The organism is Salipiger sp. D13, from assembly GCF_003703915.1.
Lineage (GTDB): Bacteria > Pseudomonadota > Alphaproteobacteria > Rhodobacterales > Rhodobacteraceae > Salipiger > Salipiger profundus.
The window spans coordinates 1-49342 of sequence record NZ_ML112605.1 but is presented as its reverse complement, the minus strand read 5'-3'; the positions used below and the strand labels follow the sequence as shown (position 1 = coordinate 49342).

Below are 49342 nucleotides of genomic sequence, written 5' to 3'. Positions count from 1 at the left end.
GCGTAGGATTCTGCCCCCTCCGGCATCAGACCCCAGTCTTCCTGACTGTCGCGGGCGCGGGGACGTCCGAAGCCTCGCCCCCCCCCTGCTCCGGCATGATGCGGTCTGTATGCAGGAGGGCGGAAGTGTCCCAAGAATGTTCCGCGTTCAGGCCGACAGCGTCGCCGTGACCGCGCGCAGCCATGCGGCGTGCCGCGCTTCGCGCCGCTCTGCGGGCATTGCCGCTTCGAACCGGCGGTCCAGCGCCCAATCCGCGGCGAAGGCCGCCTGATCTGGGTAAAGCCCCGCGCGGGCCCCTGCCAGCCATGCTGCCCCCATCGCAGTGGTTTCCACCACCTTCGGGCGATCCACCGGCGCGCCGATGATGTCACTGAGAAACTGCATCGCAAAATCCGAGTGGCTCATCCCACCGTCCACCCGCAACGAGGCGACAGGCGTTTCCGACATACCTTGGGCCATGTCGGCGCGCATTGCATCCAGCAGGTCCCGGGTCTGGAACCCGACGCTTTCCAACGCCGCGCGGGCAAATTCCGCAGGCCCCGAGGCGCGGGTCAGGCCAAACACCGCCCCGCGACATTCTGCGTTCCAATAGGGCGCGCCCAGCCCGGTGAAGGCGGGGACGAGGATCAGCTTCTGATCGGGATCCGCCGTTTCCGCGAGCCCTTGCGTTTCCTCCGCGTGGCGGATCACCTTCAGCCCGTCGCGCAGCCATTGCACCACCGCGCCCGCAATAAAGATCGACCCTTCAAGGGCGTAGGTGGGCCGGCCCTCCAGCTGGTAGGCGATGGTGGTAAGCAGGCGGTGGCGTGACCGCACGGCGACGTCGCCGGTATTGATCAGGGCAAAGCACCCGGTCCCATAGGTCGATTTCAACATGCCCGGCTGGAAACAGGCCTGTCCTACGGCGGCGGCCTGCTGGTCGCCCGCGATGCCCAGGATCGGGATTGGCCGACCGAAAAGATCGGGCCGGGTGTCGCCGAAATCAGCGGCGCAGTCGTGGACCTCGGGCAGCATCGAGGCGGGGATCCCGAGCCGCGCGCAGATTGTCGTGGACCAGCGCCCTTTGTGAATGTCGTAAAGCATGGTGCGCGCGGCGTTCGTGGCATCCGTCGCATGAACGCGCCCGCCGGTCAGGTTCCACACCAGCCAGCTGTCGACGGTGCCGAAAATCAGGTCTCCGGCCTCGGCGCGCGCACGGGCCCCCTCGACATTGTCGAGGATCCACTTGATCTTGGTGGCGGAAAAATACGGGTCGAGCAGCAACCCGGTGCGGTCGGTCACCGTGTCCTCGAACGCTTCGTCACGCAGGCGGCGGCACATTTCGGCGGTGCGGCGGTCCTGCCAGACGATCGCGTTGTAGACCGGCTGGCCGGTGGTACGGTCCCAGACCAGCGTCGTTTCGCGCTGGTTGGTGATGCCAATGGCGGCAATCTCGGCCCCGCCCGCGCGGCCCTTTTCGACGGCGGCGCGGCAGGTGGCGGCGGTGGTGGACCACAGGTCGGACGGGTCGTGTTCGACCCAGCCTGACGATGGAAAATACTGCGGGAATTCCTCCTGCGCCGAGGCGGTCACGCGCATCTGCTCGTCAAAGAGGATGGCGCGGCTGGAGGTGGTGCCCTGGTCGATGGCGAGGATATGGCGCATGGCAAGCCTTTCCCGTGGGGCGGAGGGCCCCGGGTCGTGTTCAGCAATGTCGGAAGGGAGGGGACGCCGGGGCCAGCACATGGCCCCGGCGGGCTGGCTTACTGCCAGCTCTTGATCAGTTCGTCATAGGAGATGGTCTTGGGCTCTTCATCCTCGTTGTCGAGCTTCGCCTTGGGCGAGCCTTCCTGCGACAGCCAGTACTCCGGGTCCTGCTCCTCGTTGAGCTTGGGGCCGATGTCGCCCTGGATGCCAGCGCGCTCGAGGCGCTGCATCACGCGCTCCTGGTCCTCGCAAAGCGCGTCGAGCGCTTCCTGCGGGGTCTTGGCGCCGGACATGGCGTCACCAATGTTCTGCCACCACAGCTGCGCCAGCTTGGGGTAATCGGGAACGTTGGTGCCGGTCGGCGACCACTGCACCCGCGCGGGCGAGCGGTAGAATTCCACGAGGCCGCCCAGCACCGGCGCACGCTCGGTGAAGCTCTCGTGGTTGATCGAGCTGTCGCGGATGAAGGTCAGGCCCACGTGGGATTTCTTCACGTCCACGGTCTTCGACGTGACGAACTGCGCATAGAGCCAGGCGGCCTTGGCGCGGTCCTCGGGGGTGGATTTCATCAGCGTCCAAGACCCCACGTCCTGGTAGCCGATCTTGGTGCCTTCCTCCCAGTAGACGCCGTGCGGCGAGGGGGCCATGCGCCATTTCGGCGTGCCGTCTTCGTTCATCACCGGCAGGCCGGGCTTGACCGTGTCGGCGGTGAAGGCGGTGTACCAGAACATCTGCTGCGCCACGTTGCCCTGCGCCGGGATCGGGCCTGCCTCGGAGAAGGTCATGCCCGCCGCCGCCGGGGGCGTGTATTTCTCCAGCCACTCGATGGCCTTGGTCACGGCATAGACGGCTGCGGGGCCGTTGGTCGCGCCACCCCGGGTCACGCAGGACCCCACGGGCTGCGAGTTCTCGTTGACGCGGATGCCCCATTCGTCGACCGGCAGGCCGTTCGGCTCGCCCTTCGATCCGGCACCGGCCATGGACAGCCACGCATCGGTGTAGCGCCAGCCAAGGCTTGGGTCCTTCTTGCCGTAATCCATGTTGCCATAGACCTCGGTGTCGATGCCCATGTGCGACAGGTCGCGCCCGGTGAAGAATTCCGCGATGTCCTCGTAGGCGGACCAGTTCACCGGCACGCCCAGATCGTAGCCGTAAGCCTCGCGGAAATCGGCCTGGTTCTTCTCGTCGTTGAACCAGTCGTAGCGGAACCAGTAGAGGTTCGCGAACTGCTGGGTCGGCAGCTGGTAGAGCTTGCCATCGGGGGCCGAGGTGAAATCGGTGCCGATGAAATCGTCGAGGTCCAGCGTCGGCGAGGTCACGTCCGCGCCCTCGTTCGCCATCCAGTCGGTCAGGTTGCGCACCTGCTGGTAGCGCCAGTGGGTGCCGATCAGGTCCGAGTCATTCACATAGGCGTCGTAGATGTTCTCGCCCGACTGCATCTGGGTCTGGAGTTTCTCGACCACATCGCCCTCGCCGATGAGGTCGTGGGTGAGGTTGATGCCAGTGATCTCCGAGAACGCCTTGGCCAGGACCTGGCTTTCGTATTCATGTGTAGTGATGGTTTCCGAGACAACCTTGATGTCCATGCCGCGGAACTGCTCGGCCGCGTCGATGAACCACTGCATCTCGGCTTCCTGCTCTTCGCGGGTCAGCGCGGACTGATCGCCGATCTCGGCATCGAGGAAGGCTTTCGCCGCCTCCATGTCGGCGAAGGCGGCGGTGCCCAGCAGGGTCATCGCCAGTGCCATCGCGGTGGTGTTTCTGAAGTTCATGGTTCTCCTCCCATTTCGAACCTAGTGTTGGATGCCGCCTTTTCGGGACGGCGCATGCATCGTCAGACCCAGCGGAAGACCGCGGCGGCGTAGACGAGACAGACGGCCATCGCCCAGGGCTGGGTGTCGGCGCCGACAAGCCCCAGCCAGGCGAGGTTGATGAAGGCGCTGCCAAGCAGCGTGACGAAGAGCCGGTCGCCGCGCGTGGTCTCGGTGCGCAGGATGCCGACGCGCGGCGTTTCGGGGAATTTCACCGCGAGCACGGTGAAGATCACCAGCAGCAGCGCGATGGTTGCGAAGAAGGCCGCCGTGGGCCAGGTCCATGCCATCCAGTCCATTGGTCAGGCGCTCCTTTTTCCTATTTCGGGCAGGTGCGCGATGTAGACCACCTCGCGCACCCGGCACGACTGCGCCAAGCCCGACCTCCCCCCCGGGAGGGCTTTCGTTGGAACAGCCCCGGCTTGCGCGGCTGTGATGCTTTGGAGTGCATGGGCCGAGAATGCGTTTCGGCCCACCCGAGGTCGGGCTTGGCGCAGTCGCGCCTCCCACAGACGCATCACACCCTCCCGAGGGCAAAGCCCTTGGCGATGTAGTTGCGGACGAAGTAGATCACCAGCGCGCCGGGGATGATGGTCAGGATGCCTGCCGCAGCCAGAAGCCCCCAGTCGATGCCGGAGGCGCCCTGCGTCCGGGTCATGATCGCGGCGATGGGTTTCGCATCCACCGTGGTCAGGGTGCGTGACAGCAGCAGCTCCACCCAGGAGAACATGAAGCAGAAGAAGGCCGCGACCCCGATGCCGCTGGCGATCAGCGGGGTGAAGATCTTGATGAAGAAGCCGCCGAAGCTGTAGCCGTCGATATAGGCGGTCTCGTCGATTTCCTTGGGGACGCCGCGCATGAAGCCTTCGAGGATCCACACCGCCAGCGGCACGTTGAACAGGCAATGCGCCAGTGCCACCGCGATATGGGTGTCGAAGAGACCCACCGAGGAATAAAGCTGGAAGAAGGGCAAGGCAAACACGGCGGGCGGCGCCATGCGGTTGGTCAGCAGCCAGAAGAACAGGTGCTTGTCACCGAGGAAGTGATAGCGGCTGAAGGCATAGGCCGCCGGCAGCGCCACCGCGAGGCTGATCACCGTGTTCATCACCACGTAGATCAGCGAGTTGACGTAACCCATGTACCAGCTCGCATCGGTGAAGATGGTCACGTAGTTCTGGAAGGTCAGATCGCGTGGGAACAGGGTGAAATCGCCCAGGATCTCGGCATTGGTCTTGAGGCTCATGTTCAGCAGCCAGTAGATCGGCAGCAAGAGGAACAGCAGGTAGAGCGTCATCACCACGGCGCGGGAATTGACCCGGAGGCGGGGGCGCGTGTTGCTGCCCCCCGCGGTGAGCTTTTCGGGGATGGTGGCGTCGGTCATCTTACATCCCCTTTTTGTCGAGGTTGGTCATCACGGTGTAGAACACCCAGGAAATCGCGAGGATCACCAGGAAGTACATCAGCGAGAAGGCGGCGGCGGGGCCGAGGTCGAACTGCCCGAGCGCCATCTTCACGAGGTCGATCGACAGCAGCGTGGTGGCATTGCCGGGACCGCCTCCGGTGACGACGAAAGGCTCGGTGTAGATCATGAAGCTGTCCATGAAGCGCAGCAGGATGGCGATCATCAGAACACCCATCATCTTGGGCAGCTCGATATAGCGGAACACCTTCCAGCGGCTGGCCTGGTCGATCCGCGCGGCCTGGTAATAGGCGTCGGGAATGGATTTCAGCCCGGCAAAGGCGAGCAGAGCGACCAGCGAGGTCCAGTGCCAGACATCCATGACGATGATCGTCACCCAGGCGTCGACGATGTTCTGGGTGTAGTTGTAGTCGATCCCCAGCTTGGCCAGCGTGTAGCCCAGCAGGCCGATGTCCACCCGCCCGAAGATCTGCCAGATGGTGCCGACCACGTTCCACGGGATCAGCAGCGGCAGCGACATCATCACCAGCACGAAGCTGGACCAGAAGCCCTTCTTGGGCATGTTGAGCGCGACAAAGATGCCCAGCGGGATCTCGATGGCGAGGATGATCGCCGAGAAGGTCAGCTGGCGGCGCAGCGCGTTCCAGATGCGCTCGTCGTTCAGCATCTCCTCGAACCATTCGAGACCGGCCCAAAAGAACTGGTTGTTCCCGAACGTGTCCTGCACGGAATAGTTCACCACCGTCATCAGCGGGATCACCGCCGAGAAGGCCACCAGCACCAGCACCGGCAGCACGAGGAACCACGCCTTGTTGTTCTGTGTCTTGTTCATTGTTTCCTCCCCCGGAGTGTTTTGTGGGGGTCTCTTTCGGACCCCTTCGTGCTCAGGCGGCGCCCGGCACCCTCCAGTCGTTGGCGTAGACGTTGACATGCGCCGGATCGAAGGTGACGCGGGTCATATCGGGCGAGATGCTGTCATCCTCTCCGGCGATGATGTTCAGCTCCTGCCCGAAGAAATCGGCGCGCACGATCTTGTGGCGGCCCACGTCCTCGACGCGGCGGATGTTGACCGGCAGGCCCTCGTCACGGCTGAGGCGGGCGAATTCAGGGCGCACGCCGATCTCGACCTTGCCCGACAGGTCGGTGTAGCCGCGGGTCAGCGCGATCTGGCTACCATTCACATGCGCGACATTGCCCTCGATCTGAGCGGGGATGACGTTCATCCCCGGCGAGCCGATGAAATAGCCGACGAAGGTATGCTCGGGCCGCTCGAACAGCTCCTCGGGCGTGCCAATCTGCACCACGCGGCCGTCATACATCACGACGACCTTGTCGGCGAAGGTAAGCGCCTCGGTCTGGTCGTGGGTGACGTAGATCATCGTGTGACCGAACTCGTGGTGAAGCTGCTTGAGCTGGGTGCGCAGCTCCCATTTCATATGCGGGTCAATCACCGTCAGCGGCTCGTCGAAGAGCAGCGCGTTGACGTCCTTGCGCACCATGCCGCGCCCGAGGCTGATCTTCTGCTTCTCGTCCGCACCAAGCCCGCGCGCCTTGCGCTTGAGCATGTGCTCCACGCCGATCATCCTGGCGATCTCGTTCACCTGCTCGGCCACGTAAGCCTCGTCGCGGCCCCGGTTGCGGAGGGGAAAGGCGAGATTGTCGTGTACCGTCATGGTGTCGTAGACGACCGGGAACTGGAAGACCTGCGCAATGTTGCGCTCGGCGGTGGGGGCGTGGGTCACGTCCTTGCCGTCGAACAGGATGCGCCCCTGCGACGGGTGCAGCAGGCCGGAGATGATGTTCAGCAGCGTGGACTTGCCGCAACCGGACGAGCCGAGAAGCGCATAGGCCTCGCCGTCGATCCAGTCGTGGTTCAGCTCCTTGAGCGCGAAATCGTCCTCGGACGTCGGCTGCGGCTTGTAGCTGTGCGCGAGGTTGTCGAGCGTGATGCGTGCCATGATCAGCCCCCCCTTCAGGCCGCGAGAGCATAGGCGGCAGGGGCGACCAGAGCGCCATCCTCGCCGAAGATGTAGACATGCCGGGCGTCGAGCCAGACATCGAGATCCGAGCCGATCGCAAGGTCATGCACCCCGTGGATGAGACCGACCCAGCGCTCGCCGTGGTGATCGAGATGCACGAAGGTTTCGGACCCAGTCAGCTCGGTCACCGAAAGCGTGGCGGTGAACTTCATCGCATCCGGCGCGTGGTTCCGGATTTCCAGATGGTTGGGGCGAAAGCCTGCGGTGTAGCGCCCATCGGGCAGCTCGGCGAGTTTGCCCCTGACTTCGGTGCTCTGACCGTCGCCGAACAACAGGCAGCCCCCGGTCTTGGAGACGGACAGAAAGTTCATCGGCGGATCAGAGAACACCCGCGCCGTGGTGGCGTCGACCGGCTGGCGGTACACGTGCGGCGTCGGACCGAACTGGGTGATGCGCCCCTCGTGCAGCGTGGCGACATTTCCGCCGAGCAGCAGCGCCTCTTCGGGCTCGGTCGTCGCATAGACGAAGATCGCCCCGGATTTCTCGAAGATCTTCGGGATCTCGACCCGCAGCTCCTCGCGCAGCTTGTAATCGAGGTTGGCCAGCGGCTCGTCGAGCAGCACAAGGCCCGCGTTCTTCACCAGCGCCCGCGCCAGCGCGCAACGCTGCTGCTGGCCGCCGGACAGCTCCAGAGGCTTGCGGTCCAGCATCGGCGTCAGCTTCATCAGCTCGGCGGACTCGCGCACCCGGGTGTCGATCTCGGATTTCGACACGCCCATCAGTTTCATTGGAGAGGCGATGTTGTCGTAGACCGTCATCGAGGGATAGTTGATGAACTGCTGGTAAACCATTGCAATGGCACGGTCCTGGACGCGCACGCCAGTTACGTCGGTGCCATCCCAGATGACGTTGCCACGGGTGGGCGCATCCAGCCCTGCCATTAGTCGCATCAGGGACGTCTTGCCCGACGTGGTCGGCCCCAGCAGCACGTTCATCGTGCCTTTTTCCAGCGTCAGGTCGGTGGGGTGGATATGCGTCTGCCCCTCCACGACCTTTGACACGCCCTTAAGTTCAAGCGTCATCCCTGTCCTCCCGTCATCGATCCGCGCAGCCTTATTCGGCTGCCGCGACCGCTGCCCTTTGATCTTCCATCCAGCTGTCCAAGGCCTGCACTTCCTCATTCGAAAGGCGCAACCCAAGCTTGTTTCTCCGCCACACGACGTCTTCGGCCGTGCGGGCATATTCCTGTGCCATCAGCCAGCGCACTTCGGCTTCGGTCAGAGTGGCACCGAAATCGCGTCCCATGTTAGCTGCCGTCGCGGCATCGCCCAGAATTTTTCGCGCCTCCGTGCCGTAGGCGCGGATCAGGCGCCGGGCCCAGCGGTCGTCCAGAAACGGATACCCGGCGATCAGATCGGCGATCAGACGCTCCACGTCCCATACGTCGAAGTCGCCGCCGGGCAGCGCCACGCCGGCCGTCCAGGGCGCAGTATCGCGCCCCAACGCAGCCGAGATCTTTTCAAGCGCGCTTTCGGCCAGCCGACGATAGGTGGTGATCTTGCCGCCAAAGACATTGAGTACCGGCGCCCCGGCAGTGTCGACCTTGAGTGTGTAATCGCGCGTGGCTGCGGTGGCGCTGCTGGCCCCGTCGTCATAAAGCGGGCGGACCCCGGAATAGGTCCAGACGATGTCGTCGCGGGTCATTTGCTGGCGGAAATACCCGTTGGCGAAGTCGATCAGGTATTGCTGTTCCTCGGGCGTACAGACCGGGCGCTGGTCAGGATCGGCGTGATCCTGATCGGTGGTGCCGATCAACGTGAAATCGGTCTCATAGGGGATCGCAAAGATGATCCGCCCGTCTTTGCCCTGGAAGAAATAACATTTGTCATGATCAGTCAGCCGCCCGGTCACGATATGGCTGCCGCGCACCAGCCGGACGCCTTCGCGCGAATTCAGACGAATGGTGCCCTGCAGCAGCTCCCCCACCCACGGCCCGCCTGCGTTCACCACCATGCGGCTGCGATGCCGGGTCCGCTGGCCTGTCACGACATCTTCGACCTCGATCGTCCAGTGATCGGCGCTGCGGTCGGCGGACAGGACCTTAGCGCGGGTCAGGATCTGCGCGCCGCGCGCTTCCGCATCGCGGGCGTTCAACACGACAAGGCGCGAGTCCTCGATCCAGCAGTCGGAATATTCGTAAGCAGTTTCAAAGTGATCCTGCAACGGCACACCTTCAGGCGTGCCCTTCAGCGACAGCGTCGCCGTGCCCGGCAGGATCTTGCGACCGCCCAGCGTGTCATACAGGAACAGGCCCAGGCGGATCAGCCATGCCGGACGCCGCCCCTTCATCCAGGGCATGACGGTGGACAACAGCCTCGACGTGGGTGTGGCGCTCTCGAACCGCATGTCGCGGTGATAGGGCAGCACGAAGCGCATGGGCCAGGAGATATGCGGCATGGCCTGCAGCAGGACTTCCCGTTCGATCAGCGCTTCGCGCACAAGGCGGAATTCGAAGAACTCAAGATAGCGCAGGCCGCCATGGAACAGCTTGGTCGAAGCCGACGACGTGGCAGAGGCGAGGTCGCTCATCTCGGCCAGGGTGACGGACAGGCCGCGCCCGGCCGCATCCCGTGCGATCCCGCAGCCATTGATACCGCCCCCGATCACGAAAATATCGACGATGTCAGTCTGGTCCTCGGTCCCCAAAGATTCCTCCTCACGCTGGCGTGACAGTCTTCTGAGCCAAAAGAAACAGAAACGCAATTATAAATTTTCGCCTATGTTCCTTTTTGCGCTATCGTGCGAGAAGCGAACATTGCGACACGTCCGAGGCAATCAGCGTATCGGCGCCGCCAGCCCCGCGCGTCTGAGCGCCCACTTGCGCCGGACGGGGTCGCATGTCAGCTTTTGGCACGATCACCAGAAGGTCCCGATGTCCCAAAGTTTCCGCCATCCCGAAATCCTCGAAATCGCGCGCCGCGACGGTAAGGTCACGGTAGAAGAGCTGGCGCAGCACTTTGGCGTGACACTGCAGACGATCCGCCGCGATCTGTCGGACCTGGCCGAGGGCGGTCAGCTTGAGCGGGTGTATGGTGGGGCGATCCTGTCTTCCGGCACGGCGAACATTCGGTACGAAGAACGCCGCAACCTGCACCCCGAAGCCAAGGCGGCCATCGCACGCGCCTGTGCCGCGCGGATCCCCAACGACATTTCCCTGTTCCTCAGCATCGGGACCAGCACCGAAGCCGTGGCTCAGGAACTTCTGAACCATCGCAACCTGTTGGTGGTCACGAACAACATGAATGTCGCGTCGATCCTGGCCATGAACCCGGAGTGCGAGGTCGTCGTGACAGGCGGCAGTTTGCGGCGGTTGGACGGTGGGCTGATCGGAAGTCTGGCCACCGACACGATCCGCCAGTTCAAGTTCGACCTGTCGGTAATCGGCTGCTCGGCCATCGACCCCGATGGCGATCTTCTCGACTTTGACGTGCAGGAAGTGGGTGTGAGCAAGGCGATCCTGCAACATTCGCGCCGGACGTTTCTCGTGTCGGATCGGTCCAAGTTCCAGCGCACCGCCCCGGTGCGGATCGCGTCCCTGTCAGAGCTTGACGTGTTCATTACGGATGCCGCGCTGCCGACCGGACTGGCGCGGGCCTGCCGCGACTGGAGTACGGAAATCGACGTGGTGCAGGGGGGCTGAGCGCCGTCAGAGCGCGCCTCGACTGTCAGTCTTGATTGCGCCGGGGCTCCTTTGCGTTAGTCCAGCTGAGGAGAGTCGGGGTGTTTTGTTGAGCTGGTCGCAGAGTTGCTTCAGCTCGAGCTCCGTCATGGCCGCGACGTCGCGCTGCCTTGGAAGCCAGCGCCGAAGCCGGCGGTTGGTGTTCTCGACTGTGCCTTTCTGCCAGGGCGAGGAGGGGTCGCAGAACCAGGTCTGGGTTCCGAGCTGGGCCTGCAGGTGCGGCCATGACACGAACTCCGTGCCGCGGTCGAAGGTGATGGATCTGCGGCCCGCCACGGGCAGATCCCGCACCGCCTTCACGATCTTGGTCATAACCGGTTTCGTGCGCCTGTTCGCGTTCTTCAGCAGCACCGTGAAGCGGCTGACGCGTTCGACGAGAGAGGTGACGTTGGTCTGGCCAAGCGATTGTTTGAACAGCATCAAATCGCCTTCCCAGTGCCCGAATTCCCTGCGGTGTGCGACGTTGTCCGGGCGAAACAGGATGCTGACATCACGGTCGAATTTCGGAGCCCGGCGTTTCCGGGCCCGGCGCGGCCGGCGGGCCTTGCGGTGCTCGGGCAGGTACCGGGTCGTTTGCGGGAGAGTGTGAAATCCTACGCTAAGCTGACAGCGGTCGTTCGTGCAGCGCGCGGCGAAGGTCGGCTTCGAGCCCATTCTGTTGAAAAACTCGGTTAGTAGGCTCCGGCGCCCCGAATGCTGGGAAAGTGTTCCAGCTTCGCGCTCCTCCGGGCTGAATTTCAGTGTCTCATGTCCCCCAGAAGAACAACGTTCTGCGTTTCAGCCTGCTGAGGATTGCCTGGAGAGTTTCTCAACAGAATAAGCCCTTTGCGGACTCAGAAAGACGAGATCCTCCAACAAAAAAACCCTCGCGTTGGTGCCGCGAGGGTTTCAAGGTAGGAGAGTGCGGTCGCACCCGGACCTGTATCTACGCACGATCCGGGGCCGCCCCAAACTAAAATCGTGGGGATGTCACTCCTTCCGTTCGAGCAGTGACAGCACCTCGTTCACTGCCGGGGAAGGTGAGGCCGCAACCTCGAACTCCTCGGGCATCTGGCCGACGCCGATGAAGGTGATGACCACCTCGTGGTCCGGGATGTCGAAGGCTGCGCGGAGCCGCTTGTCTTGCTCGCAATCCTCGGACCAGTTGAGCATGCAGGTGCCCAAGCCTCCCGCGTGCAAGGCTTCAGAGGTGATGCAGGCCTGTCAGCTTAACGTCACCACCATGCGAAGGAGGTACAGCGGTGGCCGCCAAGGTGAAGCCCACCGTTATTTCCTGCCAAGCCAGATGAACCTGATTTGAGTAATTGAGTAAATGCGCAGAGAAGTGATGCGCAACATGTATTCAATTGCGAGGCCCGGCTAAGCCGAGCAGATGAGCAATGTTGCGAGCGTGATGGTCTGCATTCGAAGCCTACTTCTATGACCGCTGGCTTTATCGTAGAGCTGGGAGTGCCGCCCGAGAAGCTGGCCGGGGCCGTTCCAGCGGTCCGCATAGCGGCCCGCCGGAACCTTTCCGGCCCCTTGACCGCGCCGCCGCCCACGCCGTCCTTCGGACGCCATCCCGCGCCCGGTGAACCGGTGGCAGGATGGTTTCAGCTTAGGTGGGCGGTCGCGCAGTCAACCAGCTTCCGCACCATCGGCACTCCGGTCCGAAACGTGTTATCGGAGGATATGACATATCGCCATCCTCACCGTCGCCCGACGCATCCGGGCAAACTGCTCCGTGAAGACGTGATCCCCGCGACCGGCAAGTCGAGGGCCGAGATCGCTCGGCTCCTCGGTGTCTCGCGCCAGTACCTCTATGATATCCTGTCCGAGAAGGAACCGATTAGTTCTGCCATGGCCGTTCGGATCGGCAAACTGTTCGGTAATGGCCCAAGTTTCTGGATCAGGATGCAGGGCGCCTACGACCGTTTCTGAGTCAGCGGTACGTTTCGAGGATCAACCCTGACAACACCATCATGCGGCCCCGGTTTGTGGATGAGCGGATCGCGCTCGCGAGGGCAAAGCCCTTAGCACTCTTCATCCCTAGGTGACAAATGTGTGATTGAGTAATTGAGTGAAATCATATATGAGTAATTGAGTAAACACGCAGCGGCGAGGTGCTCGCGTAACATGTGTCCAATCCAGAGGCCGAGCTATGCCGATCTTATCTCTCTTGAACCCCAAAGGGGGCAGCGGAAAGACAACCCTCAGTACCAATCTGGCGCGGTCGTTCCATGAACGCGGCGAGCGCGTGTTGTTGGTCGACAGCGACCCTCAGGGCAGCGCCCGTGACTGGCACGCCGCCAACGACAGCAATCCCTTGCCCTTGATCGCGCTCGACCGCCCCAACAACGTCAAGACGCTCAGCAGCATGTCGACCAGCTACGACTGGACGATCATCGACGGCGCTGCCAAGCTCGAAGACATGATTGCCGCTGCGATCAAGGTGTCCGACCTTATCCTTATTCCGGTGCAGCCTTCGCCTTACGATATCTGGGCCGCGTCCGATCTGGTCGATTTTGTCAAAGCCCGTCAGGAGGTGACCGACGGCATCCCCCGCGCCGCCTTCATCATCACACGGATGATCGAGGGGACCCGGCTTGGCCAAGAGGTCACTGCCGCCCTCGGCGAATATGGTTTCCCGGTCCTCACCACCCGCATCACGCAACGCCAGATCTACCCGCAAACCGCCTCAGAAGGTTTGAGCGTGTTTGACGGTCTGAACACCAAGGCCGTCGCTGAGATGCAAGCGCTCACCAACGACATCCTCACATGGGCAGCCGCTGATACCGCGAAGGAGAGCATCAATGGCGCTTAGTGCGAAACGTCCCACCCGCGCCGACACCACTCGCCAGCGGCTCATGGAGAAAGTCACCGATACGACTGAGCGTAAGAAGCGGCTCAACGCCGAAATCGAGGAGAGTCTGTATCGCCGAATTAAGACGCGGGCGGCCGAAGAAGGTCTCACTATCTCTGAGATCACTCGACGTCTCTGGATTGAGTATTTGAGTAAATGAGTTAATACTCAGAAGGTTGATTTTGGGGGCGTGAGGCTGTGCAAATCACAGGAAGTATGTTATAAATAATATTGTGGAGCCCCGAAGTTCTCGGGGTTGGAAACTTTCTCAGTTTCGTTGAGCCCTGCCCGGCGCGGGGTCGAGCCCGGTAACTTAGGTTGCCGGGTTTATCTTTTGGCGGTGTTCATCATGGCCTCCAAGGCATCGATGGAGAACAGTTCAGTTTTGCCGCGTGTCAGATCGGAGACACGGGGCTGGGTGGCGCCCAGCCGCTTGGCTGCCTCGGTCTGGGACCAGCCCTCAGCCTTGATGCGGTTGTCGATGGCCTGCATCAGGGCAGACCGAACCTTCATATTGTCGGCCTCTTCCGGGGTGCTTTCGATGGCATCCCAGACGCTGGAGAACTGTTCGCTGTTCACGTCTTCATCCCTACCCATAGGTCCTATGCAAAAGAAGAAGCGGTTTCGGCCTTGGTTTTAAACCATAGGTAACCGATCCCGATGAGTGCCAGAGCAAACGCGATTCCGCTGCGAGTGCGCTGCCCACTTCTCCGTGCTTAATCTCATTTTTGAGTATTTAAGTAATAACTCATTTACTCAAATATATGTCGCTCTTACGGCCTACCTTCCCGTTCGAACCATTTTCGACAAAATCCAGCAAACGCACGATCTGGACTCTTCGGAGCCTCAGCGTGGCTTTCAGCCATCCACCTACGCCACTCTTGCTCAAGGACATACACATCCCAGCCGGGGGCTGCTTTTCGGGCTTTGTCGTAACCTTCCGAGGTGAGAGTATACGTGGGTGACGGCAGCCTATTGTGAGGCGCCATAGTCTGACGATTATGGAACCAAAGGACATCCTTGGCCGCGTCATAGGTTACCGAATAGTCTGGCAGGTGATTGGTCTCGATCAGTTCGCGGACCCGGTATCGGAACATTTTCAAAGGCCCCGTCGATCCACACTTCAAATGAAGCTTATCGAGGCTGACGCCCCACTTGCGTTGGTGGCCACAATGCTTGCGCCCAACCTCATAGACACGCCTTTCAAGTGGCTTTCGTAGGCGGAAATAATCCGGGGCCAGCGTGAGTACTTCCTGCGCCAGGACTGCGTTGAACAGCCACTCTGACAACGTCACCCCCCACTCAAGTACTCTCCCCGAGGACGAGGACCGCCTGATGGTTGCACCATCTATCAACCCGAACGCCGACCATTGTTCTTCCCCGTTGGTCTTGATGTTTGTTCTGATCCTAGTCCCGTCTAGTCTGGACAGCGCTCCCTTCAGTGAATCGTAGGCGGAACCATTGGTTCGACGGTTGCTGAAAACGAGAAAATCGTAGGCCGTGAAACTCACGTATCGCGAGATTTGATGACCTTCGTTCCGTAGCTTCATCAGCTTGCTGATCGCGTAGATCAAAACGTCCTTGTCGTAGATCGTTGCGATGCCGTGCGTGCCGGGTTCGATTACTAAGGAGACGTTTCCAGCTTTGTAGCGACGGACCTTGTAGTCCGGTGTCTTCGACATCGAGAAGATCGGATGTTCCATCGAGGCCATGTCGCTCTTGAGGACCGCATCAGCAACTTCACAGATGAAGAGCTCTGCTTGTGGATGTCTGTCCGGGAGAAGAAGCTCGCCGTCTTTCGCCATATCAGTGACTCTCTGTTGGATTTCACCCTACTTTTTCGCCATATCAGTGACCGCACAAGCCCTTTTCGCCCTATCAGTGACCGACATGGCAGAAGCTTCTGAAATTCCTAGGAGATTTCCGATTTTTGAAGTTCTTGATTTCATACAAGAAATCGCAATCGGATTGCGCAATCCGATTGCGATTGCTGCTTGCGCTTGCATGTCATGCAAGCGTACCGCGCAAGCTTTCCGACGGACTTTTCAATGACCGAGATTGACTTTTCAGTGACCAACCTTCGCCATAACAGAAACCGGCATCATGCTTTTTTATTTTATAATCAATATCTTGATGTGTATTTTTCTGGCGTAACACCTTCTATAACACATATTTTAACACTCAATCCGCCAGCCTTAAGGCCGTGAGAAGGCCTCATCTCCTCATCCCAAACCAATCCTCTTATGGACATTGAAACGGAGAGATGAGCCAGCCCCGGCCCGCTCTCTACAAACAGGGCCGTAGGGCCGGGGCTGGCGGCAGTGAAGGTTGTAAAATTCCGCAGCATGATGTATATGCACAGGCATATACATGTGAGCAGGAGGGGTGATCATGCCGCATCCGCACCCAGATTCAGCGCCTCGTGAAGCCAAGCTCTTCCGTAACAACAAAAGCCAAGCCGTCCGTATCCCCGCAGACTTCGAGATGCCGGGGGATCGGGTGAACATCTATCGTGAGGGAAACCGGCTTATCATCGAGCCGGTGCGCCGCAAGAACCTGCTTGAAGTGCTGGCCGGACTGGACCCGCTTGGGCCAGAAGATCAGTTTCCTGATGTGGACGAGACGCTTCTTCCGGCCAAGGAAATCGACCTTTGACCCGCTACATGCTCGACACCAATATCATCTCCAATCTGCTGCGACGTCCTGACGGCAGTGCGGCAAAGCGTATTGGCGAGGTCGGGCCAGATGCGATCTGCGTGAGCATCATCACAGCCGCAGAGCTGCGGTATGGGTGCGCCAAGAAAGGGTCCGCGAAACTCCTGGCGCATGTGGAAGCGATACTGGAAAGCGTGCAGGTTCTGGCGCTCGATGTGCCTGCTGACGCGGAGTATGGCGGCATTCGTGCCGAGCTTGAGACCGCTAGCAAGCCCATTGGGCCGAACGATCTGTTGATCGCAGCTCATGCCCGCGCCATAGGCGCAGTCCTCGTGACTGACAACACCGGCGAGTTTTCCCGCGTTCGCGGCCTCCGGGTTGAAAACTGGATCAGGTAGCCATGGCCATCGAAACCAAACCATTCGACTCTGCTGAATATCTACGTGATCCCGAGAGCCGGGCGGAATTTCTGCGGGATGCCCTCGAAACCGGCGATGCCGCGTTCATAACTCACGCCAAGGACATGATCGCGCGCGCGGCTGCGGCTCAGAGCGATCTGGATGGCAGCGTGATTGCGCAGGTTCTGGAGGCGGGCCTACTCGCCCGCTACGGCCGTCACGATCCGGAGGGCCTAAGCTGGGCACGGCGAGCGATCCGCGAAGAGCTGCTGCGCCGGGGCTGGACGCTCGCGCCGTACACGTACCCCGATGACGACTGACACCGAAACTGATCTCCACGAGCTTGCCGCGCGTCTCGGCCGAGAGGTCGTGATCGAGGAGTTTGGCGTGTACCTCCTAAGCCGATCCGGGGCGGATGATGAGCGTATTGGCCAGACCCCCGAGGATGCTCGCCGCGCCCTTCTACGGCGTGTTCGAAGGAGACAAGCAGCGTCGGCGCAGAGAACAGACCAGCCCAACTAACAGCTTCAATCAGCAATCGCTTGCAGCAAGCGCAATCCGAAATCGGACATGCTTGCCGAAGCCGATTTCATGATGGTCGAGGCCCGGGGGTAGGGGGCAGCGGCTTCGTCTCCCCCGCGCTGCTGTCGCCGCCTTTGCTCTGGGGGGTCGGAGTCGCGCGTTGCTCAGTCCTGATCAGTTCGGCCACGATCTCGACGACATGCCGAACTGTCCTGACTATCCACTCTGGCAAAAACTCGGCCATTCGACGCTGCGTCGTCTGCCATCCGTCGATGCGCAGGCTCGTGCTCAAACCTCGCATAGAGTGCGTCATGTGATCGTGCCGGTCGTCTAGCTCGCCATCCTTTTCAAAAACTTCCTCAACCGCTCTTAGCGCCGCGACCGATTTTCCAATCGTGGCGTGGGTGGCGCGCGGGTCTGAAAGGTCGATACCGGGCAGTGCCTGCGCCAGCTCGTTGGCCGCATTCCATTTCGGGTCCGGGTCATAGGCGAGCATGGCAGCGGCGGTGACACGAATTCTGGCGAAACTCTGGTGTTTCAACCCCTCGAAAAGCGCCATAGCGGCAGCCTCCTGCGCGTCTTGCAGTTCGCGGGAAGCACGCTCTTCTTCCTCGGCTTTTGCCTGCTCAGCCTCTCTGAGCCGGGCTGCGGCGATCTCTGCTTCGAGAGCTGCCTCCATGGCGTCGGCACGCTCTTCGGCCTCGACGCGACTTTGCACTGCCGCTTTCCACGCCGCGACATCCTCCCGCCACTTGTTTAGGGCGGGTTTGTTGTCCACCTTGCCGAGATAATCCGGGATCGGCAGGCCGCGCGACAGCGCGCGATAGGGCGTCCGAGGCAGGTGTGGCCGAGGTGTGTAGTTCAATCGCTCGGCAGCGATTTCGAGCCGCCGCTGCTCGATCCGGTCCGGAGTTGCCTCCGCCCGGTCCAGCAACTCCTGACGGCGGGCGGCGAGCGGACGACGATCCATCCGCACTGCCGCGCCCTCGGCCGCAAGAGCCTCGTTACAGGCCGCTTCCCACGCGGTCTTCCACTCATCCAAAAGCTCATTGCGGTTCCAGTCCCGGTGCTTCTTTCCGAACCCGTCGGGTGTCAGTTCGCGCATGGTGAGCATGACATGGGCGTGAAAGTTGCGGTTGTCGCCCTCGCGCCCTGGCCCGTGCAGTGCGATGTCCGCGACCATTCCAGCGCTCACGAAGTGGCGCTGGCAGAAGTCCCAAACCAGCTTTTCGCGTGCCTGGGCCGAGAGCGCGGCGGGTAGGCTGATCTCGATTTCGCGCGCGAGCTGGGCGTCTTTCCTGTTCTCTTTCCTTTCGATCTCGGTCCAGAGCGTGGCGCGATCCTGTAGGCGGTCGAGCCACTGCCAGCTTTCTGATGCCGAGGGTGGCGGGGGCACCAGAATTCGGGTCGCCAGCACGTTTTGCTTCCGTGTGAAGTCGAAGGTCACGTCGCCGAATGCCAGCGCTTCGCCTGCCCGATAGGCGGCCGCCGCCACGGCGTTCCGGCCTTTCGACCGCTTCAGAATCTTGGACGGAAAGTGGATGCTCTGAACTTCCATGTGGTTCTCCATGCGCGAGGCGCGCCAGCGCCGACCCCTCAACCTTTCCCTGAACGGAGCATAGCCGTCAGGCGGAGGGAAGTGAAGGGTCCACCTATACATTGAGTGCCTCAATGTGTGGACGAGGAGCCGCTGCGCTCTCCCTCGACCCTCCCGCGCTTTCGGTGCCGGCCTTCGGCCACCATCTGCGCGGGCGTTTGCAACCCCTGCGGGGCCAGCACGCCCTTACGCCCTCCGGGCCTGCGCGCACTTGCGACCTCTCCGAGGCCAGCGTGCTTGCTAAGCCGCCTCTGGCGGCTGCACCCTCTTCCTCCCCTGCCCTATGAGGGGCGATGTCGGTCGGGGGTGCGCGGCCCTTCATCCCGCATTATTCGCCGAGCCGGCTCGGCGGCGCGCTGGAGGCGGGTTGAAGCCGTTCTTGCCGGCTTCTGGGCACCAGCTTGTTGCCGATGAGAGCTACGCATCCCGGTTTGGTTGAGAGAGTGGACGAGACGACATCCTTTGGATGATTTCGCCCTTTGGATCGGCCACGACTTCTGGCCGCCCCTGGGCGTTCATTCTGTCGGCGGCATCTGCAACTTGCTCGCGATTATGGGTCGGCCCCGCGTAGCATCTGGATCTGCGGCCAGATGGCGGCCCAGTAGGGCGCGGCCGTTGCGGCAAGTATCAAGGTCATGCGCCGGGCTGAGATGATGAGACGAGCGCCGGCGCGCAGCACGCGTTCCCGCAGGCGGCGCAGGCTCCAAGGGGCTTTCGTGGCGCGCGCCATGGCCCGGCGCGCCACGTGCATGATCTGGTAGGCGAGCATGGCGACGAGCAACCGGACTTCGTTGCAGGCGAAGGCATCGATGGGGGGCGTGACCGATTTCGGCGTCTTGCCGCGCAGATGGGTCTTGGCGCGATTGGTGGAGGACAGCGCTGGAGACAGCACGTCCATCAGCTCGCCCATGTGGCCTTCTGCTTTGCCGCGCTGGCGATAATGGTCCAGCAGGGCCTGCCCCTTCATCTGGAAGCGCGAGATCGAGGTGACGAGGAAGAAGCGGTCGAGCAGCAGATCGCCCTCGCGCTCCTTGACTACCAGCACCACACGGCGGGGCTCGTCCCAGCCCTGCGCCTGGTATTCCAGCTCATGCGTCCAAAGCCGCGGTTCCGTCGGCCGTCGTCCCGGCGGTCGCTTCATGTGCGGCGCCGCGAGCCTGTCGAGGGCTGCGTTCGCCCGCAGGCGGGCGACGTGGTGGATGCCGCGCCCCTCCAGGCCCGACAGGAGCGCGCCAGAGGGGAAGCCTGCATCGATGCGCACGGTCGTGATCTTGCACAGGCTGGCCTCGGCCCGATCGACGACGTCGAGAATGACGTCCAGCGTCATGCGAGTGCGCCGCTGCCCGCCATTCTCGGCGCGCAGGTTCCGACCGGCGAGTTCGAGGGCAGCCTCCCGCAGAACCTTCAGGTTGCCTGGCTCCGCCAGCATCGCTGTGCAACGCGAAAGCGTGGGCTGAGAGGCCAGCCCAGGGTGCCCAGTCAGCGGCGTCAGCCCGGCCGACGAGGCGGCCGCCACACGCATCGCTGGATCATGCCGCAGGGCATCCGCATCGTCGTGGTCCTGCCAACCCTGAGCGACCAGGAGCACCATGGTCCGCAAGAGCGACGGCAGGTCATGCACGACATCGGCTTGGCGGCGGCTGTCCTTCATCCGCGCCGCCATCCAGCCGATAATCCCGGTCGCGTCGAGAGCTTCTCGCAGCAGTACTGCCCCAGGATCGCCCGTCAGGCGCTCGGCGCGAGTTTCGATCGAAAGAGAGCGGTTGAATCCGGCCGTGACCGGCCGTAGCGTTTCACCCATGCGTGCGTCCGAAGCTGCTGGCGGATTTTGGTGTAGCAACTTGATTCTACGGCGCTTTCAGGCGCACGCAACCTGCCCCCATCGATTTGGATGAATAAACCGGGATGATGGTACACCAACCGCGGCAACGATCCGGCGCGCGTTTGGTCCGGATGTCGAACTGATCATTCCGCCGCCGAGGAACGGCGTTCCCGGGGAGTGCGCCGCACGCAATGCCCATATCGAGATAATCGCCGAGGGCGGCCGAATGACCTGGCAGAAGGTCACAGGTTATGGCCAGAGATCACGCGTCGAGGCCCAGATCGGGCGTTACAAACAGGTCATCGGGCCTCGACTGCGCGGCCGCAAAATGGAGACCCAGACAGCCGAAACCAGAATCGCTGTCAAAGTCCTCAACCGCATGACCCGTCTTGGTCGTGCAGCCTATGAGCGTGTCGCATAACGAACCGGGGAAAGGGGAAAATGCGGCCCGAGTGTTAGTCATGCAACGCGGTCTCTACGATGCACGGGGCTATTCACAGCTCGCCCGAACTGGCTGGTTCACTGCGGTGCATGTCCGCAGCGAAGAGGCCGACCGGCTGAGGTGCCTTGTCGCGGCACGTGAAAGATTGATCCGGTCGCGCAAGGACCTCGAAGGTCACATCCGTGGCGTCCTCAAAACCTTCGGCATCCGTATGATCGGCATTGGCCAGGGGCGANTTCGGCATCCGTATGATCGGCATTGGCCAGGGGCGACAGAGGCAGGCGTTCCGCGATCAACTGGCGGCAGCGGGCGAGACCGACCCAGTTCTGGGGGCCATGGCCAATGCCTTCATCGTTACCCGTGCCAAGCTGTGCCAAGTGGCGGAAGACTTGGACAAGGCGGTGAAGAAAACGGCCAAGGCCCATCCTGTTGCGCGTCGCCTAATGACAATCCCCGGTGTTGGTCCTGCGCCGGGATCCTGTGGATGGTGGCCTGACTGCAATGACCTTCGGCCCCGGTGTCGATGGACCGTCCGATCTGGTCGACATGCCTGGCCTTCGGAGCCTCTGGAAGGGGGCTGATGCCGGAGGGGGCAGGATCCTACGTTAAGCCCTTTTCGGCCACTTGTATTCGCCAGTGAGCAGGACATGGGCCCAACCGAGGGGCGAGATGTGCGCCAGAAGGTTCGGCGAACAGTCCAGGCCTTCGCGGCGGCGGCTGGCGACGGCCTGGCCGAGATGCTTGGTGTTCCAGTAGATGACGATCGCGGCAAGAAGGTTCAGCCCGGCCATGCGGAAGTGCTGGGCTTCGGAGGTGCGGTCCCTGATCTCGCCCTGGCGGCCGATGCGGAGAGCGTTCTTCAGCGCGTGGTGGGCTTCGCCCTTGTTCAGGCCGATCTGGGCGCGGCGCTGCATGCCGGCATCAAGCAGCCAGTCGATGATGAAGAGCGTCCGTTCGACCCGTCCGATTTCCCGCAAGGCGACCGCCAGTTCATGTTGCCTCGGGTAGGACGCGAACTTCCGCAGGAGTTGGCTCGGCGGGATGGCTCCTGACGCCATGGTCGCCACGCTGCGCAGGATATCGGGCCAGTTCGCGGCGATGAGGGACTGCCTGATCTTGCCGCCGATCAGCCCTTTCAGCTCTTTCGGGCAGGCGGCCGGATCGAAGAGGTAGAGGCGCTTGGATGGCAGGTCGCGGATGCGGGGGATGAACTGGAAGCCCAGCAGGGCGGTGACGGCGAAGACGTGGTCGGTGAAGCCGCCAGTATCGGCATATTGCTCCCGGATCTTCTGCCCGGCGCTGGTCATCAGCAGGCCATCGAGGATGTAGGGCGCTTCGTTCACGGTAGCCGGGATGGTCTGTGTGGCGAAGGGACCGAACTGGTCGGAGACATGGGTGTAGGCTTTCAGCCCGGGCTCATGGCCGTACTTGGCGTTGATCAGATTCATCGCCTCGCCCTGGCGTGTCGTCGGGAAGAACTGCCCGTCGCTCGATGCGGTCTGTCCGGCGCCCCAGAACTGCGCCATCGGCAGTGCCGACTGCCCGTCGATCACCATGGCCAGGGCGCGGGCCATCGCCTCGCTTTCGACATGCCAGCGCGACAGGCGGGAAAGCTGGAAGAAGTCGTGCGTGTTCGTGGCCCCGGCCATCTTGCTGAGGCCGAGATTCAGCCCCTCGGCAAGCAACACGTTCAGCAGGCCGATCCGGTCCCTGCACGGCGCGCCGGTGCGCAGATGCGTAAAGGCCTCGGTGAAGCCAACCTCCGCATCCACTTCGAGCAGGAGATCGGTGACCCTGACTTCCGGCAGGCGGCCATAGAGGTCGAGCACCAAGGCGTCGGCTTCCTCGGGAACCGCCGCAGCCAGCCGGTCGATTTTCAAGGTGCCGTCCTCGATGGAGCCTCCCGGCATGGTCCCGGCCCTAGCCGCACGCGCCAGGCGATGCAGGGCGTCAGCCATTCGGGCTTTGCGGTCGGCCAGCCAGGTTTCCGGCTCGAACGGCATGGCCAGCCTCGGCGTGGCGCGGGCGACGTCGACCGGGACCAGCGCTTCCTTCAGGTCGCCATACCTGCGCGAATGCGCCAGCCAGATATCACCGGAACGGAAGGCTTCGCGCAGATGGAACAGGACCGCGACCTCCCATATCCGGTGCTCATCTTCGCCATCCAGGTGGCGGTGCCACTTCGAGGCGCGGCGCAGAAAGGTCAGCGGCCGGACGTCTGGTGTCGCCGTGCCCGCGATGACCGCGCTTGCCGCCAGCAGCGGCTCCGCCACGGGCGCGGCACAGATGTCGAGTACCCGCAGCATGCGCGGCGCATAACGCCGGAAGCGATGATATCCGTGACCGACATGCGCCAGCGGATCAGCGGCAAACGTGTCGGTCAGTTGAGCGGCCGTGGCGACAAGCCCCTTGAGGGATATCCAGCCGCCGGCATTGCCGACGGCCTCTTCGAGAGAGGCCCGATCCTCATGCGCTTCCAGGAGCGCCGCTCCCAATGTCCTGAAGGATTGCAGGGTGTCCTTCAGCGCCGATCTGGCATCGTCCATCCGGGCGTCACATCGTGACTTCGCCTCGCGCCAGGTCTTGCCCACGATGCGGTCATGGGTCTCGACGACAGCGTCAGCAATGGCGCAGCGCCATTCCAGCGCGCAGACCGCAAGGATGGTGAGGCGGCGGTCACCCGAGATATCCCTCAGATCGCCTGCGAAGTATCGCTCTCCCTGCCGACGAAGGCGGGCAACGCGGTGTGGCGGCACATCCGCCAGAATGCCCCGGTCCAGCGCCAGCGCGCGCAGGTATTCCAGCCGGTCCAGAAGGCGGTTCATGTCGGCCGAATTCTGCCCGGTTTCGAACTGGCGCAGCCAGACGAACCGCGTGACCGAGCCGCCCGCATCTTCGGTCAGGAGGGCATCGAGACGTGCTCGCATGGCATCGTCCAGCCGGCCACCGATCCGGGCGTCGATCCGGCGCTCGGCCGCGACAAGCGCCTCCGCGCAAAGCCGCTCGATGACCGTGATCCCCGGGAAGATGGTCTGGGTTGCCCGGCACTGCTCGACGAAGCGCCGTGCCAGATCCTCGTTCGACCGGGCGGCTTCGGCGGCATCCTCAAGCCATATTTTCAGGTCACGTGCCCCACGGCCCGCGAACATCTTGTAGCCATAGATCTCGCGCAAGGCGGCCAGGTGCTCATGCCGGGTCTCTTCCCGGGTCGCATACCCGGCCAGATCGTCAGGCCTCATCCCGAGCTGCGCTGCCAGAAAGCGCGTGACCGCCAGCGGAATGACCTCGCCCGGCGCCAGCAGCCGCCCCGGATACCGAAGCGCGCAGAGCTGCAGGGCGAAACCGAAGCGGTTGTGCGGACGACGACGGGCGCGGACGATCTCCAGATCGTCGTCTGCCAGCGTGTAGTGGCGCAGCATCGACGCGTCATCGGTCGGCAGGTCGAACAATGCCGCCCTTTGCCGGGCGGTCAGGATGCTGCGTCTTGGCATGGCGACCTTTCAGGAAATCGCGGTGGACGACCGTCCGTAAGGGGATCGGTGAGCGGACATGTGTCGAGAGGGTTGGGAGCGGTAAGGAAACCGCACTCCATCCTATCTCGTATAGATGGTACGATTTGATTCGCACATGCCGCCCCTTATCCGTACACTCGCTACATGACCGTGACCAAAATTGGCTATGCCCGCTGCTCCACCGACCGTCAGGACCTGACAGCGCAACGTGCTGCCCTTGCAGAGCTTGGGGTCACCGTAGACCGCATCTACACGGACCATGGCCTGACCGGCACGAACCGCGCCCGCCCCGGTCTCGACCAAGCGCTTGCTGCTGTGCGAGAAGGCGACGTGCTGGTCGTGCCGAAACTCGATCGCCTTGCGCGCTCGGTCCCGGACGCACGGGCCATCGCGGATCAGTTGGAAAAGAAGGGCGTCAAGCTTGCCCTCGGCGCATCGGTCTACGATCCGACCGACCCGATGGGAAAGATGTTCTTCAACATCCTCGCCACCTTCGCCGAGTTCGAGGCCGACCTCATCCGCATGCGTACCCGCGAAGGTATGGCCATCGCCCGAGCCAGGGGCAAGCTTCGGGGAAAGCAGCCGAAACTCTCGGAAAAACAACAAAAAGAACTGAGCCGGATGCACGCCTCCGGCGAATATTCCATCAGCGATCTCGCTGAGCTCTTTGCCGTCTCAAGACCGACCGTCTACAGGACGCTGCAGCGAAATCCGGCCAAAACTCAGCCTTAGCGTAGGATTCTGCCCCCTCCGGCATCAGACCCCATATTGACACGACGACGCCGGCGGGCCGTCTCGTGTTTCATGTCTTCGCCTCAATCGCCCAGTTTGAGCGCGAGAGGATTTCGGAACGGACCAGGGAAGGACTGGCTTCAGCCCGCAAACGAGGTCGGATTGGTGGCAGGCCCCCTGCCCTGTCAGCAGCACAGAAGGTGGAGGTGCTTCGCATGCGCGATGAAGAGAGCCGCGCAATCAATGAGATTGCGCGGCTCTTCAAAGTTAGCGAAAGAACGGTGCGCCGCGTATAGAGTTCTTGCGCTTGGTCATAGCTCAAGCGCTTAGAGCGATATGAACGCTCGAGAGATCGATCTTAGATATATCTCCACCATGTTGCTCTAGAGGCGTCGCTGATACTGGTTTGTGTGTCGCCCGTGCTAAACCCGGCATCTAGAATTGCTTTGATTTGGTTGCCTTTAGGGGTTCCGATGTCGTGCACTTCGTAGACAACACCTGCCGAGGTCTTCTCGAAGCGTGCATAGGTGTCCGTGTGGTGCCGAAGCTCAGGAATTTCGAGCTTGATCGTGTTTGGGTTTCCGTGCGCCTGAGCTGGGTTAATCCCATGCGTCACTCCAGATTGCGCACTGACAACATTTGTCACACCTTTGAGGAAGGTGCCTGCCACTCGAAACGGAATCTGAGTCTGCGTGCCACGCGCCTTACGAAGACGCATCAAGACAACTGTGCCCATAGGGGCTGCCGCTGTCGGCTGTGCCGTGGAGGTTGGCTGCGTTGATGAAGCGACCGTGGCGGCTCCTGTCGTGGTAACAGCCGGTTTGGCTGGAGCAGAATAAGACCGCGTACCAAATAGTTTGGCGGCTGCTCCACCTCCTGGCTTGGTTCCTGACCTCTTGGGTGGTCGAGTGTTCGCCTCATCCTTCACATATCCTTCCGAATACAGTAAATTTAGGAAGGGTTGGTCGAGACGAACGGCAAGGTCTGTTGAGGTGTCGCGCCAAGACGCCAGCGCATCCACAGCATCCACGATCACGTTGTCCGTCAGTTTGGTATCGAGCTGAAGCCCCGCCTCTACGTTGGTATAAAGCCCGGCAGCGGTAAGGTTGTTCGATCCAACGATCAGCCTGGCTTCTTCCTCGTTGCGAAACAGATAAAGCTTCGGATGGAATACACTGCCTGCCTCGTTGTGATAGACGTAGGTTTCGCTGGCACCGTGCGCTTCGAGATCAAGAAGCGCTTGTAACCCCTCCTTTGAAGTATTCTGCAAATCGATCCCGACTATGAAGCAAAGCTGTCCACCATGCCCGAGGAACCGGGCGAGGGCATCGGAGAGATAGGCCATGCCCGTCGCGCGCACCCAAGCGACTGCGATATCCAAGCTATCCCAGAAAGGCTCTATTCCCGTTTTGGAATCGATGTGTTTGAGCAACTCCGTACCAAACCGTATCGACAATGGCTGGTTGTAAAACATAGGTGCCTCTCCAGATGCCTACATCTCGACCATTGGCATGTGGTGCTCGTCGTTCTCTCCGTTTGGTGCAAAAGGTATAACCTGTTCAATCCCGTCCATAAGATCGCTGTATTGTTTGACCTTCGGACCCTTTGTTTTGGTCAGGGCAGGCTTTGCGAAGATCAGAACGTACTCATGGACATTCTTGAATAGGAAGTTTGGTGGGTAAGGATAGCTGCCAAAGATAGGACGCTGCGCCCCAAAGGAGCCCCATTTGCCGCCTGTGCCATCCTTCGACCAGATGATCTCGTTGATCATGACGAACCCGAGGCTGCGCAGCAGCACGGCAAAGTCTGTCGCCAACGGGAATGTCAACAGACCCTTGTCGGTGTGTTGGTTGACGTTTGCGGTCACGAGGCAAATCTTCCGACCCGGCGCGAGGACGCGGTAGCACTCTTGAAAGACCGGTCGAATGCCGTCGAGAAACTCCCGATAGTTCGTGATGTTCCCGAGGTTATTCCCGCCGTCGCCATAGTCGGCCTTGTCCCAATAAGGGGGGCTAGTGACGACCAGACCGACACTGTCGTCGGGAAGGAAGCTCATGTTCCGGCTGTCACCCTTGACTGCCTCAAGAGGAACAAAATCATCGGCATGCCCATTGCGGAGTTTGGCGCATTCAGTCTGGATGATGTTCACATACTCAGGGTTCTGATCAACGCATATAGCGCGACGACCTAACGGGATCGCTGCGCGCGCAGTCGTGCCGGTCCCGGCGAAAGGATCAAGCACACTTTCTCCGTAGAAGCTGAACAGCTTGGTAAGCCGATGGGGAATTTCCTCAGGGAACACTGCTGGGTGATCAGGGCGCGCCTTATTAGCAATTGACCACACCGTCTTGGTGTACTCGCGCCACTCTTCCTTTGTGAGGATACTTTTATCTTTGATTTCTTGTGGAATTTTCTTGGTCATGCTCGATTTTCCCTTGGTTGTTCTTTTCGCAGGCGGCAGCAAACGCGCTTCTGCGATACAGTTTGTGAAATGGTGCAGCTCGTCTGCGAACGACGCATCAAGTCCAAGTGACTCCAACAGTAGGCAGTCAACTTCGCGTCGAAGGGCATCGGCATGTGCCGCCGAAAATGTATAGGAAACCCTACCCCGATTGACGCTTCGGATCGGATGTTTCCGCGCCTGGTTCCAGATGGCATCGCCTAGCGTGGCCAACTGCTTGTGAAGGGAACCGGCCAAAGCAGATCGCCCGATGGGCAACCGCGAAAGATTCCCCTGGTTCACGTGAAATCCATCGCCCACAACTGACCACCACCAGTATGCGAACCGGCTGGACAACACCGCAAATGCTGCAGCCGCGTCTTCAGCGGTTTCCCCTTCCAATCGCATCAATGGATGCGTGGACAGCGCCTCGCCGCTTGCCGTTTTCAGTGGAAATGGGCGCGATACTCCAAGGAAGTTGTAGGCCGTTGGGCTGACATAGACCTCGCTGGAAGCGCCACCTGGTGCCTGGTCAAGAGTTGTCCTTCCCCATGAAGAGACAAGATGACCCAGGCAAACCCGCTCTCGCTGAACACGTTCCCAAACCTTTGCTTGGTCAACGCCATGGAGCTTGGGGATGCCTGAACGAATACCCCCCTGAATGGGTGTGAAATCGATCCTTTGGAGCATCGCAGCACGGTCATCCCCGCGCCATCTCCGCAGCGGGCCGGTCTCGATGCGTGTGGCAGTGCGACCACGTCGCCAGAACAGGATCGCATTTCTCGTTTTCACATCTTCTCCGAAAAGCGCGTGCGGCTGCCGGTCGAAGAACGAGAAACGCCAAGTACCAAGCTGCTGCTCCATCAGAGAGCGGCATGCGGCAAATTGCGAACCCGTATTGCAGGCGAGTGAAAGCGGCACAACCATAGCCCCTGACGCAGACTTCGCCGCCAGTTGCATCATCTGCTCTATGAACACCGGATACAGATCAGCGGTATGCCGAGGTTTGGCGGCTATAGTTGCAAATCGCGCTGTGAGTTCTGCCATGTCCCGGCGCGCTCCAATGGCCGCGTAGGGCGGATTACCCAGCACCACATCGAAACCGTCTGAACACTCGGGAAAGAGCACATCCAGGTGCATGCGGTCACTTCGCTCCGGCGAGCGCATCTCCCGATCGATCAGCAGTGTATCGAATTGCTTCAACCGATCTCGCAACGCCTGCCACGCAGCGAGTGGGGAACCCATTACCGTGAGCGCGTCATTGAACGTGTCGGCCAAAAGCACGCTGGCGGCACCATCAAGCGCAACAGGGTCAATGTCGCAGCCGAAGAGGCTTCGACGTGCCATCTGGAAGCCGTTCTCTGCCGGGCTTCTCAACCGCAGCTCCGCTAGTGCGGCCCGGAGAAACACGCCCGTTCCAACCGCTGGGTCCAGTACCTTGATCGAATCCAACTGCTTCGTGTTTCGGATGGCCTCGCGTGCCATGAACGCGGCCACATCGCTCGGCGTGTAGAAGACACCAGCCGCTTTCTTCGTCGTTCGCGCCTTCATCGTTGAGGGGTCGCGCCGCACGCTAAGCCGTGACCCTGGGCCGTGAGTTTCGAGGATGTAGGGCAAGAGAGCGTGGAGGCCGGGCTTCGTAGCTACACATTCCAAGGCTCTCCTGTGCCATGTGTCTTGCACCTGCCAGAAATCGCGCTCGCTCTCGGTGTGAGGCCGCCCAATGAACCAAGAGAGGCTTTCTTCCAGCGTTGGGTTAGAGACGAACCGTCCGCTGATTCTGGCTAGGAACCATGCAGACACAGAAAGCCACGCTGCGCGTTCGAAGCGACCAGAACCGACAGCATTCAGAAGGGGAGCAATGTGCTCGGGTGATTTGGCGAACGCCTTGTGCAATCCCGCAACTACTGTCCGGCTCGGCCCTGCGATTTCTTCCACTACTGTCGAAAGCACGTAGCCCCGGCGAGGCACACCATGCTCTATGCATCTCTCTTTAGAGCACGTCTCCACTTATCTACTCCGCGCGGCGTGCGAAGCTGCGTGCAGACTGCCGCTCTCTTCTGATTTTTCGGCCAGATAACCCGCCACGGCATCCCGAATGACCCATGCAAGCGACACACGCTGACGCTGGGCAATTTCTTCGAGCTGCGATATGTCTGCTTCGTCGATCATGGCAGTGACACGGCGCTTAGGCATGCTGTCAGTCTCGCTCTGAATTTCCACAACCTGTTCCTTCCGTGCTTCACTCTGCATCAAATTGATGAGGACAGCTACCACATTTGGTAAATGCGTTGGAAGCTGATACCGCATGCGGCGTGCCGCGCCACAGATTTGCAGGGTTTGACGCTGTCGGTGTGGCTAGTTATCGCCTTGGATGTGGAAAGGTTCGGTTAACTATGGAGTTAGCACTCGGGCCGCCAAAGTTGGGCGCTCCGCCTCTCGTAGCCAGCTTCACAGGATAAGGTTACCCCTGCTGATACTGTTCCCACATCCGCTCAATTAGTTGACCTTGCGTAACTCCCAACCTTTCGGCTTCAGCCGCGATCGCCTCCCCTACCCCAGGGAGAACCTTTGGGTGAAGTTGCCAGGTTCGTGGGCTAGGTTTACGCCCAGGCTTCTTGCGGGGCGTCCGGTCGAGAAACCCCCTCGCCTCTCCAACTTCGTCTACGCGCCGGACTTCTTCAACGGTCGTCCCTTTTGGACGGGCTTTCAGCCCAGCAAGCCTATTTGAGCCGCTCATAAACAGCCTCCGTGAATGCCTGAGCGTTTGCCAACGCCTTATCTACCTTGCCACCCGTAACCATCTCCGGGTCATTCATCATCGCTGTCAGATCACCCCCATAGGCAAAGAGTTCCGAGAACGCTGCGCGCGCGACCAGCGACGGTTCGATCACGTCGATCCCTGCCCCGTTGAGTTGTTCTTCCAACTCCTTCTGGACACGGCTTTTGACGGCTGCGCTGGTCTTGGTCAGCACCACAGCATGCCGGATTGACCGCCCAAGCGCTTCTTCTTCTTCCCGAACCAACGCCAACGCTTCAGAGCCGATCTCTGCGTCCAGCGCTGTCGGCTGCATCGGGACAATCACCAAATCCGCCTGGGAGATGGCGCGACTGACGAGCTGGGAGGCAACCCCTTCGAGGTCCACAATCACGATCTTGCCGTCACCATCCGCGCTCCGGATGGTCGGAACGATCTCTGACCGACCAACATCGCTCTTCAAGGTCACACCGGAAGGTGCGCCATGAGATGCCCACCGGGTAAGAGATTTGTTCGGGTCACAATCAAGCACTGTGACATCTGCGCCCATGCGGGCGAACTCAGACGCCAGAAGAACGGCGCATGTCGATTTTCCAACCCCACCTTTGGGGCTTGCCATAACGATGACGGGCATTGCTCGATCCTGCCACTTTGTTGTTACCGGATTTATATCTCATACCGGAATTAAATCCAACACCAGAAATAAATCTGTTACCGGTTTGATTTCCGTTACCGGTTTTTAATCTCAAGGCCTGCCTCGCTTCTCAAACCACTTTCGGCAAAACCCAATGAAAGCGCGGTCAGCGTTTCGGGGTGGCTCAACACACCAGTCGCGCCACTCTCGTTCCAGAAAACGAACGTCCCAACCGGGCGCTGCATGGCGCGCTTCTTCGTAGGTGTCGGACTGCAGCGGGGGAATACTACCTTCAACAAGCTGGGCAGGAGACATCGTGCCGCGATTGGTGAACACTACCATGTCGGCTTCATCTTCAAAGGTGACGTGGTAATCCGGCAAATGGTCATGCTCTGCGAGTTGCCGGATCATCTGCCGAAAACGCTTCTGTGGGCTTTGTGACCCAGTCTTAAGCAGCAACTTAGCCAGCGTGATGCGCCAGGTTTTCTGCTGCCCGCAATGCTTCCGTGCGATCTCGTACACCCGTCTTTCAATGGGCTTGCGCAGGCGGAAGTAGTCCCGGTGGAGGGTCAGTACCTCTTCGTTTCGGATTGCGTTAAACACCCAATCTGACAGCTTCACTTCACACCATAGAAGACGCCCGTCCAGACCGTGCTTACGGCGGATCGAGGAAGCATCGATCAGGCCAAAACCATCGACTTGCTCTTCATCGCCAGTGACAATGTTCGTCCTGATCCGCGTCCCTTCGAGGCGATCAAGGGCATCAAGCAGGGACTGGTATTCCCGGCCACTTGTGCCCCGGTTGGTGAAGATCAGCAGCTCTCTGGAGTTGATCCGTACGCGGGGAGAGACGGCTTCTCCTTCCTTCAGCTTCGCCATGATCTGACTGATACAGTAGATCAGAATGTCCTTGTCGTAGATCGTCGCCAGGCCCTTCACGCTCGGCGTAATCTGTAGCCACTTGTCGCCATTCTCATAGCGCTTGATGGTCGTCTCCGGCTTCTTTGAGAGAGAATAGAACGGATGCTCCATGTGTTGCATCACGTCCTTCAGGACAGCGTCGGCCACATCACAGATGAACAGGTCATGCTGCGGATGACGATCAGGCAGGAGCGGGGCAAGGGCATTCGTGTTATCAGTTACCATGAGTCGACATTCGTGGTTTTAGTTACCGCAGTCAAGATTCGTGTTATCAGTTACCAAAAGCAGGATTTCAGTTACCAAAGTTCGTGTTATCAGTTACCAGTATTCAGATAAATCTCTTATTTTTCAGAAATCTAAGCCGGTTTTGAAGGCGCGTAACACAGATTCTAACACAAATATAACACCCGACTTCACAACTTGAGCTAACCACGATCAGCACTTCACCGGTCACAGTTGGTAGAACACACAAGCATCGACACCTGTGGTCGTCGTGGTCCAGGAGGCACCAAGGACAGCGCACATGGAAGCGTTGCTGGCTAAGAAACGAGGAAACGTCACCGTCAGCACAAGAGCCAGAACGACAGCACCCAGACCGAACCATGGAAGACGGCTCTTGAAGCGATCCAGCTTCTGTTCCCGTTCCCAAAGCTGGCGCATGGTGTCCGACCTGGCATCCTCAGCCTTCCTGAGAACCTCCTGGGTATGGTTGGACGCCCGCAGCAGATCACCAGCCATCTGGCCAACGCGATCCAAGGTATCACCGATCCTGCCGTCGATGGTCGCGCCGACAATCTCGCTGTAGTGTTCCGGGTCCGTCTGTTTGCGGGCCGCGAAAGCGGCAGAGCGGGCCTCCGTCGCCGTCTTGTTCACGCGGTCGAGCGCCCGTGTCTGATCATCCACCCGATCCGAGATGCTGGCGACCGCCGTGGCGAGTAGATCGAGCGTTTCGCGCAAATCATCGTCCGAGAGCAGGGCAGGGGAGGCAGGCGTGTCAGACATGGCGCATTGCTTTCGGGTTATGGGGCTTCGGGCGTGAACAGCCCGGCAAATTCAGGATCAGCGTAGTAGCGCAGCTTTTGGGCGATGGCGGTGGCCTGCCCCTGGACGCGCAGGAGCTGGCGGTCTGGCGGAAGCTGCATAATTTCATCGGGGGTCAGCAGATCGCGTCCCGTGAGGTTGTTCGAGAAGCTGGGGCCATCGCCGGGCTTGAAGCTGTCGGTCTGGAACCCGGCAGTTTCCTGGCCGATCATCTGGCTCAGCCATTTCGCGGTTTCGAAGTCATTCACCCCGAAGACCTGTTGCACCCCGGCATTGGCAATGAAGGTGCCAGCGCGCTCGCCATAGAGGTCCTTGAGCTGGCTCATGTCCTGCAGGATCGGCCAGAGCTGAAGCCCATATCCCGCCATCAGCCCCATGGCGCGCTCTACGGCCTCCAGACGGCCCAGGGCGGCGAATTCATCGAGGAGGAAGAGGGTGGGGGCCTTGAGGCGTTCAGAACGGCCCTCTGACGCGCCCTGAGGCCGCTCAGCGTCCCGTGCGATGTCCTGAAGGGCCTGGGAGACCAGAAGGCGCAGCCAGCGGCTGTAGGCGTCCATCCGGTTGGGCGGCAGGACCAGAAAGACGGAGGTGATCCGGTGCCGCAGGTCGGAGAAGGCAAAGTCCGACCGCGCGAGGCACTTTGCGATCCGGGGCGAATCCAAGAAGTGCGTGTGGCGCTGCGCGTTGGACAGGACCGAGGCGGCTTCCCGATCCGCTTTGCCGAGGAAACGGTTGGCGGCGCGGGCGATCAGCCCGCCTGCCTCGTCGCTGTCCTGCATCAGCTCCAAAAGCGCGCGCAGCTTTTCCGGGGGCAGGGTGAGATATTCCCGGACGGTGGCAAGGGACCGGCGGTCGCGGTCCTCGTGGCAGACGCAGAACATGATCAGACCGCCGAGAATGGCTTTAGCTTCCTCGTTCCAGTGCGCTTCCGTCACCTGTCCCGGCGGGTCCATCACCAGCGCCTCGGTCAGGGAGGCGGCATCCTCGCCCAGATCGAGGCCGTCCGGCGTCAGCCGGTCGAGCGGGTTGTAGGCGGCGGAGGGGTGGCCGCTGACCTCAAACGGATCGAGGACATGAACCGTACCGAACCGCCTCCGGGCCTCGCCCGCGATCCGAGCATTCTCGCCCTTTGGGTCGATCACCAGCACCGAGCGTTCCGCCGCCAGCAGGTTCGGGATCACGGTGCCGACGCCTTTCCCGGCCCGTGTCGGGGCGAGGGTGATCAGATGGGCCGGGCCGTCATAGCGTAGCAACCGCCCGGTGTGCGGATTGCGCCCGATCAGAAGCCCGGCATCTTCCTGCCCTTTGCCCCGTTCCAGCTTCTTCAGCTCCTTGCGGTTCGCAAACCGTGCCGAGCCGTGGCTGTCACCGGTCAGACCGAAATAGGCATCAGCTCCGGAGGCCATGCGCCAGTACTGAAACCCGAAGACAGCGCCTATGAGCATGAAGGGACCAAAGACCAGCCATTGCCAGCCGCTTTCACCGGGCGTCTGATCGAAGAAGGTGAAGATGAACGGCGTGGCCACCAGAGAGCCGAGCATCGCCCCGAACAGGACAGCGCCGATCATCCAGCCCAGAAGGATGGGTGTGAAGATCAACCGACCGAAGAAGCGGAACAGCCCCCCGAAGACGAGCATCACGCTCCGCATCAGGACGCGTCCTCATCGGTAGGGGCAGGGGAGGGGGCATCCCATTCCGCGAAGGCTTTGCGGTCCTGTTCACGGGACAGGTTACGGATCAGCCGGTCGAGCATGGCGGCAGCATTGGAATCCCGTTCCGCCAGGTCCATGAGCGCCCCGCCCAGGATCACCTTGCGCCGTGTATCCAGCTTGCGCTGTCTGGTGGCTTCCCGGTTCTTCAGGGCCTGCAGGCGGGCCTTGGCCTGGGCGTAGCGTTTCTCGGCGCGTTCAAGCTCAGTCTCGGCCAATTCGGGAATCCACTTCAAAGGGGGCAGGTGTAAAGGTTAGGCTTGCAACAACCATCGGTAGCGCTTACCCGTAGACCTGTAAAGGACAAGGGCGCACTTATGCAAACTCTCCACCTGCGGTTCCGAGATTTGCGTGCGATCTCCTTGAGGCGGGGCCTCAGCCGATGGCGAACTCCGTCCGACGCGATGCGCGCCGGAATGAAAGGCCCTCCCGGCCTCTCAAACTCACCAAGGCCAACTTTGGCAGTTGGATCGCGTCCCGCAACGTCGCGCCAGCGTCTCGCCCGATGCCCCACGGTGGGGGCCGGTCTGCCGTTGGTGTCTCCCTTGCGGGCGGTTCATGTCGTCGGACCTTGCGATGCCGACACGAACCGGGTTTGCCCCCGGCAAACCGCCAGTGATCTGTCCCCATATCCCGCCCCCCATGAGGCTGGGGATATGGGGACAGATCACTGGCAAGCCCGTGCCTCAGAGAGCCAGAGGCTCGCTTCAGCCGGGCTGTCTTTTCCACTCCAGCCCCAGCGGTGCGAACGCGCACTGCGATTTGGGGCGCGGGCCTCCGGGGAAAAGACGGTTGCGCAAAGCTGCGGCGGTCTTGGATCACTGATCTCCAAAACCACCGTCTTACGCCCAACAGGGAGGACGAAGCCCTTTCCCAAGGGAACCGGAAGAGGTTGGGCTTCATCCCCACTCTGCACCAACACCTCAGCTCTTGTCACGAGCCAAGAGCTGGGCGCTCTGCCACGGCGGCAACTATCGCCTTTGAGAGAGGAGGGCGGATGGCCAGCTACCACCTCTCTGTAAAGACGATCAAACGCAGCGCCGGGCGTTCCGCCACGGCGGCAGCAGCCTACCGTGTCGGGGAGCGCATCGAGTGCCAGCGCGAAGGCCGCGTCCACGACTACACCCGCAAGCAGGGCATCGAAGAGACCTTCATCCTGACCCCGAAGGACGCCCCGGACTGGGCTACGGATCGGTCCCGCCTCTGGAATGAGGTCGAGGCCAGCGAGACCCGCCGCAACTCCGTCACTGCCCGCGAGTGGGAGCTGGCCCTGCCGTCCGAGATCAGTGCTGAGGACCGGTCGCAGATCACCCGCGACTTCGCCCAGGAGCTGGTCAGCCGCTATGGCGTGGCTGTCGATGTGGCGATCCATGCGCCGCACCGGGAAGGCGATCAGCGCAATCACCACGCCCATGTGCTGACCTCCACCCGCAAGCTGGACGCGGATGGCTTCACGACCAAGACCCGCGTACTCGATTCCGCGAAAACCGGTGGCGTCGAGATCGAGCAGATGCGAGGCCTCTGGGCCGAGTTGCAGAACCGCGCTCTGGAGCGGGCAGGGGAGGTGGAACGCGTCGATCACCGGTCGCTTGAGGCGCAGCGCGAGGCGGCGCTGGAACGGGGTGACGAGCTGACGGCGGAGGAGCTGGACCGCGACCCCGAGCTGAAGCTGGGGCCAGCCGCCAATTCCATGGAACGCCGGGCCAAGGCGATGGCCGAGCGCCAGGGACGGGAATACAAACCCGTCACCGAGCGCGGTGCCGTGGTCCATGCCGCCCGCCAGGCACGCGCCGCGTTTCGCGAAATGCGCGCGCGGCTGGAATTGGCGCGCGAGACCTACGGCATCGAGCGCGAGGCCGGGCAGGGCCGCGTCTCTGCCGGTCTGGCAGCACTCAGGGCCGCAACCGCGAAAGATCGCGACCGCGACCGAAACCCGGATGACTTCCGGGAGCGGTTGGCGCGCGTCGTGGGCCGGTCAGAAGACCGTGACGACACGCCGAAACCGGAAGGCCGCAATTATGCGCGGGAGCGGCTGAAAGAGATCATGGAGAAAGACGCCGGGCGCGATGGTCAGGAAGCGGTTCACAAGCTGGATGGTCACGGCGAGCATAACATGAGCGACACGGGGCGCGAGGCGCGTAAGCTGTCCGTCAACGAGCGCCTGAAGGACGTGCTGAACAAGCCGCGCGAAAAGCTGGAGATCGAGGACGAACGCGCACAAGAGCGCGGTGACGACGAGAACGAAAACACGCGGGACATGGATCGTGGCGAAGGTCACAGCCTGTAACGCAACCCGCTGAAACGACAGAGGAGACTGATCGAATGTATGAAGTATTCAACGTGGGAAAGACGATCTTACTGGACGGAAAGCCGTTATCTCTTGTGACGCCCGCAGGTGTTGAAGGTTGGATCGAGAAGGGCATCCCGCACAGCTACCGCTACGACCAGGTGCGCGATCCGCTCGACGGCAAGATGAAATACCGCTGCATCTATGAGAAGGACGGGGCAGAGGTGCCGTTTGTCTTGGTCAACGATCCAGACGATAGCGACGGGCGCGTGATCCTGTTCGATGGAAAGCCGGATCAGCCACCAGTGTTCCATCAGTTACGGTAAAACTACGATTGCGGAGCAGGCGCTTCGGAGGAAACATTTTGCATCTTTTCTATTGCGACGAGACGAACCTTGAAGAACGGGCAGGTGACTTTCTGATTTACGGTGGACTGATTATTGACGGTTCGACCGCGAAAGAATTCTCTGCAGCAATTGATGAATTGCGAACGAGACACGGCGTTCCGCGTGACTACCGGCTTAAATTCAATCCTGGTCCAGAAGGGTTCACGCATGAACAGTTCATTGCGTTGAAGCAAGCGGTGCTTGAGACGGCAGCCCGTTTTGGAACCCGCCTAGTTGTCTATACGATCCTGCACGACATAGCCGTAGACCCAGATACAGCACGCCGTAACGGGATCAACACAGTCTGCTACCATTTTGATTGCATTCTGAACCGGCTTGGCGGGGCGGGATTGGTGCTGATCGACCGCTTCAATGATGAGGGAAATGCCATCGATGCCCATCTAAGAGACAAGTTCACCGTGGGCATCACCGGCCTGCCATACAGTCCTGAGATGCGTCTCACTAACATCACGGGCTTCCACTATTCCGCGATAGGGCAATCTCACTTCCCGAGTGTTGTTGACGTTGCTTTGGGGTCGCTACGTTTGGCAATCAACGCTCACACACGGGAGACAACAGGCTTGTTGGCAACTGCCAACACCTTGCTTGGTCTCTTGTCACCAATGTTTTGGCGGCAACATGATGGCGAGCCGGTCCCCGAGTTGGGTTTTCAGTTTAGTCCGAAGACGATCAAGGCCCCTAAATACAAAGCTAGGTATCAGGGCCTCAAAGATTTTTTGGCTGAGGCTGGAATTGTGACCTATCAGGAGATCACGGACCAGCGCACGTATTGATGTGATGCAACGACTGTGATCCCGGCAGTGTGCCGGTCTCGCTTTGAGCGATAGACAGGGCAGGGGATCGACGGGCTAACGCCCGCTCACCCCAACCCTGACAGTTTCCAATCCTGTTGATCCGCCTGCCATCCCGGCAGGTCCGAGAAAACCGGCAAGCGCCGCCTGCGGCGTCGGTTCCGGTCGAGAATTCCGGTTCCTCCCACGCGCAGGCGCGCGGTTCCCTCCCAAATTCACGCCCTCCACCCGGTTGTCACGGCCCCGCCGGGCCGCAGGACGGGCTTTGCCCTTACCTGCTCTGCCGTCCGGAATGCATGGGCATTCCAGACAACAGAGAAGGAAGGCCCGCCCATCGGCGGAAAGGGGAAGAGACCCGGCCCGCGTCACTTGAAGGGGGGTCACAAATGACCGCAGAGAAATTTGACGTCTACAACCATGTCACCAATCAGATCGTCGCGCAGATCGAGGCGGGAACGCCGCCCTGGCGCAAGCCGTGGACCGGTGGCGGGGCCGGGGTCAGCCTGCCGGAACGGTTCAACGGCGAGGCTTATCGGGGCATCAACATCCTGATGCTTTGGGCGACAGCGATGGCTAAGGATTACAGGTCAGCCCGCTGGATGACGTTCAATCAGGCCAAGCAGCTTGGGGGCCATGTCCGGAAGGGCGAGAAATCCGCCACCGTCGTGAAATATGGCACCGTCGAGCGCGAGGACGAGAACGGCGAGGAACGCCAGATCCCCTATGCCAAGGCCTACCGCGTGTTCAACGCTGATCAGATCGAGGGCTTGCCCGCCGAGTTCTACATCCTGCCCGATCCGCCCCGCGATCTTGGCACCGTGGCCGACCCCGCGCTGGAGGCGTTCTTTGCCGCGACCGGCGCGCAGATCGACGTGACCGAGGAGCCGCGCGCGTACTACAACATCAAAACTGACCGCATCCACATGCCACCGATTGGCACGTTCCATCGAGCGGCAGGATATTACGGCACCTTGGCGCACGAGCTGACCCACTGGACAGGGGCGACAAAGCGGCTGGACCGTTTGGGCCGGTTCAATGACCGCAAGGCCTACGCGTTCGAGGAGCTGGTTGCTGAAATCGGAAACTGCATGCTTTGCGCGCAGATCGGAGTGGAGCCTGAATTCGATCAGAGCGCGGCCTATGTCGAAGGATGGCTTGAGGCGATGAAGGAAGACAGCCGTGCGATTTTCCGCGCTGCGTCCGAGGCGCAGAAGGCCGTGGATTACATCATGGCCTGCACCGCCCAGGCTGACCGGATGGCCGCCGAGTAGCAGCCCGCGCCGCCGAACAATCGAGGCCCCCGTCAGCAGGCGGGGGCCTTTTTTGTTGTGGTGTGATCCTGGGCGGGGCGGTTTCAAGGTGACCTGTCGGTGGGCAACCTGAAGGCCACCCGCCGACAGGCCCGGCGCTTCGCGCGGACGGGCATGGAATGCCCGAGCCAGAAGCGGGGCACAGTCCACTAGAACCAAAGACTGTCTATCTGAGGAATTCTTAGGCGGGGATACATAGGTAGATGACGACAAGAGTGAACACGTTATTTTCATTGACCAACCGATCCGGCTGTCTCAGCTTAGAGGTGCATTTGGGAGGGGTAATTATTGCGACTTGTTGGCCTGACTGTTGAGAACTTCCGGTGCTACGTCGCACCTATTTCAGTCCGCTTTGATGATCTTACAGCATTGGTTGGACGCAACGACGTTGGCAAGTCGACCTTGATGGAAGCGCTCGCGATCTTCTTTGAGACGGCCAATCCGGACAAGGATGATGCAAGTAAGAACGGCGATCCAAAGCTTATGCGTATCAGTTGTGAGTTTGATCGGTTGCCTGAATCCATTGTCGTGGACGCCGAATTTCCCACCACGCTCGCTTCCGAGTATTTGTTGAGCGAAAACGGCACGCTCGTTGTCCGGAAGACCTACAATGGAGCGCTCGCCACCCCCAAGGTCTCCGCTATTGAGGCCATAGCGCGACACCCTACAGCCAAGGGCTACAACGACCTTCTAGCTCTTAAGAAGGCTGACCTCGCCAAGAGGGCCGAGGAGTTGCGAGTTGACCTTAAGGAAGTGGATAAGCGCGCAAACGCGCCGGTGAGATCAGCTATTTGGGCCTCAAGCGATGACCTGCAACTTGCTGAGGTCCCGGTCTCTCTCGAGGCGGAGGGAGGCAAGCAGGCATGGGCGGCACTACAGCAGTTTCTGCCGACATTCGCACTATTCAAGTCTGATCGGGCAAGCACCGACCAAGACGCAGAAGCCCAAGACCCCCTAAAGGCGGCTATTCGCGAAGCCATCAAGGCGGTGGAACCGAAATTGCAGGAGGTTAAGGACTACGTTGAAGCCGAGGTCAAAAAAATTGCGGCGGCGACCGTGGACAAGCTGCGGGAGATGGATGCGTCTGTCGCCGAGACACTCGACCCTGTTGTTATGACCAAAAAATGGGACTCGCTTTTTTCCACTAGCATCACTGGTGACGAGGGAATACCGCTAAATAAGCGCGGGAGTGGGGTAAAGCGATTAGTCCTACTCAACTTTTTCCGCGCACAGGCCGAAAAGAACGCTGCGGAACGGAACTCCACTTCCATCATCTACGCGATTGAAGAACCTGAAACGAGCCAACACCCAAGAAATCAACGTTTGCTGCTTAAAGCTCTTAGAGAGTTGGCAGCTGCAGACGGAAGACAAGTGATCATCTCCACACACACTCCAATGCTGGCACGGCACCTGCCTGAAGGTGACGTCCGCTTCATCCAACGTGATGATGCGGGGTTAAGAAGCGTCGATGAAGGTAGCCCGGCGATTTCGGCAGAGATTGCCAAGTCCCTTGGAGTGTTACCGGATCACAACGTCAAGGTGTTCGTCGGCGTAGAAGGCCCGCATGACATCTCGTTCCTAACGGGAATGGCGCGTATTCTTCGTGCAGCGGGAGAGGATATTCCTGACTTAGAACAGCTCGAGGTTGATGGAGAACTCATCTTTATCCCTCTCGGCGGAAGCAACTTGGCAGTCTGGAGTTCTCGGTTAAAGGCCCTCAATCGCCCTGAGCTTCACATATGTGATCGGGACAACCAACCACCGGCCAACCCCAAATATAACGACCACATGGCGGCGGTGAACAGCCGACCGGGATGTCTCGCTGTCGTAACGAACAAGCGTGAGCTTGAAAATTACTTGCATCATGAAGCAATCAACGAGTTTTACGCCGCGAATGGAGCGGCAGTAGCTTTTGGGGCGCCGTTCAACGACTTTGACGATGTGCCCCAACTGGTAGCGGAGGCTGTTCATTTGGCGAGCGGCGGAGCAGCATGGGCGGGTCTGGAAGAGGACAAGCGCAGGAAGAAGATGCGCAACGCGAAGTCGTCCCTAAACAATGGTGTAGTTGCCCGGATGACCGCCGACCGGTTGAACCAAACTGATCCTGGAAACGAGATTCGAACTTGGTTCGGTGAAGTGGCACGCATGATAGCGGAATTTGCTGCCTGAAGACTTTCCAGCAACGGGACTGCTATTGTCAAAAACGGTCCTTTCCGCCGGTGACACAAACGGTTGAGTTCTGTCTGCCAGGCTTGTCCCGGAGCGGTGCTCTCAAGTTTGTCGTGCAGGGGCGGTCATCTCGCGTTACAGATCATGTTCCCAACGTAGGTTCGCATAAGTAGCCTTCGTTTTCCCATCGTATCGAAGCTTAGAGGTATCTTCATGTCCGTATCCACGCTGCTTGATGGCATCGAGAAGGGGCGCATCGTGTTGCCCGCGATCCAAAGGGACTTCGTGTGGAACGCGGACAGGATCGAGAAGCTCTTCGACTCCTTGTTCCGTGGCTACCCTATTGGGGTCGTATTACTGTGGGACACGACGGAGGCGATCCAGTACCGGACCTTCGACGCCAAGCATCGCCGTGGAGCACGGGCGGACTACAGGGTTAACGACGGGGAGACCGTGCAGTTGGTTTTGGACGGGCAGCAACGCTTAACATCGCTCTATATCGCCCTACGCGGTTCTCTTGATGGGCGTAAACTTCACTTCGACGTCCTTAGCGGGCGCAGTTCGGACGATGCGAGTGAGGAAAAGTTCTCGTTCCGATTCATGACCTCAAATGAAGCAAAAGCGCGGAACGCGCAGGCGCGCGGGGACAACGACGACGAGGCAGTGCCTGCGCACTATGTCGCGCTAACGGATTTCTCTGGACAGTCTGCTCCTGGTAAAGCGCTGCGTAAAGAATTGGATCAGGCATTCAACCTTGGGGATGAAGACGAAGAGCGTTTGATTGAGAATCTTAGACTACCGCTCGCCATAATGACTGATCGGCGTGGCCTTCTGCAGGAGCAAGTTATTGATGAGGGTCTGACGAAGGACGATGCTTCGCGGAAAACCGTCTTCGATATTCTCGAAATCTTCATGCGGATCAACACGCAGGGTATAAACCTGACGCGGTCAGACCTAATCCTATCAATGCTGCGCCTTCACTGGCCAGACGCGACCGACGCGCTGCCGAAGTTCATCGAGGACGTAAACTCCAAGAGCAGCATCAAGATTGATTCGGATTTTGTGATCCGCTGCATCTTCTCTGTGGCGGGCCTTGGCACCCGCCTCGACATTGGGCTGCTACGCAAAGAGAAGAACGTTGAGAAGGTAAAAGCGGCATATGATAAGACGACGGCCGCAATTCGTTCAGCCATCGACTTCGCTCAGGACGAGTGCCGGTTGGGGTCAGTGAAGTTACTCAACGGTCTCAACAGTTTGGTGCCGGTAGTTCACTATCTCGCGGAAAAAAAGAAGCCCATCGTTGCAAACTCCGAGAGGGCGGACCTGCGCCGCGCAATCTATCTGATCGCGTTCTCTGGGGTGCTGACAAAGCATTCAGACAGTCGTCCCGGCGGTCTCATTCGCGAGGCGCTCGGAGGACTTCCCGCGCAGTTTCCTTACGATCGCGTAGCTCGTTATGTGAAAGCAAAAACCCGTATTGAGGGAGCGGACAACCAACTTTTCGGGAACCACGTCCCTCTGGCGCTGGCCTTGGTGCAGGGCAAAACAGATGGAAAAACTCTCTATGCGCGTAATGTCGCTGAGACGGATCACATCTTTCCACGCGCAAGGCACGGCGACGACCCGCTGATCGACGACATCGGGAATCTTTGGTTTCTGCCTCAGCATGTGAATCGGAGCAAAACGGACGCCAAGCCAAAGACCTACTTGGCCGATGTAGATGATGCGACGCTAGAGGCGGCGCTAATCGACCGCGAAGACTTGAAGAAACGCTTCCCAACATTCGTTAAGGCGCGACGAAGAAAGATGATCGCAGCGCTGCAAGAACGGACCGGAATATCGTCTTTATAGGTCGGGACACGCCGAGCATCTCTTGGATGTGCCATAAACCCCTAGCCGAAACCTGCACGCGGAAAACGGTCGTTTCCGCCGGTGACAGAAACGGCTGAGTTTTGGCACATCCTGCGGTGCGGAGAAGGTCTGGAACGAGCCCACTGTACCGGATGCTGCAAAGCGCATGAAAGTCGGCTTCGACGGGCCGTATTGCGGATGCGGCATCGTGTTCCGTATGGATTTAGACACGCCCATGGGAGCTTTCCGCAAGTTTGCACGGACGCTATTGCGACGGCTGACCTGTTCCACCTTGCGGTTCAGTTGGGGCGCACTTGTCGGAACGTCTGCTCCTGATCCGTGTCACCGACGTCCTGCCGTGACGCGATCTCTAAGTATTAGAGTGAGACCGAAGTCCACTGACCCTAATCCCGCCGGGACTCTTCCTCGACTGGGTCGGCATCGCCCTCCCGACCATTCCGATCGTCGTGCTCATCGTGAAATCCTTTGTCTAAGGTTCCGTGTGCTTCGGGTGCTCTTCGCCATGAACATGGATATGAGCTTCCGGTCATCCCCTTCGGCCCGGCGGCGTTCTACCTCAAGTCCGTCGCCCCGCCCGAGATCTCCCTCGCCGATATCTTAAAGGCGCTGGTCCCCTTCATCTGCATCAAGATACTTGCCCTCGCGCTCCTGATCGCGTTTCCGGAAATCGCTACGTGGTGGCAGGAGTAAGCCGGCGGCCGCCCCGCGCCTACTAGCGCATAAACACGGCCACCGGTGCATTGCGGACGATCTCGTCATCGGGCGGGGGTGGCAGCGTTTTGAGGAGCCGCCGCGCAACACCGGCGAGGGGCTCCATCTCTCCTGCCGCGACGGACGCTGCGATCCGGGCGTAGTCGGCGACGATATCGGGCTCCGCTTCGGCCAGAGCGCGCAGGCGGCTGCGGGTGCTGAAATAGTCCCGGGAGCGGGACTGAAGCTCGGCCTCCATCAGCATCGCCACCGCGCGCAGCGCCAATGCGGTGCCGCCGGGGCCGGGCCTGTCCAGGGCGGACTCGGCCATCTCCACCGCCTTGCGGAGATTGCGCTCCCACTGACGGGACATGGCGGCGTTCACTTCGGTGAACGCATCTACCGCGAGGCGCCGCAGGTCTTCCAGTTCCGGCAGCGCGCCTAGTACTACCTGACCATGCACGAGCCCTACAAGGCCAACCTGCCGACCTGCCTTGCGGCTCGCTCCCGGCAGATGCGGCAGCGCGTGACGCGGGATTGCGGTGATCTGAAAGGTGAGCCCGCCCCGGCGCACGCGCCGTTCAACCATCCGGTCTCCGCCCGCAAGAATCACGAGGAGGTCGATGTCGCTCCGCGCGCTGCGCTCGCCAGAGAGAGTCGAGCCGTAGAGCAGCGTTGCCGGCGCGCCGGGATAGAGTTCGGACACGGTGGACGCAATCGCGTCACCGATCTCCACCGGCAGGTGGTGCGGAAGCGGCACTTGCGTCAATAGAGCCCGTATTCGTCGGCCCACCAGCTCGGCGAATCGTCTGCCCAGAAGTAGTCGTAGCTGTCGTAATAGCCCCAATCGAGATAGGGGTCGTCGTACCCATTGGCGTCGTACCAGGCATCAGCATGCCCGGACGCCCACTCGAACTGGTCCACCCAGCCGTCGTACTGACCGTTCGCCGCGTTCTCCTGCGCGACCTGCACGGTCTGGTTCAGCACCGCGTTGGTGATCGGTTGGGACGGGTTCGGAATGTTCTCATACGCGTCGAGAAGCGCGGCGATCCGGGGATCGTACTGCATCTCGTTGAAGAGGTCCTCGATGGCATCCTGCTGCCACTGGGGGAGGGACGCCGGATCGGTCGCCCCGAACTCCTCGATGTCGCCCCAAGTCCAGCCGCCACCCGGCGTGCCGTCGAAATACAAGTCCAACATTGTCAGTGCTCCGATACGAACGATGACGTAGAGTCATCTATTAAGCCCTTCGGTCTGGATTGATCAATCACCTCGTGTGCAGATGCGCGACAGACCGCGTGGAAACTGCCTTAGCGTCTGCCCGCGACGCTTATCGCTTCCCGTGACCGGCCCGAAGACCGTGTTTCGTGTAACACCGCCAAGAACCGCGTTCTCCTAGCCAGACATCCATACAGCGCGCAGATCATAGCCGCGTCGGGGGGGAGGCGGTCTCGCCGGAGGGGAAGATCGTCCTGCGGGCGAGGCGGACCGGATCGACGCGCGCCTCGTGCTCTGCGGGCACACGCACCTGCCGCGCCGCATCGTTCTGCCGGATGGACGGGTGATACTGAACCCTGGCAGCGTTGGCTGCCCAGGCTACGTCGACGGAGCACCGGTGCGCCACGTCGTGCAGTCCGGCACGAGCGCGGCATGGTCGGTCGAGAAAGTGCCCGCATCGAAGGGGGCGATCCCCAGCCCGCGTCCGCCAGAGCGGGCGAAACGGCCCGTGCGAGTGTATTCGACCTTGACGTGGATGTCGTTCAGGAGATCGGTCACACTCTCGAAGAGCGTGAAGAGTTCCGCATGCGTCGTCACGGGATCGACGCGCGGGGCGTAGACCGCCCACACGGCGTCCCAATCGACGTGTTTCACCTCGAACAGAGCGTAGCGTTCGTCGAAGATGGTCCAGAAAGCGTCGAAGCCGGCCTACGGATCGAACGGTTCCTCCGCCCGCTCCGGCGTGCCGAGCGCGATGGCGACCGAGAGGGCCGCGGCGGCGGTCCTCATCCCATCTGCTCGATGAGGTCGCCGCCGTTGCGGCCGTTGCTGAGGAAGACGAAACCCTGCCCCGTGGCGGGGAGGAACCCCGCCAGAGCGCGGTAGGCGCCGTTGTTGCCGTCATGGGCGACGATGGTCTCGGGGCCCATCTGTACCACCGCCCACCCGAGGCCCCAGGAGGCCGGTCCAGACCAGAGGCCGGGTGGCACGGGTGACTGGGGGCGCAGCATGTCGGCCTGCATGGCGGCCGAGAGCCCCTCCTCGCGGCAGACATAGCCGAGGAAGGCGGCGTAATCGGATGCGGTCGTCACCAAGCCGCCCGCCGCGCCGCCGTAACTGAGCGCACGGCCCTCACCGGGATCGCGGGCCGAGACGTAGCCGCGCGAGGGCGCGGCGCCTTCGGGCAGCCCCGCGAACGAGGAGTGTGGCATCAAGATCCCCAGGCGTGCCTCGAACAGGGCCGCGAGGCTCTGGCCCGTCTCCCGCTCGACCAGCGTGCGCAGGAGTTCGAACCCCTCGCCGGAATAGGTGTAGGCCGTGCCGGGCGGCGTGTCGAAGGCGATGGGCGCGGTCGAGCGGAAGCTGCCGTCCGCTTCGGCCCAGTTCGGCAAGCCCGTCCGATGGGTCAGCACCATGCGCGGGGTGATCCGGGCATAGGCCTGCGCGTCGGTGATGCGCGGATAGGGCATGATCTCGGCAATGGGGCGGTCCAGATCGATGACGCCCTCATCCGCGAGTTGCAGCACGATATGCGCAAAGACCGGCTTTGAGAGCGAGGCGGCCTCGAACGCGGTGTCGCGCGTCACCGGATCGCCCGCGGCGACATCCGCAAGACCGGCCTCAACGGTCGCCATGGGCGCGCAATCCGCAAGCATGGCCACCGCGATGCCCGGCACATCGAAGGAGTCGAGCGCGGCGCGCAGGGTCGAGGCGTCGAGCGCCATGTCCTGCGCGGACACCGGCTCTGCGAGAACGACGAACATTGCGGCGAGGCGAAGGCGCATGGGCGGTCTCCGATAGCCGCACTAAACCTAGCGCAGCCGCCCGCAAGGGTCGACACGCGGGTCGATCCTGACCCACCCTGCGCGGAACGCAGCCCATAGGCGCGACCTCGCGACATGTAGCCTATGGTTATGGCCATGAGAAACGGACGCTCGTGAATAGCGCAGCGAACGTTCGCTCCGTCCCGCACACCGGACACAAACCCCCTGTCAGAAACGGCATGTCAAAAACGGTCCTTTCCGCCGGTGACACAAACGGTTGGGTTCTGGCACATCCTGCCGCTGCGGCGAAGGTCCGGAAGGAGCCCAGAGAGACCGATGCGATGCTGCGAATCTTTCGAACGTCTGCTAAGGAAGCCTCAAGAACCCTGGAAATGATCGCTCATGAATCTGCCTGACTTCATCACGCACTACCATTCTCAGACCGACCGCCCGTTCCAGAACTTGAGCGATTTAGAGCCGAATGAACTGAGCGAAGTCATCGAAGGGTTGAAACAGCGAAGGGCAGATAACCCCGGCTACAAGCGCATATTTGGCAAGCGATACATGGATTTTCGACGCAGGACCGAAACCAAGCTCCGCGGGCTTTTCGAAGCACGCGGAGGCGAGCCAGAAAGACAGTCCCCTCACTACTTCGTTCTAGGGGAATGCGCTTGGTTTTCTGGGCTATATCCAGACCCTGAAACCGTGACGCTCGATTGGCGATCATTGCCCAAGAAGGCTGTAAGTTTCACCTATCCTGACAGCTTCGTATCAATGCGGCTCGGCCCTGACTACGGCTTACCGCCCGACCCCCTCGAACCTTATCATGAACGCGTCTTTTTCATGGATGAACTCGCGGACGTCGTGGCGGAACACGGTTTGCCTGACGGCGATGTGGATGAGACGTATGACCGCTACCACAAACGAAAGTTCGAAAAATATATCGAGGTGCAAGTCTGGACCGACGATCCTGTGGCAAAATATCTCGCAAGCGGACGCTGACTGAAGCTAATCCAATGACAGCTCCGTCCGCCAAGCGGACAACCCCCCCTGACAGAACCTGTGGGCCAAAAACGGTCGTTTCCGCCGGTGACAAAAACGCCTGAGTTTTGGCACTTCCTGCTGTGCAGAGAAGGGCTCGAACGAGCCCACGCCGACCGTGAAGCGATGTGCTAGAGTGTAAAAATGATAGCCGCCAGAAAATACGATTTCCGCAAAGTGACGGTGGGCGATCTGCCCATGCTGTTAGAGTGGCAGGCCCAGTCACATGTCCGCGAATGGTGGGATTCAGACGAACCGTATGATGAGGAAGAAATAAGCGATCCTCGCGTGTCGCGTTGGATCGTCTTGGTTGATGGGCGTCCATTTGCCTTCATGCAGGATTACTCCGTCCACGGGTGGGAAGAGCATCACTTTGCACATCTTCCAAAGGGTGCGCGAGGGATCGATCAATACATCGGCGATCCCAAGATGATCGGAGTTGGGCATGGGACGGCGTTCATTAGCGCGAGAATGAACATTCTCTTTGACGGCGGTGCGCCGGTGATCGCGACCGACCCTCACCCGGACAATGAACGAGCGATTGCAGTTTACAGGAAGCTAGGATTTGAACCGTCGGGGCAGCCAAAAGAAACGCAATGGGGTCGCATACTGCCGATGCTGGCAACGCGCTAAACTAGAAGCCGCGAACAACAGTTTCGTCCCGCACTGCGGCCACAAACCCCATGCCAAAACTGTTGCGTCAAAAACGGTCGTTTTTGTCCAAACGCCCTGCCCTACCCAGGATCAACTGCTTAGCTGGGACAAAAACCCCCGGCAAAACCTTTGCAGTTTTGGCAGGTTTTTGTCACAGTGAACCATGATCATTGGATACGCCCGCGTCAGCACTGACGATCAGAGCCTAGATTCACAGACGGATGCGCTTTCGGCAGCGGGTGCCGAGAAGGTTTTCGCGGACAAGATAAGCGGATCGAGGCGCGCCCGTCCGGAACTGGACAGAATGCTGGAGCAGCTCCGCGGCGGCGACGTTGTCACTGTCACCAAGTATGACCGCCTGGCGCGTTCTCTGAAGGACCTCTTGGAGATCGTAGAGGCGATCCGGGAACGCGGTGCCGGGTTCCGGTCCCTGGCCGAAGATATTGGGGGCTGATGCCGGAGGGGGCAGGATCCTACGTT

At 60.8% G+C, this 49342-nt stretch carries 45 protein-coding genes and 3 pseudogenes; 21 read left to right on the top strand and 27 right to left on the bottom strand.

What is annotated here, in order from left to right; translation table 11 throughout:
- Nucleotides 1-147: 147 nt before the first annotated feature.
- The 8 genes from glpK to glpD form a co-directional block, all read right to left on the bottom strand.
- A complete protein-coding gene (gene glpK, locus D6860_RS16585) occupies nt 148-1644 on the bottom strand; it encodes a glycerol kinase GlpK (RefSeq protein WP_076625782.1) in 1497 nt (498 codons plus the stop codon).
- Nucleotides 1645-1742: 98 nt separating this feature from the next.
- Nucleotides 1743-3458, bottom strand: coding sequence for an ABC transporter substrate-binding protein (locus tag D6860_RS16580; RefSeq protein ID WP_076625781.1), 1716 nt, complete (start codon nt 3456-3458; stop codon nt 1743-1745).
- Nucleotides 3459-3520: 62 nt separating this feature from the next.
- Entirely contained in the window at nt 3521-3796 is a 276-nt protein-coding gene (locus D6860_RS16575; protein WP_076625780.1) for a DUF2160 domain-containing protein, read from the bottom strand.
- A gap of 218 nt (nt 3797-4014) precedes the next feature.
- Nucleotides 4015-4878, bottom strand: a complete 864-nt coding sequence (locus tag D6860_RS16570) for a carbohydrate ABC transporter permease (RefSeq protein ID WP_179949499.1) — start codon at nt 4876-4878, stop codon at nt 4015-4017.
- Nucleotide 4879: 1 nt separating this feature from the next.
- Complete coding sequence (locus tag D6860_RS16565; protein WP_076625779.1) at nt 4880-5749, bottom strand: carbohydrate ABC transporter permease; 870 nt, start codon at nt 5747-5749, stop codon at nt 4880-4882.
- Nucleotides 5750-5801: 52 nt separating this feature from the next.
- Nucleotides 5802-6875 carry an ABC transporter ATP-binding protein gene (locus tag D6860_RS16560; RefSeq protein WP_076625778.1) on the bottom strand — a complete coding sequence of 358 codons (1074 nt, stop codon included), beginning with the start codon at nt 6873-6875 and terminating at the stop codon, nt 5802-5804.
- A gap of 14 nt (nt 6876-6889) precedes the next feature.
- Entirely contained in the window at nt 6890-7978 is a 1089-nt protein-coding gene (locus D6860_RS16555) for an ABC transporter ATP-binding protein (RefSeq protein WP_076625777.1), read from the bottom strand.
- 31 nt (nt 7979-8009) lie between these two features.
- Nucleotides 8010-9602, bottom strand: a complete 1593-nt coding sequence (gene glpD / locus D6860_RS16550; protein WP_076625776.1) for a glycerol-3-phosphate dehydrogenase — start codon at nt 9600-9602, stop codon at nt 8010-8012.
- Between the two features lie 226 nt (nt 9603-9828).
- Here glpD and D6860_RS16545 point away from each other — a divergent pair, with 226 nt between their 5' ends.
- A complete protein-coding gene (locus D6860_RS16545) occupies nt 9829-10596 on the top strand; it encodes a DeoR/GlpR family DNA-binding transcription regulator (RefSeq protein WP_076625775.1) in 768 nt (255 codons plus the stop codon).
- Nucleotides 10597-10602: 6 nt separating this feature from the next.
- On the opposite strand, the gene D6860_RS16540 is transcribed toward D6860_RS16545, so the two are convergent.
- Both D6860_RS16540 and D6860_RS16535 read right to left on the bottom strand, forming a co-directional pair.
- Nucleotides 10603-11289 (bottom strand): IS30 family transposase, encoded by a 687-nt coding sequence (locus tag D6860_RS16540; protein WP_083697984.1) that lies wholly within the window; start codon nt 11287-11289, stop codon nt 10603-10605.
- A gap of 315 nt (nt 11290-11604) precedes the next feature.
- Nucleotides 11605-11787 carry a hypothetical protein gene (locus D6860_RS16535; protein WP_093412561.1) on the bottom strand — a complete coding sequence of 61 codons (183 nt, stop codon included), beginning with the start codon at nt 11785-11787 and terminating at the stop codon, nt 11605-11607.
- A gap of 267 nt (nt 11788-12054) precedes the next feature.
- On the opposite strand from D6860_RS16535, the gene D6860_RS25525 reads away from it, so the two are divergent.
- The 3 genes from D6860_RS25525 (at nt 12055) to D6860_RS16520 (ending at nt 13637) form a co-directional block, all read left to right on the top strand.
- Nucleotides 12055-12555 (top strand): HigA family addiction module antitoxin, encoded by a 501-nt coding sequence (locus D6860_RS25525; RefSeq protein WP_206512209.1) that lies wholly within the window; start codon nt 12055-12057, stop codon nt 12553-12555.
- A gap of 220 nt (nt 12556-12775) precedes the next feature.
- On the top strand, nt 12776-13438 hold the full coding sequence (parA, locus tag D6860_RS16525) for a ParA family partition ATPase (protein WP_076625772.1): 663 nt from the start codon (nt 12776-12778) through the stop codon (nt 13436-13438).
- Nucleotides 13428-13637: a hypothetical protein gene (locus D6860_RS16520; RefSeq protein WP_076625771.1), complete on the top strand. Its 210-nt coding sequence runs from the start codon at nt 13428-13430 to the stop codon at nt 13635-13637. The genes parA and D6860_RS16520 overlap by 11 nt, the downstream gene beginning before the upstream one ends.
- Before the next feature lie 167 nt (nt 13638-13804).
- Here the strand turns inward: D6860_RS16520 and D6860_RS16515 are convergent, their stop codons facing one another.
- Together D6860_RS16515 and D6860_RS16510 are read right to left on the bottom strand one after the other, a co-directional pair.
- The gene (locus D6860_RS16515; protein ID WP_076625770.1) at nt 13805-14056 is read right to left on the bottom strand and encodes a helix-turn-helix domain-containing protein; all 252 of its coding nucleotides are present in this window, start codon (nt 14054-14056) and stop codon (nt 13805-13807) included.
- Nucleotides 14057-14250: 194 nt separating this feature from the next.
- Entirely contained in the window at nt 14251-15282 is a 1032-nt protein-coding gene (locus D6860_RS16510; RefSeq protein ID WP_076625769.1) for a replication initiator protein A, read from the bottom strand.
- A 243-nt stretch (nt 15283-15525) separates the two neighbouring features.
- Between D6860_RS16510 and D6860_RS25315 the strand changes: the two genes are divergently transcribed.
- From D6860_RS25315 to D6860_RS16495, 4 genes are all read left to right on the top strand, one after another.
- The gene (locus tag D6860_RS25315) at nt 15526-15684 is read left to right on the top strand and encodes a hypothetical protein (RefSeq protein ID WP_157895898.1); all 159 of its coding nucleotides are present in this window, start codon (nt 15526-15528) and stop codon (nt 15682-15684) included.
- 184 nt (nt 15685-15868) lie between these two features.
- Nucleotides 15869-16132, top strand: a complete 264-nt coding sequence (locus D6860_RS16505) for an AbrB/MazE/SpoVT family DNA-binding domain-containing protein (protein WP_076625768.1) — start codon at nt 15869-15871, stop codon at nt 16130-16132.
- Nucleotides 16129-16530 carry a type II toxin-antitoxin system VapC family toxin gene (locus D6860_RS16500; protein WP_076625767.1) on the top strand — a complete coding sequence of 134 codons (402 nt, stop codon included), beginning with the start codon at nt 16129-16131 and terminating at the stop codon, nt 16528-16530. Before D6860_RS16505 ends, D6860_RS16500 begins: the two co-directional genes overlap by 4 nt.
- Nucleotides 16531-16532: 2 nt before the next feature.
- Nucleotides 16533-16850 (top strand): helix-turn-helix domain-containing transcriptional regulator, encoded by a 318-nt coding sequence (locus D6860_RS16495; protein ID WP_076625766.1) that lies wholly within the window; start codon nt 16533-16535, stop codon nt 16848-16850.
- Between the two features lie 269 nt (nt 16851-17119).
- On the opposite strand, the gene mobQ (D6860_RS16490) is transcribed toward D6860_RS16495, so the two are convergent.
- Entirely contained in the window at nt 17120-18610 is a 1491-nt protein-coding gene (mobQ, locus tag D6860_RS16490) for a MobQ family relaxase (RefSeq protein ID WP_157895897.1), read from the bottom strand.
- Between the two features lie 589 nt (nt 18611-19199).
- The gene (locus D6860_RS16485; RefSeq protein WP_076625764.1) at nt 19200-20450 is read right to left on the bottom strand and encodes a transposase; all 1251 of its coding nucleotides are present in this window, start codon (nt 20448-20450) and stop codon (nt 19200-19202) included.
- Between the two features lie 247 nt (nt 20451-20697).
- Between D6860_RS16485 and D6860_RS26040 the strand changes: the two genes are divergently transcribed.
- Nucleotides 20698-20892: a hypothetical protein gene (locus tag D6860_RS26040; RefSeq protein WP_128549269.1), complete on the top strand. Its 195-nt coding sequence runs from the start codon at nt 20698-20700 to the stop codon at nt 20890-20892.
- 626 nt (nt 20893-21518) lie between these two features.
- Here the strand turns inward: D6860_RS26040 and D6860_RS16470 are convergent.
- Nucleotides 21519-24404 carry a Tn3 family transposase gene (locus D6860_RS16470; RefSeq protein WP_076625762.1) on the bottom strand — a complete coding sequence of 962 codons (2886 nt, stop codon included), beginning with the start codon at nt 24402-24404 and terminating at the stop codon, nt 21519-21521.
- A gap of 165 nt (nt 24405-24569) precedes the next feature.
- Between D6860_RS16470 and D6860_RS16465 the strand changes: the two genes are divergently transcribed.
- The gene (locus D6860_RS16465) at nt 24570-25157 is read left to right on the top strand and encodes a recombinase family protein (RefSeq protein ID WP_076625761.1); all 588 of its coding nucleotides are present in this window, start codon (nt 24570-24572) and stop codon (nt 25155-25157) included.
- A 65-nt stretch (nt 25158-25222) separates the two neighbouring features.
- The gene (locus D6860_RS16460; protein WP_229743378.1) at nt 25223-25453 is read left to right on the top strand and encodes a recombinase family protein; all 231 of its coding nucleotides are present in this window, start codon (nt 25223-25225) and stop codon (nt 25451-25453) included.
- A 62-nt stretch (nt 25454-25515) separates the two neighbouring features.
- Here D6860_RS16460 and D6860_RS16455 read toward each other — a convergent pair whose 3' ends face one another.
- From D6860_RS16455 to D6860_RS16415, 8 genes are all read right to left on the bottom strand, one after another.
- Nucleotides 25516-26631 carry a phospholipase D-like domain-containing protein gene (locus D6860_RS16455; RefSeq protein ID WP_076625760.1) on the bottom strand — a complete coding sequence of 372 codons (1116 nt, stop codon included), beginning with the start codon at nt 26629-26631 and terminating at the stop codon, nt 25516-25518.
- Nucleotides 26632-26649: 18 nt separating this feature from the next.
- On the bottom strand, nt 26650-29148 hold the full coding sequence (locus D6860_RS16450; protein ID WP_128549268.1) for a DNA methyltransferase: 2499 nt from the start codon (nt 29146-29148) through the stop codon (nt 26650-26652).
- A gap of 459 nt (nt 29149-29607) precedes the next feature.
- Complete coding sequence (locus D6860_RS16445; RefSeq protein WP_083697982.1) at nt 29608-29907, bottom strand: ribbon-helix-helix protein, CopG family; 300 nt, start codon at nt 29905-29907, stop codon at nt 29608-29610.
- A 413-nt stretch (nt 29908-30320) separates the two neighbouring features.
- Entirely contained in the window at nt 30321-30989 is a 669-nt protein-coding gene (locus D6860_RS16435; protein WP_076625756.1) for a ParA family protein, read from the bottom strand.
- Nucleotides 30990-31100: 111 nt separating this feature from the next.
- Entirely contained in the window at nt 31101-32135 is a 1035-nt protein-coding gene (locus D6860_RS16430; protein WP_076625755.1) for a replication initiator protein A, read from the bottom strand.
- A gap of 225 nt (nt 32136-32360) precedes the next feature.
- Nucleotides 32361-32912, bottom strand: a complete 552-nt coding sequence (locus D6860_RS16425) for a hypothetical protein (protein ID WP_076625754.1) — start codon at nt 32910-32912, stop codon at nt 32361-32363.
- Nucleotides 32913-32929: 17 nt separating this feature from the next.
- Nucleotides 32930-34492 carry a type IV secretory system conjugative DNA transfer family protein gene (locus tag D6860_RS16420; protein ID WP_254681416.1) on the bottom strand — a complete coding sequence of 521 codons (1563 nt, stop codon included), beginning with the start codon at nt 34490-34492 and terminating at the stop codon, nt 32930-32932.
- Nucleotides 34493-34599: 107 nt separating this feature from the next.
- Nucleotides 34600-34878: a mobilization protein gene (locus D6860_RS16415; RefSeq protein ID WP_076625752.1), complete on the bottom strand. Its 279-nt coding sequence runs from the start codon at nt 34876-34878 to the stop codon at nt 34600-34602.
- A gap of 779 nt (nt 34879-35657) precedes the next feature.
- Between D6860_RS16415 and mobQ (D6860_RS16405) the strand changes: the two genes are divergently transcribed.
- The 7 genes and pseudogenes from mobQ (D6860_RS16405) to D6860_RS16375 form a co-directional block, all read left to right on the top strand.
- Nucleotides 35658-36947, top strand: a complete 1290-nt coding sequence (gene mobQ, locus D6860_RS16405; protein WP_076625751.1) for a MobQ family relaxase — start codon at nt 35658-35660, stop codon at nt 36945-36947.
- Nucleotides 36948-36982: 35 nt separating this feature from the next.
- Entirely contained in the window at nt 36983-37273 is a 291-nt protein-coding gene (locus tag D6860_RS16400) for a hypothetical protein (RefSeq protein WP_076625750.1), read from the top strand.
- 38 nt (nt 37274-37311) lie between these two features.
- A complete protein-coding gene (locus tag D6860_RS16395) occupies nt 37312-38127 on the top strand; it encodes a DUF3800 domain-containing protein (RefSeq protein WP_076625749.1) in 816 nt (271 codons plus the stop codon).
- A gap of 404 nt (nt 38128-38531) precedes the next feature.
- A complete protein-coding gene (locus tag D6860_RS16390) occupies nt 38532-39416 on the top strand; it encodes an ArdC family protein (RefSeq protein WP_076625748.1) in 885 nt (294 codons plus the stop codon).
- 327 nt (nt 39417-39743) lie between these two features.
- On the top strand, nt 39744-41624 hold the full coding sequence (locus tag D6860_RS16385) for an ATP-binding protein (protein WP_076625747.1): 1881 nt from the start codon (nt 39744-39746) through the stop codon (nt 41622-41624).
- Nucleotides 41625-41837: 213 nt separating this feature from the next.
- Complete coding sequence (locus tag D6860_RS16380; RefSeq protein WP_076625746.1) at nt 41838-43475, top strand: DUF262 domain-containing protein; 1638 nt, start codon at nt 41838-41840, stop codon at nt 43473-43475.
- A 416-nt stretch (nt 43476-43891) separates the two neighbouring features.
- Nucleotides 43892-44186: pseudogene (locus D6860_RS16375) on the top strand (TRAP transporter large permease subunit); the annotation flags it as partial.
- A gap of 22 nt (nt 44187-44208) precedes the next feature.
- On the opposite strand, the gene D6860_RS16370 reads toward D6860_RS16375, so the two are convergent.
- From D6860_RS16370 to D6860_RS16355, 4 genes and pseudogenes are all read right to left on the bottom strand, one after another.
- Nucleotides 44209-44955 carry a nucleotidyltransferase domain-containing protein gene (locus tag D6860_RS16370; RefSeq protein WP_128549267.1) on the bottom strand — a complete coding sequence of 249 codons (747 nt, stop codon included), beginning with the start codon at nt 44953-44955 and terminating at the stop codon, nt 44209-44211.
- Entirely contained in the window at nt 44952-45386 is a 435-nt protein-coding gene (locus D6860_RS16365) for a hypothetical protein (RefSeq protein ID WP_128549266.1), read from the bottom strand. The genes D6860_RS16370 and D6860_RS16365 overlap by 4 nt, the downstream gene beginning before the upstream one ends.
- A gap of 396 nt (nt 45387-45782) precedes the next feature.
- Nucleotides 45783-46094: pseudogene (locus D6860_RS16360) on the bottom strand (hypothetical protein); the annotation flags it as partial.
- Between the two features lie 95 nt (nt 46095-46189).
- Nucleotides 46190-47188 carry a serine hydrolase domain-containing protein gene (locus D6860_RS16355; RefSeq protein ID WP_076625741.1) on the bottom strand — a complete coding sequence of 333 codons (999 nt, stop codon included), beginning with the start codon at nt 47186-47188 and terminating at the stop codon, nt 46190-46192.
- A 381-nt stretch (nt 47189-47569) separates the two neighbouring features.
- Between D6860_RS16355 and D6860_RS16350 the strand changes: the two genes are divergently transcribed.
- The 3 genes and pseudogenes from D6860_RS16350 to D6860_RS16340 form a co-directional block, all read left to right on the top strand.
- Complete coding sequence (locus D6860_RS16350; RefSeq protein WP_128549265.1) at nt 47570-48169, top strand: hypothetical protein; 600 nt, start codon at nt 47570-47572, stop codon at nt 48167-48169.
- A gap of 183 nt (nt 48170-48352) precedes the next feature.
- On the top strand, nt 48353-48841 hold the full coding sequence (locus tag D6860_RS16345; protein ID WP_076625740.1) for a GNAT family N-acetyltransferase: 489 nt from the start codon (nt 48353-48355) through the stop codon (nt 48839-48841).
- A 184-nt stretch (nt 48842-49025) separates the two neighbouring features.
- Nucleotides 49026-49307 (top strand): annotated as a pseudogene (locus tag D6860_RS16340) (recombinase family protein); the annotation flags it as partial.
- Between the last annotated feature and the right edge of the window lie 35 nt (nt 49308-49342).

Bases quoted from the DNA above. Each gene is read 5' to 3' on its own strand.
- glpK (WP_076625782.1), bottom strand. From the start codon at position 1,644: ATGCGCCATATCCTCGCCATCGACCAGGGCACCACCTCCAGCCGCGCC.
- D6860_RS16580 (WP_076625781.1), bottom strand. From the start codon at position 3,458: ATGAACTTCAGAAACACCACCGCGATGGCACTGGCGATGACCCTGCTG.
- D6860_RS16575 (WP_076625780.1), bottom strand. From the start codon at position 3,796: ATGGACTGGATGGCATGGACCTGGCCCACGGCGGCCTTCTTCGCAACC.
- D6860_RS16570 (WP_179949499.1), bottom strand. From the start codon at position 4,878: ATGACCGACGCCACCATCCCCGAAAAGCTCACCGCGGGGGGCAGCAAC.
- D6860_RS16565 (WP_076625779.1), bottom strand. From the start codon at position 5,749: ATGAACAAGACACAGAACAACAAGGCGTGGTTCCTCGTGCTGCCGGTG.
- D6860_RS16560 (WP_076625778.1), bottom strand. From the start codon at position 6,875: ATGGCACGCATCACGCTCGACAACCTCGCGCACAGCTACAAGCCGCAG.
- D6860_RS16555 (WP_076625777.1), bottom strand. From the start codon at position 7,978: ATGACGCTTGAACTTAAGGGCGTGTCAAAGGTCGTGGAGGGGCAGACG.
- D6860_RS16545 (WP_076625775.1), top strand. From the start codon at position 9,829: ATGTCCCAAAGTTTCCGCCATCCCGAAATCCTCGAAATCGCGCGCCGC.
- D6860_RS16540 (WP_083697984.1), bottom strand. From the start codon at position 11,289: ATGGGCTCGAAGCCGACCTTCGCCGCGCGCTGCACGAACGACCGCTGT.
- D6860_RS16535 (WP_093412561.1), bottom strand. From the start codon at position 11,787: ATGCTCAACTGGTCCGAGGATTGCGAGCAAGACAAGCGGCTCCGCGCA.
- D6860_RS25525 (WP_206512209.1), top strand. From the start codon at position 12,055: ATGACCGCTGGCTTTATCGTAGAGCTGGGAGTGCCGCCCGAGAAGCTG.
- parA (WP_076625772.1), top strand. From the start codon at position 12,776: ATGCCGATCTTATCTCTCTTGAACCCCAAAGGGGGCAGCGGAAAGACA.
- D6860_RS16520 (WP_076625771.1), top strand. From the start codon at position 13,428: ATGGCGCTTAGTGCGAAACGTCCCACCCGCGCCGACACCACTCGCCAG.
- D6860_RS16510 (WP_076625769.1), bottom strand. From the start codon at position 15,282: ATGGCGAAAGACGGCGAGCTTCTTCTCCCGGACAGACATCCACAAGCA.
- D6860_RS25315 (WP_157895898.1), top strand. From the start codon at position 15,526: ATGACCGAGATTGACTTTTCAGTGACCAACCTTCGCCATAACAGAAAC.
- D6860_RS16505 (WP_076625768.1), top strand. From the start codon at position 15,869: ATGCCGCATCCGCACCCAGATTCAGCGCCTCGTGAAGCCAAGCTCTTC.
- D6860_RS16495 (WP_076625766.1), top strand. From the start codon at position 16,533: ATGGCCATCGAAACCAAACCATTCGACTCTGCTGAATATCTACGTGAT.
- mobQ (WP_157895897.1), bottom strand. From the start codon at position 18,610: ATGGAAGTTCAGAGCATCCACTTTCCGTCCAAGATTCTGAAGCGGTCG.
- D6860_RS16485 (WP_076625764.1), bottom strand. From the start codon at position 20,450: ATGGGTGAAACGCTACGGCCGGTCACGGCCGGATTCAACCGCTCTCTT.
- D6860_RS26040 (WP_128549269.1), top strand. From the start codon at position 20,698: ATGACCTGGCAGAAGGTCACAGGTTATGGCCAGAGATCACGCGTCGAG.
- D6860_RS16470 (WP_076625762.1), bottom strand. From the start codon at position 24,404: ATGCCAAGACGCAGCATCCTGACCGCCCGGCAAAGGGCGGCATTGTTC.
- D6860_RS16465 (WP_076625761.1), top strand. From the start codon at position 24,570: ATGACCGTGACCAAAATTGGCTATGCCCGCTGCTCCACCGACCGTCAG.
- D6860_RS16455 (WP_076625760.1), bottom strand. From the start codon at position 26,631: ATGTTTTACAACCAGCCATTGTCGATACGGTTTGGTACGGAGTTGCTC.
- D6860_RS16450 (WP_128549268.1), bottom strand. From the start codon at position 29,148: ATGAAGGCGCGAACGACGAAGAAAGCGGCTGGTGTCTTCTACACGCCG.
- D6860_RS16445 (WP_083697982.1), bottom strand. From the start codon at position 29,907: ATGCGGTATCAGCTTCCAACGCATTTACCAAATGTGGTAGCTGTCCTC.
- D6860_RS16435 (WP_076625756.1), bottom strand. From the start codon at position 30,989: ATGCCCGTCATCGTTATGGCAAGCCCCAAAGGTGGGGTTGGAAAATCG.
- D6860_RS16430 (WP_076625755.1), bottom strand. From the start codon at position 32,135: ATGGTAACTGATAACACGAATGCCCTTGCCCCGCTCCTGCCTGATCGT.
- D6860_RS16425 (WP_076625754.1), bottom strand. From the start codon at position 32,912: ATGTCTGACACGCCTGCCTCCCCTGCCCTGCTCTCGGACGATGATTTG.
- D6860_RS16420 (WP_254681416.1), bottom strand. From the start codon at position 34,492: ATGCTCGGCTCTCTGGTGGCCACGCCGTTCATCTTCACCTTCTTCGAT.
- mobQ (WP_076625751.1), top strand. From the start codon at position 35,658: ATGGCCAGCTACCACCTCTCTGTAAAGACGATCAAACGCAGCGCCGGG.
- D6860_RS16400 (WP_076625750.1), top strand. From the start codon at position 36,983: ATGTATGAAGTATTCAACGTGGGAAAGACGATCTTACTGGACGGAAAG.
- D6860_RS16390 (WP_076625748.1), top strand. From the start codon at position 38,532: ATGACCGCAGAGAAATTTGACGTCTACAACCATGTCACCAATCAGATC.
- D6860_RS16380 (WP_076625746.1), top strand. From the start codon at position 41,838: ATGTCCGTATCCACGCTGCTTGATGGCATCGAGAAGGGGCGCATCGTG.
- D6860_RS16365 (WP_128549266.1), bottom strand. From the start codon at position 45,386: ATGTTGGACTTGTATTTCGACGGCACGCCGGGTGGCGGCTGGACTTGG.
- D6860_RS16355 (WP_076625741.1), bottom strand. From the start codon at position 47,188: ATGCGCCTTCGCCTCGCCGCAATGTTCGTCGTTCTCGCAGAGCCGGTG.
- D6860_RS16350 (WP_128549265.1), top strand. From the start codon at position 47,570: ATGAATCTGCCTGACTTCATCACGCACTACCATTCTCAGACCGACCGC.
- D6860_RS16345 (WP_076625740.1), top strand. From the start codon at position 48,353: ATGATAGCCGCCAGAAAATACGATTTCCGCAAAGTGACGGTGGGCGAT.